This window comes from Sphingobacterium sp. UBA1498, assembly GCF_002325125.1.
Lineage (GTDB): Bacteria > Bacteroidota > Bacteroidia > Sphingobacteriales > Sphingobacteriaceae > Sphingobacterium.
In genome coordinates this window covers 1-57,671 of record NZ_DCRG01000002.1, presented here as the reverse complement: position 1 = coordinate 57,671, position 57,671 = coordinate 1, and the positions used below count along the sequence as shown (strand labels likewise).

Annotated in this window: 51 protein-coding genes and 2 pseudogenes (1 of these 53 running past the window's edge); 27 read left to right on the top strand and 26 right to left on the bottom strand. The window is 39.9% G+C overall.

Annotation, left to right across the window (positions count from 1 at the left end):
- Positions 1-271 carry the 5' portion of a ferrous iron transport protein B gene (gene feoB / locus B3139_RS01555; protein ID WP_293879470.1) on the bottom strand. 1,832 nt of this gene lie to the left of the window's left edge, so 271 of the gene's 2,103 nt are visible here — the first part of the coding sequence; it begins with the start codon at positions 269-271; its stop codon lies beyond the left edge, outside the window.
- The gene (locus tag B3139_RS01550; RefSeq protein ID WP_209577867.1) at positions 271-510 is read right to left on the bottom strand and encodes a FeoA family protein; all 240 of its coding nucleotides are present in this window, start codon (positions 508-510) and stop codon (positions 271-273) included. Before B3139_RS01550 ends, feoB begins: the two co-directional genes overlap by 1 nt.
- A gap of 129 nt (positions 511-639) precedes the next feature.
- Between B3139_RS01550 and B3139_RS01545 the strand changes: the two genes are divergently transcribed.
- The gene (locus B3139_RS01545; RefSeq protein WP_209577868.1) at positions 640-1,089 is read left to right on the top strand and encodes a MarR family winged helix-turn-helix transcriptional regulator; all 450 of its coding nucleotides are present in this window, start codon (positions 640-642) and stop codon (positions 1,087-1,089) included.
- Between the two features lie 4 nt (positions 1,090-1,093).
- Here B3139_RS01545 and B3139_RS01540 read toward each other — a convergent pair whose 3' ends face one another.
- Together B3139_RS01540 and B3139_RS01535 are read right to left on the bottom strand one after the other, a co-directional pair.
- Entirely contained in the window at positions 1,094-1,903 is an 810-nt protein-coding gene (locus B3139_RS01540; protein WP_209577869.1) for a ZIP family metal transporter, read from the bottom strand.
- Positions 1,903-2,484, bottom strand: coding sequence for a phosphatase PAP2 family protein (locus B3139_RS01535; protein ID WP_209577870.1), 582 nt, complete (start codon positions 2,482-2,484; stop codon positions 1,903-1,905). The genes B3139_RS01540 and B3139_RS01535 overlap by 1 nt, the downstream gene beginning before the upstream one ends.
- Before the next feature lie 200 nt (positions 2,485-2,684).
- Here B3139_RS01535 and glmM point away from each other — a divergent pair, with 200 nt between their 5' ends.
- Entirely contained in the window at positions 2,685-4,067 is a 1,383-nt protein-coding gene (gene glmM / locus B3139_RS01530; protein WP_293879469.1) for a phosphoglucosamine mutase, read from the top strand.
- An 88-nt stretch (positions 4,068-4,155) separates the two neighbouring features.
- Positions 4,156-6,231, top strand: coding sequence for a Na+/H+ antiporter (locus B3139_RS01525; RefSeq protein ID WP_293879468.1), 2,076 nt, complete (start codon positions 4,156-4,158; stop codon positions 6,229-6,231).
- Positions 6,232-6,308: 77 nt separating this feature from the next.
- Here B3139_RS01525 and B3139_RS01520 read toward each other — a convergent pair whose 3' ends face one another.
- Genes B3139_RS01520 through B3139_RS01505 form a run of 4 tightly spaced genes read right to left on the bottom strand, consistent with a single transcriptional unit; the run spans position 6,309 to position 9,424 of the window.
- Complete coding sequence (locus tag B3139_RS01520) at positions 6,309-7,331, bottom strand: WD40/YVTN/BNR-like repeat-containing protein (protein ID WP_293879467.1); 1,023 nt, start codon at positions 7,329-7,331, stop codon at positions 6,309-6,311.
- Positions 7,332-7,341: 10 nt separating this feature from the next.
- Positions 7,342-7,815 carry a hypothetical protein gene (locus B3139_RS01515; RefSeq protein WP_293879466.1) on the bottom strand — a complete coding sequence of 158 codons (474 nt, stop codon included), beginning with the start codon at positions 7,813-7,815 and terminating at the stop codon, positions 7,342-7,344.
- Between the two features lies 1 nt (position 7,816).
- Positions 7,817-8,374: a hypothetical protein gene (locus tag B3139_RS01510; protein ID WP_209577875.1), complete on the bottom strand. Its 558-nt coding sequence runs from the start codon at positions 8,372-8,374 to the stop codon at positions 7,817-7,819.
- A 27-nt stretch (positions 8,375-8,401) separates the two neighbouring features.
- Positions 8,402-9,424, bottom strand: a complete 1,023-nt coding sequence (locus tag B3139_RS01505; protein ID WP_209577876.1) for a LacI family DNA-binding transcriptional regulator — start codon at positions 9,422-9,424, stop codon at positions 8,402-8,404.
- 121 nt (positions 9,425-9,545) lie between these two features.
- On the opposite strand from B3139_RS01505, the gene B3139_RS01500 reads away from it, so the two are divergent.
- The 8 genes from B3139_RS01500 (at position 9,546) to dctA (ending at position 22,247) form a co-directional block, all read left to right on the top strand.
- Positions 9,546-11,030 (top strand): xylulokinase, encoded by a 1,485-nt coding sequence (locus B3139_RS01500; protein ID WP_293879473.1) that lies wholly within the window; start codon positions 9,546-9,548, stop codon positions 11,028-11,030.
- A gap of 1 nt (position 11,031) precedes the next feature.
- Positions 11,032-12,360 carry a xylose isomerase gene (gene xylA / locus B3139_RS01495; RefSeq protein WP_209577877.1) on the top strand — a complete coding sequence of 443 codons (1,329 nt, stop codon included), beginning with the start codon at positions 11,032-11,034 and terminating at the stop codon, positions 12,358-12,360.
- 51 nt (positions 12,361-12,411) lie between these two features.
- Positions 12,412-14,088 carry a sodium/sugar symporter gene (locus tag B3139_RS01490; RefSeq protein ID WP_209577878.1) on the top strand — a complete coding sequence of 559 codons (1,677 nt, stop codon included), beginning with the start codon at positions 12,412-12,414 and terminating at the stop codon, positions 14,086-14,088.
- A gap of 122 nt (positions 14,089-14,210) precedes the next feature.
- Positions 14,211-16,166 carry a gamma-glutamyltransferase family protein gene (locus tag B3139_RS01485; RefSeq protein ID WP_293879465.1) on the top strand — a complete coding sequence of 652 codons (1,956 nt, stop codon included), beginning with the start codon at positions 14,211-14,213 and terminating at the stop codon, positions 16,164-16,166.
- A gap of 90 nt (positions 16,167-16,256) precedes the next feature.
- Positions 16,257-16,859: a 2'-5' RNA ligase family protein gene (locus B3139_RS01480; protein WP_293879464.1), complete on the top strand. Its 603-nt coding sequence runs from the start codon at positions 16,257-16,259 to the stop codon at positions 16,857-16,859.
- Positions 16,860-16,943: 84 nt separating this feature from the next.
- Positions 16,944-18,821 carry an Nramp family divalent metal transporter gene (locus B3139_RS01475; RefSeq protein WP_293879463.1) on the top strand — a complete coding sequence of 626 codons (1,878 nt, stop codon included), beginning with the start codon at positions 16,944-16,946 and terminating at the stop codon, positions 18,819-18,821.
- Positions 18,822-18,941: 120 nt separating this feature from the next.
- Positions 18,942-20,852: a class II glutamine amidotransferase gene (locus B3139_RS01470; protein ID WP_293879472.1), complete on the top strand. Its 1,911-nt coding sequence runs from the start codon at positions 18,942-18,944 to the stop codon at positions 20,850-20,852.
- Between the two features lie 132 nt (positions 20,853-20,984).
- Positions 20,985-22,247 (top strand): C4-dicarboxylate transporter DctA, encoded by a 1,263-nt coding sequence (gene dctA / locus B3139_RS01465; RefSeq protein ID WP_209577881.1) that lies wholly within the window; start codon positions 20,985-20,987, stop codon positions 22,245-22,247.
- A 60-nt stretch (positions 22,248-22,307) separates the two neighbouring features.
- Here the strand turns inward: dctA and lon are convergent, their stop codons facing one another.
- Positions 22,308-24,785 carry an endopeptidase La gene (gene lon / locus B3139_RS01460; protein ID WP_293879462.1) on the bottom strand — a complete coding sequence of 826 codons (2,478 nt, stop codon included), beginning with the start codon at positions 24,783-24,785 and terminating at the stop codon, positions 22,308-22,310.
- Positions 24,786-25,128: 343 nt separating this feature from the next.
- Here lon and B3139_RS01455 point away from each other — a divergent pair, with 343 nt between their 5' ends.
- Together B3139_RS01455 and B3139_RS01450 are read left to right on the top strand one after the other, a co-directional pair.
- Positions 25,129-25,785 (top strand): tetratricopeptide repeat protein, encoded by a 657-nt coding sequence (locus tag B3139_RS01455; RefSeq protein ID WP_209577883.1) that lies wholly within the window; start codon positions 25,129-25,131, stop codon positions 25,783-25,785.
- Between the two features lie 171 nt (positions 25,786-25,956).
- The gene (locus B3139_RS01450; protein ID WP_293879461.1) at positions 25,957-26,511 is read left to right on the top strand and encodes a ferritin; all 555 of its coding nucleotides are present in this window, start codon (positions 25,957-25,959) and stop codon (positions 26,509-26,511) included.
- A gap of 55 nt (positions 26,512-26,566) precedes the next feature.
- On the opposite strand, the gene B3139_RS01445 is transcribed toward B3139_RS01450, so the two are convergent.
- The 4 genes from B3139_RS01445 to gpmI form a co-directional block, all read right to left on the bottom strand.
- Positions 26,567-28,861 (bottom strand): TonB-dependent receptor, encoded by a 2,295-nt coding sequence (locus B3139_RS01445; RefSeq protein ID WP_293879460.1) that lies wholly within the window; start codon positions 28,859-28,861, stop codon positions 26,567-26,569.
- A 193-nt stretch (positions 28,862-29,054) separates the two neighbouring features.
- Positions 29,055-29,381 carry a hypothetical protein gene (locus tag B3139_RS01440; protein ID WP_293879459.1) on the bottom strand — a complete coding sequence of 109 codons (327 nt, stop codon included), beginning with the start codon at positions 29,379-29,381 and terminating at the stop codon, positions 29,055-29,057.
- Between the two features lie 181 nt (positions 29,382-29,562).
- Positions 29,563-30,150, bottom strand: a complete 588-nt coding sequence (locus B3139_RS01435; protein WP_293879458.1) for a hypothetical protein — start codon at positions 30,148-30,150, stop codon at positions 29,563-29,565.
- Positions 30,131-31,663, bottom strand: a complete 1,533-nt coding sequence (gene gpmI / locus B3139_RS01430) for a 2,3-bisphosphoglycerate-independent phosphoglycerate mutase (RefSeq protein WP_293879457.1) — start codon at positions 31,661-31,663, stop codon at positions 30,131-30,133. The genes B3139_RS01435 and gpmI overlap by 20 nt, the downstream gene beginning before the upstream one ends.
- A gap of 171 nt (positions 31,664-31,834) precedes the next feature.
- Between gpmI and B3139_RS01425 the strand changes: the two genes are divergently transcribed.
- From B3139_RS01425 to B3139_RS01410, 4 genes are all read left to right on the top strand, one after another.
- The gene (locus B3139_RS01425) at positions 31,835-32,293 is read left to right on the top strand and encodes a DUF4783 domain-containing protein (RefSeq protein ID WP_293879456.1); all 459 of its coding nucleotides are present in this window, start codon (positions 31,835-31,837) and stop codon (positions 32,291-32,293) included.
- Between the two features lie 77 nt (positions 32,294-32,370).
- A complete protein-coding gene (nadC, locus tag B3139_RS01420) occupies positions 32,371-33,228 on the top strand; it encodes a carboxylating nicotinate-nucleotide diphosphorylase (RefSeq protein WP_293879455.1) in 858 nt (285 codons plus the stop codon).
- A 14-nt stretch (positions 33,229-33,242) separates the two neighbouring features.
- Positions 33,243-33,893 (top strand): glycerol-3-phosphate 1-O-acyltransferase PlsY, encoded by a 651-nt coding sequence (gene plsY, locus B3139_RS01415; protein WP_209577890.1) that lies wholly within the window; start codon positions 33,243-33,245, stop codon positions 33,891-33,893.
- 134 nt (positions 33,894-34,027) lie between these two features.
- Complete coding sequence (locus B3139_RS01410) at positions 34,028-34,831, top strand: M48 family metallopeptidase (protein WP_349676331.1); 804 nt, start codon at positions 34,028-34,030, stop codon at positions 34,829-34,831.
- A gap of 73 nt (positions 34,832-34,904) precedes the next feature.
- On the opposite strand, the gene B3139_RS01405 is transcribed toward B3139_RS01410, so the two are convergent.
- Positions 34,905-35,381 carry a hypothetical protein gene (locus tag B3139_RS01405; RefSeq protein WP_293879453.1) on the bottom strand — a complete coding sequence of 159 codons (477 nt, stop codon included), beginning with the start codon at positions 35,379-35,381 and terminating at the stop codon, positions 34,905-34,907.
- 465 nt (positions 35,382-35,846) lie between these two features.
- Here B3139_RS01405 and B3139_RS01400 point away from each other — a divergent pair, with 465 nt between their 5' ends.
- Positions 35,847-39,170, top strand: coding sequence for a TonB-dependent receptor (locus tag B3139_RS01400; RefSeq protein ID WP_293879452.1), 3,324 nt, complete (start codon positions 35,847-35,849; stop codon positions 39,168-39,170).
- 109 nt (positions 39,171-39,279) lie between these two features.
- On the opposite strand, the gene B3139_RS01395 is transcribed toward B3139_RS01400, so the two are convergent.
- On the bottom strand, positions 39,280-39,741 hold the full coding sequence (locus B3139_RS01395) for a hypothetical protein (RefSeq protein ID WP_293879451.1): 462 nt from the start codon (positions 39,739-39,741) through the stop codon (positions 39,280-39,282).
- A 43-nt stretch (positions 39,742-39,784) separates the two neighbouring features.
- Complete coding sequence (tmk, locus tag B3139_RS01390; RefSeq protein ID WP_293879450.1) at positions 39,785-40,420, bottom strand: dTMP kinase; 636 nt, start codon at positions 40,418-40,420, stop codon at positions 39,785-39,787.
- Positions 40,421-40,810: 390 nt separating this feature from the next.
- On the opposite strand from tmk, the gene B3139_RS01385 reads away from it, so the two are divergent.
- From B3139_RS01385 to B3139_RS01365, 5 genes and pseudogenes are all read left to right on the top strand, one after another.
- On the top strand, positions 40,811-41,104 hold the full coding sequence (locus B3139_RS01385) for a hypothetical protein (protein WP_293879449.1): 294 nt from the start codon (positions 40,811-40,813) through the stop codon (positions 41,102-41,104).
- The gene (locus B3139_RS21505) at positions 41,079-41,990 is read left to right on the top strand and encodes an RHS repeat-associated core domain-containing protein (RefSeq protein ID WP_414711820.1); all 912 of its coding nucleotides are present in this window, start codon (positions 41,079-41,081) and stop codon (positions 41,988-41,990) included. The genes B3139_RS01385 and B3139_RS21505 overlap by 26 nt, the downstream gene beginning before the upstream one ends.
- Before the next feature lie 76 nt (positions 41,991-42,066).
- On the top strand, positions 42,067-42,324 hold the full coding sequence (locus B3139_RS01375) for an Imm32 family immunity protein (protein ID WP_293879448.1): 258 nt from the start codon (positions 42,067-42,069) through the stop codon (positions 42,322-42,324).
- Positions 42,325-42,389: 65 nt separating this feature from the next.
- Positions 42,390-42,746 (top strand): annotated as a pseudogene (locus B3139_RS01370) (DNA/RNA helicase domain-containing protein); the annotation flags it as partial.
- Positions 42,694-43,224, top strand: a complete 531-nt coding sequence (locus B3139_RS01365; RefSeq protein ID WP_293879447.1) for a S24 family peptidase — start codon at positions 42,694-42,696, stop codon at positions 43,222-43,224. The pseudogene B3139_RS01370 and the gene B3139_RS01365, both read left to right, overlap by 53 nt.
- Here the strand turns inward: B3139_RS01365 and B3139_RS21500 are convergent.
- On the bottom strand, positions 43,190-43,372 hold the full coding sequence (locus tag B3139_RS21500) for a macro domain-containing protein (RefSeq protein WP_409530108.1): 183 nt from the start codon (positions 43,370-43,372) through the stop codon (positions 43,190-43,192). The genes B3139_RS01365 and B3139_RS21500 overlap by 35 nt on opposite strands.
- Positions 43,373-43,568: 196 nt before the next feature.
- On the bottom strand, positions 43,569-43,745 hold the full coding sequence (locus tag B3139_RS21495) for a thioredoxin-like domain-containing protein (RefSeq protein WP_409530109.1): 177 nt from the start codon (positions 43,743-43,745) through the stop codon (positions 43,569-43,571).
- Positions 43,746-44,033: 288 nt separating this feature from the next.
- Here B3139_RS21495 and B3139_RS01360 point away from each other — a divergent pair, with 288 nt between their 5' ends.
- Positions 44,034-45,593 carry a Fic family protein gene (locus tag B3139_RS01360; RefSeq protein ID WP_293879446.1) on the top strand — a complete coding sequence of 520 codons (1,560 nt, stop codon included), beginning with the start codon at positions 44,034-44,036 and terminating at the stop codon, positions 45,591-45,593.
- A gap of 137 nt (positions 45,594-45,730) precedes the next feature.
- Here B3139_RS01360 and B3139_RS01355 read toward each other — a convergent pair whose 3' ends face one another.
- Together B3139_RS01355 and B3139_RS01350 are read right to left on the bottom strand one after the other, a co-directional pair.
- Complete coding sequence (locus B3139_RS01355) at positions 45,731-46,738, bottom strand: TlpA family protein disulfide reductase (RefSeq protein ID WP_293879445.1); 1,008 nt, start codon at positions 46,736-46,738, stop codon at positions 45,731-45,733.
- Between the two features lie 295 nt (positions 46,739-47,033).
- Positions 47,034-47,269 (bottom strand): annotated as a pseudogene (locus tag B3139_RS01350) (transposase); the annotation flags it as partial.
- 255 nt (positions 47,270-47,524) lie between these two features.
- Between B3139_RS01350 and B3139_RS01345 the strand changes: the two are divergent.
- Entirely contained in the window at positions 47,525-47,908 is a 384-nt protein-coding gene (locus B3139_RS01345; RefSeq protein WP_293879444.1) for a hypothetical protein, read from the top strand.
- Between the two features lie 73 nt (positions 47,909-47,981).
- On the opposite strand, the gene B3139_RS01340 is transcribed toward B3139_RS01345, so the two are convergent.
- Positions 47,982-49,214, bottom strand: a complete 1,233-nt coding sequence (locus B3139_RS01340; RefSeq protein ID WP_293879443.1) for an IS256 family transposase — start codon at positions 49,212-49,214, stop codon at positions 47,982-47,984.
- A gap of 277 nt (positions 49,215-49,491) precedes the next feature.
- Between B3139_RS01340 and B3139_RS01335 the strand changes: the two genes are divergently transcribed.
- Entirely contained in the window at positions 49,492-49,776 is a 285-nt protein-coding gene (locus B3139_RS01335) for a polymorphic toxin type 23 domain-containing protein (RefSeq protein ID WP_293879442.1), read from the top strand.
- Positions 49,777-50,617: 841 nt separating this feature from the next.
- Here the strand turns inward: B3139_RS01335 and B3139_RS01330 are convergent.
- The 5 genes from B3139_RS01330 to B3139_RS01310 are packed head-to-tail and all read right to left on the bottom strand — an operon-like array spanning position 50,618 to position 56,949.
- The gene (locus B3139_RS01330; RefSeq protein ID WP_293879441.1) at positions 50,618-52,096 is read right to left on the bottom strand and encodes a S41 family peptidase; all 1,479 of its coding nucleotides are present in this window, start codon (positions 52,094-52,096) and stop codon (positions 50,618-50,620) included.
- A 9-nt stretch (positions 52,097-52,105) separates the two neighbouring features.
- Positions 52,106-53,713 (bottom strand): thiol-activated cytolysin family protein, encoded by a 1,608-nt coding sequence (locus B3139_RS01325; protein WP_293879440.1) that lies wholly within the window; start codon positions 53,711-53,713, stop codon positions 52,106-52,108.
- 2 nt (positions 53,714-53,715) lie between these two features.
- Positions 53,716-54,732, bottom strand: a complete 1,017-nt coding sequence (locus B3139_RS01320) for a thiol-activated cytolysin family protein (RefSeq protein ID WP_293879439.1) — start codon at positions 54,730-54,732, stop codon at positions 53,716-53,718.
- Positions 54,719-55,846 (bottom strand): thiol-activated cytolysin family protein, encoded by a 1,128-nt coding sequence (locus tag B3139_RS01315; protein WP_293879438.1) that lies wholly within the window; start codon positions 55,844-55,846, stop codon positions 54,719-54,721. Before B3139_RS01315 ends, B3139_RS01320 begins: the two co-directional genes overlap by 14 nt.
- Positions 55,843-56,949 (bottom strand): hypothetical protein, encoded by a 1,107-nt coding sequence (locus B3139_RS01310; protein WP_293879437.1) that lies wholly within the window; start codon positions 56,947-56,949, stop codon positions 55,843-55,845. The genes B3139_RS01315 and B3139_RS01310 overlap by 4 nt, the downstream gene beginning before the upstream one ends.
- A gap of 505 nt (positions 56,950-57,454) precedes the next feature.
- On the opposite strand from B3139_RS01310, the gene B3139_RS21490 reads away from it, so the two are divergent.
- Positions 57,455-57,655, top strand: a complete 201-nt coding sequence (locus B3139_RS21490) for a DUF4372 domain-containing protein (RefSeq protein ID WP_414711819.1) — start codon at positions 57,455-57,457, stop codon at positions 57,653-57,655.
- Positions 57,656-57,671 lie beyond the last annotated feature (16 nt).

Sequence of the window (57,671 nt, the reverse complement as noted above, 5' to 3'; positions counted from 1 at the left end):
CAACGACAAGGTTTGGTCTGAAACTACTATCTTTATTGACTAAAGTGTTGAAAACAACCTCTTCGTCCATCGAACTTGGAAACAAAGTATAGGTTCCGGGTAAATCAATGATACGATACGTTTTACTGTTGGCTTTTACTTGCCCCTCACGTTTCTCGACCGTAATTCCAGGATAATTTCCTACTTTCTGATTTAATTTTGTAATCCGGTTAAATAGAGATGTTTTACCCACATTTGGATTCCCCAAAAGTGCAATAATCGGGTTATTCATTATTTCTGATCAATAAGGATGACTTTAGCTTCTGATTTGCGGATAGCAATAAGGGCGTTATTCGCACGGATATTTAGGCATATTGGCCCATCGAGCGGGGCAATATGTTTTACCTCGACCTCAGTACCGGGTATAAAGCCCAATTCGAAAAATTTAGCTGGAATATCGTGTGATTCAAAATCAATAATTACCGCCTTTTCCCCTTTTTTTAGCTTATCTAAGCTAGTTCTATTACGCATCTGCCTGTTTTTTTTGAATTTCTCAAATATACAGAATTTCCGCCATTTAGAATGATTCTAATGTCATAGTTATGTATTTACTAAAAAACAGCTATCTTTATGCTATAAAACGATTAATTATCAACCAGAATGAAGATTGAGGACGAAATCAAAGTAAATAAATTCAGCAATGAATGGCATCGTTGTACGGTGAATATTCTCTACACCTATAACTGTATAAGCAACGCGCTCGAACAGCGAGCTGCTAAAGAAGGAATCACTTTGAAACAATTTAATGTCCTGCGTATATTAAGAGGACGATATCCTAGGCCTGCAACCAATAGTCTCATTAGGTCAAGAATGCTGAGTTTTACACCAGATATCTCGCGTATGATAGACCGTATGGTTTCTAAAGAACTGGTTTCGCGCTGTCAGTCGGGAGCGGATAAAAGGGCTGTGGATCTTTTTATCACAAACAAGGGCCTGGAAATTCTAAAAAGACTTGATGAGGATATGTTGATGATGGATATTTTGCCCAACCGAATCAGCGAGGAAGAAGCTATTGCATTAAATGCCTTGCTAGATAAACTTCGTGGCTAAAAAATTAATGCGCATGATCATGATGTTCATGATCATGCGTTTGATGATGCTGATCATGCCCATGGTCATGATCTCCAACAAATAAGAAGCTTCCCAGTGCAATGGCAACTCCTGCTATCACAGCTATCATTTTCTTTTTATTGAATTTGTGATGGTCAATAGAGCCCGATTCAAAAAGTATAGTCGTGGATATGTGTAAGAAAATACCAATAACTACTGCCATGATTTTATCGAAATATTGTTGGATATTGCCCACTTCTCCTGCACTGATAGCTTTACTCAGTAAAAACCCAAAAGGGGTCATTGCCGCAAATAAAGCGAGCGTAATCAGGATGGTATTTTTCTTTACATGCGTACTGAGTAAAATACTTCCCAATGCAAATGCTGCTGGAATATGGTGAATGGATATCCCCAGTGCAAGCTCTGTCTGGTGCGTCGCAGCCAAGGGCATACCTTCGAGGAATGCATGAAGGCATAGACTGAACATAATACCGATTGGAAAACGATGGTTATGATGGTCGTGGTCATTGTCCGCATGGATATGGCCATGTTCGATCCCCTGGGAAAACTGTTCAAGAAAAAGCTGAAAAAGAAATCCAGCTAACACATAGATACCCAATACTTCGGGTGAGGTATTGGTCGACTGATAAACATGGGGCATGAGGTGAAGTACAGTAATGGAGAATAAATAGGCTCCACTGAAAGAAAGGATCAGTTTAAGAAAATTAGTCCCTTTCTTTTGTACAAAAAATACGGCAATTCCACTTGCAAATGCAGGTACGAATAAAATTAAAATCAATAAAATTGAATTCATTATACTTGTTCAGTTTTAAAAAAGCTTGGTACAAATCGTTTGAATAAATAACCTGTTGCCAAACCAACCAAGATACCTAAAACGGCACCACAGAGGATATCAAAAGGGTAATGAACACCAACATAAATTTGAGCGACTGAAATTAACGTCGCCCAGGCAATACAAAGCCAAAGCACATGTTTCCACCTTCTCCGAAAAAGAACAATCCAGAAGAACGCTAGGGAAAAATGATTGGCAGCATGCGAAGAAGTAAAGCTAAAGCCAGAGCCACAGCGCACCCGGATGTTAATATTTTCCTTAAACTCCACATCGTTGCAAGGTCGAATACGTTTGACAGTTTTTTTGATCAAATGAGAAGACAGACCATCGGAAATTCCAAAGGTGGCCAGGGTCACGGCAACAATGAGTATACCTGTTTTACCGTAGGTTTTAATGAAAAATATGACCAGAAACAAATACAAAGGTGCCCAGGTATATGGATTGCGCAATATAGGCAATAACCAATCAAACACCGGGTTACTCAAGCCTTGATTGATGGCTAGAAAAATCTCTTGATCGATGTGTATTAACTGTTGAATCATAAATGTTGCTGATGACAATGAAACTCCCAAACTTTAAAAACTCGTTTTTCAAAAGTAAAAATAATTTCATTGCAAAGAACTGTTTCTGTTAAAAACAACTTTGTTGCAACAAATATACGTTAAATATTTATTATTTATAATTTTAATTCGATATTTTATTGCCATTGTGCTAAATTTACGCGTTAATCAATTCAAAAGAAATGACTTTAATTAAATCAATATCAGGGATACGAGGTACGATAGGCGGGCGTGCTGGAGAAGCACTTACCCCCATAGATATCGTTAAGTTTACAGCAGCTTATGGCAAAATCATTGTCAAGCAGAGCGGTATCAAAAAAATTGTCATCGGTAGAGATGCGCGTGTTTCTGGTGAGATGGTCAGTAATCTGGTGATAGGTACCTTGCAGAGTATCGGTGTTGATGTGGTTGACCTGGGTCTATCCACGACTCCAACAGTAGAAATTGCTGTACCGATGGAAAAGGCAGCTGGCGGTATTATTTTGACTGCTTCACATAATCCTGGCCAATGGAATGCGCTGAAATTGTTGAATGCGAAGGGTGAATTCATTTCAGATGCCGAAGGACAGGAAGTATTGGCTCTTGGCGAGTCTTTGGACTTCGATTTTTCCGAAGTGGGGGAATTAGGACAGCTCCATAAAGACTATTCCTACATGCAGAAACATGTAGACGCTGTTTTGGCTTTGGAATATGTCGATAAAGAAGCCATTAAAGCCGCTAATTTTAAAGTCGCTTTAGATGCAGTCAATAGCACGGGCGGTACCTTTATCCCTGCGTTGTTGGATGCACTGGGGGTACAAACCATTTATAAGATCCATTGTGAACCCAATGGCCAATTCCCGCATAATCCCGAACCGTTGAAAGAACATCTTACAGATTTGTCTGCAGCAGTGGTCGAGAACAAGGCTGATTTGGGGATTGCTGTGGATCCGGACGTCGATCGATTAGTCTTTATGATGGAAGACGGCGAATTATTCGGTGAAGAATATACACTAGTGGCCGTAGCAGACTACCTGTTGCAGCATAAAAAAGGAAATACCGTTTCTAATTTATCTTCTACACGTGCACTGCGTGATGTCACTAAAGCACATGGAGGTGAATATTATGCAGCGGCCGTGGGTGAAGTCAATGTGGTTACAAAGATGAAAGAAGTCGATGCGGTCATCGGCGGAGAGGGAAATGGTGGCGTAATTTATCCGGCATCTCACTATGGCCGTGATGCGCTGGTCGGTGTGGCGATCTTCTTAACGCACTTGGCAAAACTTGGTAAAAAGGCATCAGAATACCGTGCTTCTTTACCGCAGTACTTTATGTCCAAAAATAAGATTACCCTGACGCCCGAATTAGATATTGACAATCTATTGGCGAAAATGCAGGAGAAATATAAAAATGAAGATCATTCCACCATTGATGGACTGAAAATAGACTTCGAAAATGAATGGGTGCACTTACGCAAATCGAATACCGAACCGATCATTCGCATCTATTCTGAGGGCCCGACGCCCGAAGCTGCTGAGCAGATCGCGCAGAAGATTATCAGTGAAATTGAAGAAATAATCAAATAAAAACAAAAAGCTGCATCTGCAGCTTTTTGTTTTAGGACTAAGTTGACGAATACAAAATAGGCCTAGATAGAAAGATGTTTTAGAATTTATGATTAGAAAAATCATTTTAAGTGTATGTTGTTTTCTTCATGTAGTGTTATTCGCCTTACCAACAAGCGCCCAGCAAACTGTAGAAGAAATCAATAGGGTGTTAGCGCAATGGCACAAGTCTTCAGGTGAGGTGAAGTATGGCCCATTTTTGAATGTGATTGCTTCCGATGGAATCATTATGGGGACTGATCAGAATGAAAGATGGGATAAAGCACATGCTGAAAAGTTCGCCAATCAATATTTCAATCCCAAGAATGCATGGACATACACGTATGACACTAGGCATATCAGCTTCAATGCAGATAGTACCATTGCTTGGTTTGATGAATCTTTTAAGATTAATACCAAGTCTTTTCGTGGAGTAGGGGTACTGAGCAAGCTGGACAATGTGTGGAAGATCCGTCAATACAGTATGTCAGTTTTGGCGCCCTATTCGGATGTGAAAGCTGGAATAGGCGGAAAGGCTGGCCAGAAAATTCATAGCAATCTCTTATTGGTGATGCTGCTCTTTTTCTTTATGGCCATGTTGTTTGTGCTGAGTCAACGCTTAAAGGTCTCTTATCCAATCTTATTAGTGATTGGTGGACTCGTGATTTCCTTGATTCCCGGTGTCCCAGTCATTAGTGTGGACCCTGATATTGTGTTTATGGTCTTTTTGCCCCCTTTACTTTTTGAAGCCGCGTGGTACACCAATTGGGGTAATTTTTTAAAGTGGCGCAGGTCTATTTTAATCATGGGCTTCGGTCTGGTTTTCTTCACATCCTTGGCCATTGCCTACTTTTCAGTGAGTATTATTCCCGGATTTACCCTAGCACTTGGCTTTTTGCTAGGCGGGATCATTTCGCCTCCCGATGCTGTTGCGGCGAGTTCAGTATTGAAAGGTATCAGTATTCCGAAACGAGGAATAGCGATATTGGAAGGAGAAAGCCTGGTCAATGATGCTGCCTCACTTACTGTGTTTCGATTTGCATCGATTGCAATTCTTACGGGCCAGTTTGTAATGACCAATGCGGCGACGCAATTTCTTGTATTATCGGTGATGGGCGTTGTGGTTGGCCTGGTGATCGGCCACATCCTCTATGTCTTCTTAAGGTATGTGGCGAAATCATCCAGCATATCAACACCTATTACCCTCATCGCACCCTACTTAATGTATATTGTCGCAGAACATTTTGAATGGTCGGGCGTTTTGGCTGTGGTAAGTGGTGGATTGTTTCTCTCCTTTCGGGCAGGGGATTATCTCAACTATCATACCCGTATTCAAACGAAAGAAGTATGGGCAACGGTAGGTTTTCTCTTAAATGGATTCGTCTTTATTTTGATTGGGCTGGAGTTACCCGTTATCATTAATGGATTGGGCGAATATTCGATGGCGGAGGCCATTAACTATGCGCTGGCGATCGCCGTGATCGTCATTATTTTGCGATTGATTGCAGTCTATCTTTCGGCTTTTGTTCCTAGAATATTATTTAAGCGGATTCGGGTAAAGGAAAAAAGCCCGGGATGGAAACTGCCCTTGGTTATTGGCTGGGCAGGAATGAGAGGGGTGGTTTCGTTGGCATCAGCATTAGCGATTCCGTTGACTTTATATGATGGCACAGCTTTCCCACACCGTAATCTGATTTTGTTTATTACGTTTGTCGTTATTTTGGTGACGCTTGTCTTTCAGGGGCTAACATTACCCTTTTTAATTAAGCTGATAAAGATGGAAGATGTCGACGAGCAAGTTTCCATGGAAGAGCAGATTGATGAGATCCGCTTACGCCTTGGTAAAGAATCTATTGCCTATTTGGATAAGCACTATGCACAGGAAATGTTGGAGTATGAGACCATCGCCCGGGTGAAAGAGCAGATCATCCGAAGTGTAAATGCTTCCGAGCGTGCAAAAGAAGAAGATACACGTGCACAGCTTTCGGCAGTGAGAGGACTGTATAATAAAATAATGTTGGAACTTCTGGCCTTACGTCGAGATGGATTGTATAAGATCAAAGAAAGTAAGGCTTACGATAGCGATGTCATTAGAGAAATGGAGTATTCTCTAGATCTGGAAGAATCGCGTTTGTCGCGTAAATAATCGGTATTAATACCATATCACGGGCTTATGCCCGATAAGGGCAAGATCATGATGTGGCGAGCAATAGCGAAGTTAACTTACAATGTTAACTTCGCTATTTTTCCCTTATCTCCGGCCAGATATATGGCGCTGCCTTTTTTGGCTTTTTGAACCGCATTGAAGCTTTCCTTTCCGATCGCTATCCAGTTTTTACCACCGTCATTCGACAAGTCTGTGCCCGAAGTACCCGTGCTGATGAGTTGTTTTTTGGAGCGGTAAACAACAGCGGATTTAAATCCAGCGGGCGCTGATTGTGGTGCAAACCAAGTTTTACCACCATCTTTGGTCAGAAAGCTGTTTTTCTCCTTGTTTGTGTCGTCTTTGTAATCTCCGCCAACGACAATTCCAGTCGTTGATGAATAGAAAGCAATAGAAAAGGGGCCGGTGCTATTTTTTCCCTGCAGGATCGGGCAGCTGTAACGTACCCATGTATTTCCCTGGTCGTCGCTGCGATAGATATTGGAAACTGTTCCCCCAGTGGCAATCCAGTATGTTCCTGTGTTGTTGCAGTATATGGATGTCCCGCTAGCAGCAAAACCAGCTTCTCCACCAGTTATCGAAAAGGGCATATTTGCTGTGATATCTTTCCATGACTCTCCGAAATCGACACTTTTTAATAGCGGCATTTTACCTTGAATGGCATCGCCGAAAGCAATACCCACACCTGCTGATGTAAATGCAATACCGTCATAAAATATTTCTGGTCGCTTGTCACTGAAAACCTCCTTCCAGCTTCGCCCGCCGTCGCGGGTACGTAAGATGATGGCTGGTGAACCCGCAGAGATAACGATGGCTTCATTTTCATCAAACGCTTCAATATCCCTAAAATCTGTTTTTTCATAGCCAATTGGGTTGACCCACTGCCAGTTTTTTCCAGCATCGGTGCTGAGTCCAACGGTGCCATTGCTACCGCTCACCCATACGGTCTCATCATCGACCACACTAAGCCCTCTGTAGCTACTGTTGCGCTCCTGATTGACCAAACTAAGGTTTGCCTGTTGAGCAATTAGCGTTTTTAGCCAGAAGGCCTGAATAATAAAGACCAGAAATAAAGGTTTCATGTTTAAATATTTATTTAAACAAATCTACTTGTCTTTTCGATACTTTCCTTTGTTTTTTTAAGATTGTTTTACGGAGCTGCAGAAAGCCAACGGTCATTTTTCGGCGTGATTTGAAATAAGGAATACTTAAAACGACCAATAAAGCAATGCAGGCTGATGTGCCCAGTGCGCCACCATACCCGGCAAAAAACTTGCTCGTGTGGAGCAGGATCGTCGTAAAGATAATGCCGGCAAGGGCCAAACCGAAATAGGTTGATAACTGGCTTTTGGATACCATGCCTATAAATGAGGCCCCAATAAAAACCGGAGGAATATATTGAGCCAGATAAGGCGTGACAGTTTGCGGGAAAAAATGAAGAAAGCCAGCGACAAGTAATGTCAGCAATGCCGAGGAACGTACCGCACCTTGATTAAATTTGGTATTGACGTAGTAGGTGGCCGTGCTCGCGATAACACCAACTAGGTATAAAATGAATGTTTCCATATTACTTAAAAATGTACAACAGTAGGTAGGTCAGCGAAACACCGAGAAAAGCCAATGTACCCAGCTTGCCACCGACCCCATTTAACAGGCTTTTCGATACAATCAGAAAGATCGCAGTAAAAATGCTGGCGGCTAGAACAAAGGAGAAGCCATGAGCTACCTGGGCATTGGACATGCCTACAAACGCACCGCAATAAATTGCCGCCGGAAGATGAGGGAGATACGTTGAATCTTTATTGATATTGGGTATGAAGGAGCCCAGTGTACCTGTGAGTGCAGCACCCAAGACCGGACCTAACCCAAATGTATGATTGAAATAGTAGGAAATAATCGCTCCGACAGGAACCCAAACGGCAATTCGGATGGACTCATATTCATGTTTATGATGATGAATCGGCGAACGAAGGTAACTGTATAAAATAAGTAAGGAGAGTAGACCTATAAAGGCCAGTATAAGATAAGAATTTCTATTTTCTACAAAGATGGCCAATAAAAAAAGGGCCTGAATGACAAATAATAAGCAGATGCTTGCTGTCCTAAATCTGTGCCGGGCTTGCATTTAAAAAAATTTAGGCAAAGGTAGGGATTATTTGTCTATTCTATGGGTAGATTTTCTTTTTATCAATACAGGATCAAGAACAATTTGCTCGATCATGTCATAAGGACTTTTTTGTTTGACCATTTTCAAAAATAACTTTGCACATTCTTCGCCCATTTTGTTGGCCTGTTGGTCTATACTGGATAGTGTGGGGGTAATGAAGGAGGAAAAGGTTTGGTTTGCAAAACCGATAACACCCGTTGCTGGGATATCAATATGGGCAGCTTTTAAGGCTTGGATAATCCCTACAGCTGTAAAGTCATCGCCTCCAATGAAGGCATCCGGTTGGATGGCAGATTGTAGAATCTGTTCCGTGCCTTTAATACCGGCTTCAATAGATAAGTCGCCGCGGATAATAAAATCTTCGCGCGGTGAAATGTGCGCATCCTTTAACGCGGCTTCGAAACCGAGGAACCGATCCCGGAAAATTGCGATCTCTTTGTCTGTTGTAATAAATGCTATGTTTTTGTATCCCTCTTCGAGTAGATGCTGTGTTGCAAGATAACCCGCTTTATAATCGTCGAGTTTTACCACGGGTGCAGGAATATTTTTGTGGGTACGGTCAAAGATAACAAGGCATTTGCGCTGATTGATCACTTCTTGAAAGTGCTGTGTTTCTTGAGTTTCCAGAGACAAAGACGCGATGATACCAGCTACTTGCGCTTCCAGTAAAGTTTTTACGCCATTGACCTCGTCGGCAAACGATTCATTCGATTGATAGAGCAATAAACTATAGTTGTGTTTCTTTAATTCTTTTTCAATGCTGTGTACGGCTTCCGCAAAAAAATGAATTTGCATGGTTGGTACAATGACACCGATGGTATTGGACTTGCCCGAAGAAAGGGATGAGGCCAGCTTATTGACACTATAATTTAATTCCTTTGCCTTTTCCAGCACTATTTTTCGTGTGGACTCACTGATCGTAGGCACATTGTTCAATGCACGGGATACAGTAGAGACTGTTACTCCTAGCTCACGGGCGATATCGTAAATGGTTGTTTTTTTATTCACGCTCCAAAGTAAATAATTTTATTTAATATTTTGAATAGTCAGAAACATGTCCTACTTTTATGCAACCGGTTGCAAGATAGGAGCCGCCGTTGTTTTTTATAACCAATTAGAATTAATTACCATGTATTTGTTAGGTATAGATGTAGGTACTTCTTCTGTGAAAGTTTCAATTGTTGAAGCTTCTTCGCAACACAAGGTGTGCTCGGTGCAATATCCCGATGTAGAAGCTCCAATAATTACTGTAGAACCCAATTGGGCTGAACAAAATCCGCTCGACTGGTGGGATTATTTTAAACAGGCTTTATTGAAAGCCAATGCGCTGGGACTTTACGATCCTAAAGCAATTTCGGCCATTGGAATTGCTTACCAGATGCACGGATTGGTTGTCGTTGATAAAGAGCAGCAGGTGCTACGCAATGCAATTATCTGGTGCGACAGCAGGGCTGTTGAATTGGGTAATATCGCTTTTGAAGAAATCGGACGGTCTTTTAATTTAAGCCATCATTTGAATTCTCCAGGTAATTTTACGGCGTCCAAGTTGGCCTGGGTCCAAGCAAATGAGCCTGCGGTTTATGAAAAGATAGACAAGATTATGTTGCCGGGAGATTTTATAGCGATGAAGCTGTCGGGACAAGTGACAACCTCCATATCCGCGCTTTCGGAAGGTATATTCTGGGATTTTAAAGATAATGCGTTGTCGCGCACAATAATGGACTATTATGGTTTTGATGATCATCTTATTCCAGAGATCTTACCTGTCTTTTCAACACATGGTCAGATTAAAGCTACTGTGGCCGAGGAACTCGGACTGTCTGCTGCTGTGACCATCAATTATAAAGCCGGTGATCAACCTAATAATGCACTTTCACTCAATGTCCTACAGCCTGGAGAAGTTGCTGCGACCGCAGGCACTTCCGGTGTGATCTATGGGGTCAGCGACCAGCTAATCGCTGACCGCGAATCACGCGTAAATACATTTGCGCACGTGAATTATGGCGAGGACGATATCCGAACAGGGGTATTGCTCTGTATCAACGGAACAGGTATTATGAACAGTTGGGGCAGAAAGATGCTAGGAAGTGATCTATCGTATGAACAGATCAATGCGATGGCCGGAGCTTCACCTATCGGCAGCAAAGGACTACAGGTTATCCCATTTGGCAATGGTGCCGAACGCATGCTCAATAACCAAACCGTTGGCGCTTCAATTTCAGCGATAGACCTGAACAGACATGAGACCAGCGATATCTTGCGCGCTATACAAGAAGGAATTGCCTACGCCTTTCGCTACGGCCTTGATATCATGCGCGAGAACAATTTGTATCCAAATATGATTCGTGCAGGTTATGCCAATTTGTTTTTGAGCTCTGTTTTCAGAGAGTCATTTGTGGGGGCCACAAACGTTCCTGTAGAGATTTTCAATCACGATGGAAGTATAGGAGCCGCCCTCGGAGCAGGAATAGGAAGTGGGTATTATGCAGATTTTAAAGAAGCCTTTCGCTCTTTGAAGCCTGTATATACCGTGGAACCGCAGTTTGTAGCGCAATATGAAGAGCATTATCAACAATGGAAAGAATTATTAAACAAACAAATAAATAGCAATTAAGATGAATGTTATCAAAGGGAAAAAAGAATTTTTCAAAGGCGTAGGCCAAATTCAATTCGAAGGGAAAGACAGCACAAATCCATTGGCTTTCCGTTATTACAACCCTAAGCAACTTGTTGGGGGAAAGACGATGGAAGAGTATTTTAAATTTGCCTGTTCGTACTGGCATTCGTTCAACGGTAATGGATCTGATCCATTTGGCGGACCGACACATCAATTTCCATGGGATGAAAGCAGCGACGTAATTACCAGAGCAAAAGATAAAATGGATGCGGCATTCGAATTTATCAGTAAAATTAATATACCTTATTACTGCTTCCACGACGTTGATTTAGTGGATTATTCGGATAATGTTGTTGAAAATGAAAAACGCCTGTCCACTATTGTTGATTATGCAAAGGAGAAACAACAGGAAAGCGGTATCAAATTGCTTTGGGGAACAGCCAACCTTTTTAGCCATAAGCGCTATATGAATGGGGCGGCGACTAATCCTGATTTTCATGTTCTAGCACATGGTGGCGCTCAGGTTAAGGCAGCATTGGATGCAACAATTGCCCTCGGCGGTGAAAACTATGTGTTCTGGGGCGGAAGAGAGGGCTATATGAGTCTTTTAAATACCAATATGAAACGCGAGCAGGAGCACCTTGCACAATTTTTGCATATGGCCAAAGATTATGCCCGCAAAAACGGCTTTAAAGGAACTTTCTTTATCGAACCCAAACCGTGTGAACCGACAAAACATCAGTACGATTACGATGCGGCTACCGTACTTGGCTTCTTGCGTCAGTATAATCTTTTGGACGATTTTAAATTAAATTTAGAAGTCAACCACGCGACATTGGCCGGACATACCTTTCAGCATGAGTTGCAGGTCGCAGTAGATGCGGGCAAATTGGGGTCCATTGATGCCAACCGTGGCGATTATCAAAACGGGTGGGATACAGATCAATTTCCAAACGATATCAATGAATTGACCGAAGCGATGTTGATTATTTTAGAGGGTGGCGGACTCCAAGGTGGAGGTGTGAATTTTGATGCCAAGATACGCCGCAACTCGACAGATCCTGAAGATTTGTTTTATGCTCATATCGGTGGGATGGATATTTTTGCCCGCGCATTGCTTACAGCAGATCGTATCCTGCAAGACTCGGAATACAAAAAAATACGGGCAGAGCGTTATGCCTCTTTTGATACCGGCCATGGCGCATCATTTGAAGGACAGGCATTGACATTGGAGAACTTAAGAGATTTAGCCGTAGAATTGGGAGAACCAAAAACGATTAGTGGTAAGCAGGAGTATTTAGAAAATTTGATCAACAGATATATATAGTTCTAAAAATATTTCTATATTAGGCGATCGAATTAAACCAATTACCATTACATGAATAATTATTTAAGCACAAAAGATTACATCGTTTTCCTGATCTACTTTGTCATTGTAGCCGGTTACGGATTATGGGTGTATTATCGCAAGAAATCTGAATCTGTAGGATCTAAAGATTATTTTCTGGCTGAGGGGTCATTGACCTGGTGGGCTATTGGAGCATCACTGATTGCATCCAATATATCTGCCGAGCAATTTATCGGTATGAGCGGTTCCGGATTTAAGATGGGATTGGCTATTGCGACGTATGAGTGGATGGCTGCCATCACGCTGATTGTTGTTGCCGTATTTTTTATACCGGTATATCTAAAGAACAAAATTTTTACGATGCCACAGTTTCTCCATAAACGTTATAATGGAACTGTTGCGATGATTATGGCCGTCTTCTGGTTACTGTTGTATGTGGTCGTCAATTTGACTTCTATCCTTTATTTGGGAGCAATTGCAGTAAGCAGTATCTCGGGTATCAGTCTTGAAGCGTGTATGTATGCCATAGCAATTTTTGCGGTTATCATTACCTTAGGTGGTATGAAGGTGATTGGCTACACGGATATTATTCAAGTTTTCTTTTTGGTATTGGGAGGTTTGGCGACGACTTATCTCGCCTTGAACCTTGTTTCGGAACATTATGGCGGATCAGGCGTATTGGAAGGTTATCACCTGATGACCGAAAAGGCTTCTGACCACTTCCATATGATTCTTGATCGTAAAAATGAAAATTATCTCGATTTGCCGGGTTTAACCGTCTTAATCGGAGGGATGTGGATCGTTAATCTCAATTACTGGGGATGTAATCAATACATTACGCAGCGCGCGTTGGGGGCAGATCTTAAAACTGCCCGAAACGGAATTCTGTTTGCAGCATTTTTAAAGTTATTGATGCCTATTATTGTTGTATTGCCGGGTATTGCAGCCTACGTAATGTGGAAAGATGGCTTGTTTCAAAATGAAATGATGCAACATGGAGAGGTCAATCCGGATCATGCGTATCCTGTTTTGTTGAATTTGTTGCCTGCCGGTCTGAAAGGACTGTCTTTCGCTGCATTGACAGCTGCGGTGGTCGCTTCTTTGGCAGGTAAGGCAAACAGTATTGCAACAATCTTCTCCCTGGATATTTATAAGAAAGTATTCAATACCGAAGCATCTGATAAGAAATTGGTCAATATTGGTAAATTAACTGTCGTTGTTGCCATGATTTTGGGTGTGCTGATTGCCCCGCATCTGGGGATAGATAAAAAAGGTGGATTTCAATACATTCAAGAGTACACGGGGTTTGTCTCTCCAGGGATTTTCGCTATGTTCATCTTGGGATTCTTTTGGAAAAAAGCGACTTCCAATGCCGCTTTATTCGCGACAATTGGTGGATTTATTTTTTCCATTATCTTCAAGAAATTGCCGGATTGGGTCGACCTTTCTTTCTTGTCATCGACAGGTTTCTCCGTTCCGAATCCGACAACAGGAATTTACGAGATTCCATTTTTGGATCGTATGGGATTTGTCTTCATTATCTGTATTATCGGTATGATTCTTATTAGTATCATCGACAATAAGCGTGGTGTAGTACCCGCTGGATTGGAGATTGATACCACCATGTTTAAACCGCACAGAGCGTTCTTGGTCATCGCATTGATTGTAGCCTTATTAGTTACAGCATTGTATTCCATTTATTGGTAAACCAATAGAAATTAAGATAGTTAAAACTCCTGTCATCCTCGGTTGGCAGGAGTTTTTTGTTTGTCCTAAAAATCCCTATCTTGCTTTTACTAAAAACGCTTGCTTAACGAAAGATTGCTGCTATGAAAAGAAGATACCCTGCGCTGATGATGATGTTTATCGGACTGTTGACTGCCGGTACGCCAATGCTGAGTTCTGCCCAGCGTACGCAAAAACCACCGTTACATGGTAAGCATTGGATGGCGATTACCGGAAAACCCTTAGCAGCAACGGCAGGGGCTCAACTTTTTCAACAGGGCGGAAATGCGGTAGATGCTGCTTGCGCAATGCTTGCAGCTACCTGTACGATGTGGGATGTGCTGAGCTGGGGAGGTGAAACACAAGCCTTAATTTATCATCCAAAATTGAAGAAGGTCATTGCCATAAATGCATTGGGAGTAGCGCCTACTGGAGCAACAGTCAATTTTTTTAGATCAAAGGGCTATGAATTTCCGCCCGAATACGGTCCACTTGCCGCTGTTACACCAGGCACACCAGGTGGATTGTGTTATATGTTGGCGCAATATGGGACCAAAAGCTTAGCGGAAGTACTCGCGCCAGCTCTTGAAATGGCTGCAGGATATCCTATTGATGCACAAACGGCAACAAGTATCGAGCGAGGCAAGGAACGCATAAAGGAATGGCCTTACAGTAAAAAGGTGTTTTTAGTACATGAAGGTAAATCGTGGGAGGCCCCCGAAGCGGGGGAGGTTTTTGTGCAACAGGATCTTCTTCACACCCTGTCTAAATTGGTCGAAGCGGAAAAGAACGCTATAGCGGCTGGCAAAGACCGAAAAGCGGCTATTATGGCTGCCTATGATCGTTTTTACACTGGCGATATCGCGGACGAATTTGTTCGTGGTAGCCAAGAGCAAGGGGGCTTAATTACAAAGGCAGACTTGGCCAGCTGGAAACCTATCGAGGAGGAACCGCTGCACGTTAATTATAAAGGTGTTGACGTCTATAAATTGCAGGAATGGACCCAGGGGCCAGCGATGCTGCAGAGTCTACAAATGTTGAAAAACTTTGACTTGAAGGCTATGGGCTATAATTCTGCTTCCTATATTCATACACTCTATCAGGTGATGAACTTGGCTTTTGCAGATCGGGATTTTTATTATGGTGATCCCTATGGCAATACAAAGACACCTATTCAAGGTCTTTTGCATGAGTCCTATGCGAAGGCGAGGGCCGCAACAATTGATTCTGCCCGAAATAACCCCAATGTGCTACCTGGAGATCCGTATCCGTATGTCGGTAAAAAGAACCCCTATCTTCCGCTGCTGCAGCAACGTCGGCAGCAGTTTGAACCAAACACCGAACTGAAAAATGATTTTGTCCCTAAACATGACGCACGCTCAAGTTCTTATGTGAAGGACTTGTCGGCGGCGGCGCTTGTGGCTTCGCTATCCGTTGATAGTGCCTATATGGACCGGCTATTAAGGGGAACCACCAGCGTTGAGGCAGCAGATGCGGAAGGCTGGGTTGTTTCGATTACGCCAAGTGGCGGCTGGTTACCGGCCTGTATCGCAGGCAACACTGGAGTGGGTATGAGTCAGCGTTTACAGAGTTTTGTTCTGGATTCACTGATTAACCCGTTCAACGTGGTCGAGCCCGGCAAAAGACCGCGTGTAACACTTAGCCCGTCAATGGCTTTAAAAAACGGCAAGCCCTTCCTTTCTTTTGCGGTACAGGGCGGCGATACACAAGATCAAAACTTACTTCAGTTTTTCTTAAATATGGTCGAGTTTGGTATGACGCCCCAGCAGGCTAGCGAGGCGGCTAATATCAATAGTAATCAGCTTTGGCTGTCGCTGGGTGGAACCAAGACCGATGATCGGAAGCCACGCTCAGGTAGCCTATTATTAGCGAAAGATACTGCGCCTGCTGTGATCGAACAATTAAAGCAAATGGGCTACAGCATTCAGCTAGGCGAGCGTACCAGCGGACCGATCAATGCTATTTATTTTGACGAACAACATCACACGCTTTGGGGCGGTAGTAGCAATAATGGAGAGGATTACGGCATCGGTTGGTAAGCTGTACTGTTGTTTAAAAGGCTAGCCTAAGGTTTTGTTATCTGCGCGGTATTTGTTATCTTACCTACTGATCGAAAATTGATTTTTGTTATGGAGGGTAGTGTCAATACATATTCGTTTGTTTTTCAACCTGATGAAGCTGGTATTGCTTTGGTGGATGGTTTGAAGCGACGGTTACGTGCGTCGTTAGCCGAACTATTTCCCGACACAAACAAAGGCTGGTACCGCAGTTGTAATGCCAAGGCGCATGTCACTATATGTGCTTTCGAGGCCGATGAGCGTAAATTGGTAAGGGCCATTGAGGCTTTACAGGAAACCTTGGTGTACGAACGGAGCCAGTATGTTTACTTTGATCATTTTTCGTCGTTTTCCAGTGGTGCCTTCTATATTGCGCCGACGGTACATGCGCGCAGTTACCTCAAGGATCGCGCGAGAAAAGTTGTTCAGACCTTAACGGAGTTTGATTTGATCGACATTAGCGACGAACCTCATATCTCAATCGGGCGGCAGCTTGAGCCAGAATGGCTGGAGATCGCCAAGCAGCAATTCAGGTCAGTTGACCTAAGTTTTATGTGCAAGGGTGTCCATGTGCGACAGTTTAAACCGGATTTAGGCCAGTACGAAACCATTGATTTTATACCATTTGGCAATCAGTCAAAAGAGAATTCCGGGCAGCTCGCATTTAAATTCTAATTATATCACTGTTTAATTGCCAAATCGTTTAAAGCTTTTTATCTTTAAGCCAGACAATAGACGATATTGCACTTACAGTACCTTATGCATTACGACGAATCCCATCATAAATCCCTTTCTGATATCCACGAAAGTGTAGATGTCAATAAAGGAAAATCCAAATTTAAAAAGATACTTAGTTTCTTTGGACCTGCCTATCTCATTAGTGTAGGATATATGGATCCAGGTAACTGGGCAACGGATCTTGCCGGCGGGAGCCAATTTGGCTATACCCTGATTTGGGTTTTACTGATGAGTAATATCATGGCTTTAGTGCTCCAGAATTTATGTGCACGGCTTGGTATTGTGCGCGGCAAAGATCTTGCGCAGTGTAATCGGGAGACCTACCCTAAGCGGATGAATTTTGTATTGTATGTGCTTGCTGAAATTGCCATCGCAGCCTGTGACCTGGCCGAAGTGCTCGGTATGGCCATCGGTCTCAACCTCCTTTTCGGTATTGATCTGATCTGGGGCGTAATGATCAGTTTTGCAGATACTTTCTTATTGCTTTATCTCCAGAAGCTCGGGATGCGAAAAATGGAACTTTTTATCATTGGACTGATTGCGCTTATTGGCATGTGCTTTATGGTGGAAATGTTTTTGGCTAAACCAGACTTTGCAGAGGTGGCCACCGGATTTATACCCAGTATCCCCAATAGTGCCGCACTCTATATCGCCATAGGTATTATCGGTGCAACCGTCATGCCGCATAATTTGTATCTGCATTCGGCACTTGTGCAAACGCGGAAAATTGATCGCGATGACAGCTCCATCCGAAAATCGTTAAAGTATAATTTTTGGGATAGTGCCATTGCCTTGAATCTGGCTTTTCTCGTGAATGCGGCGATTTTGATTCTTGCGGCATCCGTTTTTCATAAAAATGGTAGGCATGACGTGGCCGAACTCGAAGATGCTTATCATCTGTTGGGCAACCTTCTCGGAACGGAATGGGCATCGAAATTATTTGCTGTTGCCTTGATTCTCGCCGGGCAGAGTTCGACAGTGACAGGTACTTTAGCGGGCCAGATTGTCATGGAGGGATATCTACGGTTGCGGATTAGTCCAACCTTACGGAGGATTATTACCCGGCTGTTGGCCATTATTCCAGCGATATTGGTTATCCTGATTTCGGGTGAAGGCCGCGTGGGACAGCTCCTCATCTTTAGCCAGGTTATATTGAGTATGCAACTCGCCTTTGCAGTCATTCCGTTGATCCATTTTGTCAGCGATAAAGTAACTATGGGGGATTTTGCCATCAAGCCGTTAACAAAGGGAGTGGCCTGGCTGATTGCTGCCATTATCGCTGTGCTGAATCTGAAATTGGTGTATGACGAAGTGGTCGGCTGGATTGGCGAAGCCAATAATATTGTGGTAACGGTGGTACTGATAATGGGCGCCGTAGGGTTGTTCGCTTTGTTAGTCATGACGGTATTATATCCAATTTTACTAAAATCTAAAGCGATAGATCTGGAGGTCCATCCTCCATTTGAGGCGCTGCATGTTGAACATAAAGGCTCCTTCAAGAAGGTGGTTATTGCGCTGGACTTCTCCAGTTCGGATCAGAAGATCATTCAATATGCTTTGCAGCTATCTCATAAAGACACGGCGTTTGTCGTGGTACATATTGTTGAGAGCGCCTCGGTAAAATATACTGGAGAGTCGACAGATGATTTTGAATCACGTCAAGACTTAGAGCGTCTGAAATTATATGCTGACTTTCTCGTATCGAAAGGGTATCAGACGGAATACGAATTGGGCTATAATAACCGGATCAAGAGTATCGCAGCAGTTTGTGAAAAATATGCGGCTGATCTGTTGGTGGTTGGCAGTCATGGGCACAGCGGTTTAAAGGATTTTATTTTTGGGGAGACGGTCAACAAGCTGCGACATGCAGTAAAAGTACCTGTTTTTATTGCGAAATAGGTCCTCAGGCGCTATGACGAACACCGTCTGTCTATTCACTGTAATTTTATTGCTTAAAAAGTGAGCCGGTAGATCGCTAAGTGCCAAATAATGCTTACTTTTGCGACATCAAATCAAGATATGAGCGACGCTATTAAACACGAGTGCGGAATCGCACTAATTCGCCTGTTAAAACCCTTATCTTATTATCAGGAAAAATATGGTACGCCATTTTATGGCATCAACAAATTGTACCTATTAATGGAAAAACAGCACAACCGTGGACAAGACGGGGCTGGGATTGCAACCATTAAATTTGATGTAAAACCTGGAAATCGTTACATTTCGCGTTACAGAGCTATGGGCTCAACTGCCGTGGCAGATATATTCGAATATGTGCAGAAAAAATTTGCTTCTGTTCAGAAAGCATTTCCAGAGGAGTCAAAAGACACGCAATGGTTAAAAGATAATGTAAGTTTTACCGGAGAAGTACTTTTAGGACATTTGCGCTATGGAACACATGGCAAGAACAGTATCGAAAGCTGTCACCCGTTTTTAAGACAAAACAACTGGATGTCTCGCAATTTGGTTGTAGCGGGTAACTTCAACATGACCAATGTGGACGAATTGTTGCAACAGCTATATGAGTTGGGACAGCATCCAAAAGAAAAGGCTGATACGGTGACTGTTTTGGAAAAAATCGGTCATTTCCTGGACGATGAAAATCAAGATCTATTCGACCAATTCAAAAAAGAAGGTTATTCTAATGTTGAAATCAGCTCGCTGATCGCTAAAAATATTGATGTATCAAAGATTTTGAAGCGTTCGGCCAAAACGTGGGATGGCGGTTACACCATAGCAGGTATCTTTGGCCATGGTGATGCGTTCGTCATGCGCGATCCGGCAGGTATCCGTCCGGCGTTCTATTACCAGGACGAGGAAATTCTGGTGGTCGCATCAGAAAGACCTGTCATCCAGACAGCGTTCAATATCCCTATTGGTGCTGTTAAGGAAATTAAACCGGGACATGCCCTGATTGCCAAAAAAGATGGTACCGTATCCCAAGAGATGTTTAGACAACCCGTAGAACAACGTTCTTGTTCTTTCGAAAGGATTTACTTCTCCCGTGGATCAGATGCTGACATCTATCAAGAACGTAAAGAACTGGGAAGATTACTGGTACCTCAGGTATTGGAATCTGTCAAAAATAATATCAAAAATACCGTATTCTCATTTATTCCAAATACTGCAGAAGTATCTTACTATGGACTAATGGATGGTATTAATACCTATGTTCGTGATTTTCAAAAAGAGACTTTATTGAATCGTTCAGAAAAAATTTCTGATGAAGAATTGGATGAAATCTTGAGTATTAAACCTCGTTTTGAAAAACTCAACGTGAAGGATGCTAAATTGCGTACATTCATTACGCAAGACGCAGACCGTACGGATATGGTGCAGCACGTCTATGATACCACCTACGGTATTGTAAAAGATCATGAAGATACCATTGTTGCCATTGATGACTCCATCGTTAGAGGAACAACTTTGAAACAGAGTATATTAACGATCTTAGATCGTCTGAACCCGAAAAAAATTGTCATTGTTTCTTCGGCGCCACAGATTCGTTATCCGGATTGTTATGGTATTGATATGTCACGTATGGGTGAATTTGTTGCATTCGAAGCAGCAATCAACCTTTTGAAACAAAGTGGCATGGCACATGTTATCGATGAGGTTTATCAGAAATGTGTGTTATCGATGACGCAAGATGTCAATGAGATTGAGAATTATGTCAAAGCCATCTACGCCCCATTTACCGATAAGGAGATCTCCGAAGAAATCGCTCGTATTGTGAGACCGCACCACCTCAAAGCTGAACTGGAGGTTGTGTACCAAACCTTAGACAATTTACACCAAGCTTGCCCGGATCATAAGGGTGATTGGTATTTTTCAGGCGATTATCCTACACCTGGTGGAAACAAGGTTGTCAACAAAGCGTATATGAACTGGATTGAAGGAAAGAATGTGAGAGCATATTTCAGTAATTAAGTTCAAAAATATCAGTGGAAGGGATGCATTTATGCATCCCTTTTTTTTATCTTCGTACTCAGAAAATTCTGAATCCTAAATAAAAAGACCGATCAATAGCAAAGGGGATTGCTGTCAGTAAATAAACCGATCATGAAACATATTTTTAAGAGCCTCTATTTTCAAGTCGTATTGGGTATACTGCTGGGCATCATCTGTGGAATCTATTACCCTGACTTTGCTGTTAAGTTAAAGCCATTGGGCGATGCTTTTATAAAACTGATTAAGATGGTCATTGCACCATTGATTTTCAGTTCCATTGTAATCGGTATCGCTGGAATGCAGGATACAAAAAAAGTGGGCAAAATCGGCCTGACTTCGATTATCTATTTCGAAATCATGACCACCATCGCCCTGATTATTGGTCTCGTCTTTGTCAATTGGATACAGCCGGGTACCGGGATGAATGCTGATCCGGCAAGCCTCGATGTATCTTCGGTATCCCATTACATTTCAGAATCCAAAGAACCGCATAGTTTTATGGATTTCATCATAGGCATTATTCCAAGTAACGTTATCGCTGCCGTAGCCTCAGACAACATGTTGCAGGTGCTCGTGTTTGCAGTCCTTTTTGGTATTGGTATGACAAAAATAGGGCAGAAAGCGTCCGAGCCTGTACTCAATGTATTGCAGTCGTTTCTAAAGGTACTTTTTTCCATTATCAAAATGATCATGTATCTCGCTCCAATTGGAGCAATGGGAGCCATGGGCTTTACGATCGGTAAGTTTGGAATTCAGGCCTTGTCTAAACTGGGTATGTTGATGGTGAGTTTCTACCTGACCTGTTTCATTTTTGTGATTATCGTCATTGGAGGAGTATTGTATTTCTATCTTAAGGTAAACGTATTTAAGTTCTTAAAATACATTAAAGAGGAAATTCTGATTGTATTGGGAACTTCATCCTCCGAGTCGGCATTGCCTGGTATCATGCAAAAGATGGAAGATGCCGGCTGCGCCAAACCTGTCGTCGGGCTGGTCATTCCTACGGGCTATTCTTTCAATCTGGATGGAACAAGTATCTATCTGACAATGGCCGCGGTCTTTATTTCACAAGCGCTCAATATGCACCTTAGCTTGGAACAGGAAATTACGCTATTGTTGGTCTTGCTGTTAACTTCCAAGGGAGCAGCCGGTGTTACTGGAAGTGGTTTTGTGACCCTTGCTGCAACATTACCAGTCGTTGGCCACGTGCCTGTGGAGTCGGTTGCGTTGATCTTTGGCGTAGACCGTTTTATGAGTGAAGCTCGGGCAATAACCAATTTAATCGGAAATTCAGCGGCAACACTGGTCATTTCGAAGTATGAAAACAGTTTGGACGAGGAGATCCTGCATGAAAAGCTAGGCTCAAAAAGATAAAAAAGCCCGGAAAACAGTCTTTCCGGGCTAATTTTTAATCGATATTCATTTGAGAATACGCTAATTCTCTTTTTTTGTATTTTCTACATCTTGCGCCAAATTGATGGCACCAATTACTTTTTCTTCCAAGAGGGCGAGTTTGATTACCTGAGCCATTTCAGTCACGTAGTGAAACTCCATATCTTTGATATAATCTTCCTTGATCTCCAGAATATCTTTTTCATTGGATTTACAAAGAATAATATCCTTGATATTAGCACGCTTAGCGGCAAGAATTTTCTCCTTGATACCACCCACGGGCAACACCTTTCCGCGAAGGGTGATTTCACCTGTCATGGCTAATTTTTCTTTCACTTTGCGTTGCGTAAAGAGCGATGTCAGTGCCGTGAGCATGGTGATACCCGCCGAAGGACCATCTTTTGGAATGGAGCCCGCAGGAACGTGGATGTGAATATCCCAATGGTCAAATACGCGATAGTCTATTCCGAAATCAGCAGCGTGCGCTTTGAGGTACGCCAGTGCAATCGACGCAGATTCTTTCATCACATCGCCCAGATTACCCGTCAGGCTCAAACGCCCTTTCCCCGGACTTAGTGATGACTCTATAAATAAGATGTCGCCACCTACGGATGTCCAGGCCAATCCAGTCACCACCCCAGCCACATTGTTATTTTCATACATGTCCTTATCAAATATTGGCGCACCTAGGATATCGAGCAGGTCTTGTTCACTGATACTTGGATTGTAATCTTTCTCCATGACAATGCGTGTCGCAATACCCCGAACAACAGAGCCAATCTTTTTTTCCAATCCACGTACACCAGATTCACGTGTGTAGTCCTCAATTATTTTCTCGATAATTTTACCTTTTAGGCTGACATTCTTAGAAGCCATCCCATGCATTTCCCGTTGTTTTGGCAAAAGGTGTTTTTTGGCGATTTCGATTTTCTCCTCGATGGTATATCCATTTACTTCAATAATCTCCATCCGATCCAATAAAGCTGGCTGAATGGAACTCAATGAATTGGCTGTTGCAATAAACATCACTTTGGAAAGGTCAAACTCCATTTCCACATAGTGATCATAGAAATGCGTATTTTGCTCGGGATCCAATACCTCCAATAATGCCGAAGAAGGGTCGCCTTTGAAATCAGCACTCATCTTATCGATTTCGTCTAAAATGAATACAGGATTCGCTGTCCCGGCTTTTTTCAACGATTGAATGATACGCCCTGGCATTGCTCCGATGTAAGTTTTGCGGTGACCCCGGATTTCTGCTTCATCGCGCACACCGCCTAACGCCATGCGGGTATATTTACGGCCCAGCGCTTTGGCGATAGATCTTCCCAACGATGTCTTACCGACTCCCGGAGGACCTACCAAACAAAGAATAGGCGCCTTCATATCATTTTTTAATTTTAATACCGCAAGGTATTCAATGATACGTTTTTTTACTTTTTCAAGTCCGTAATGGTCTTTATCGAGTACTTTTTGTGCTTTGTTTAAGTCAAAATTATCTTTTGTTGTTTCATTCCAGGGCAGATCCAAAAGGAGCTCGAGGTAATTGAGCTGTACCGAATAATCTGCCGCAGCAGGGTTAATGCGGGAGAGTTTCTCCAGTTCCTTTGTAAAATGTTTTTCAACATCATGACTCCATTTCTTTGACTTACCGCGTTTTTTAAGCTCTTCCAATTCAAGATCCGGCGTATTTCCACCCAGCTCTTCCTGAATCGTTTTCAGCTGCTGATTTAAGAAATAATCGCGTTGCTGTTTGTCAAGATCCACACGTACTTTATTCTGAATCTGATGCTTTAGTTCCAGCATCTGGATTTCAGTCGTCAACAGCTCCAATAAAAGTTTTGCGCGGTTCTCTACTTTCGGTATTTGAAGCAGCTCCTGTTTTTTTGTCATTTCGACATTAATATTCGACGAAATGAAGTTGATCAGAAAAGAAGGGCTTTCAATATTTTTAATCGCGATACCAGCTTCACTAGGCAAGTTGGGCGACAGTTGGATGATCTGCAGCGCCATTTCTTTTAAAGTGGAAATTGTCGCTTTGAAGTGCTTGGTCATCTTCGGCTTTGCCTCGTTGAATTTCTCGACACGTGCCTTTAAGTAAGGCTCAGTTCCGACAATTTCCAACAAGTTGAACCGCTGTTTTCCCTGAATGATGACGGTGGTATTACCATCCGGCATTTGCAGTACTTTAATGATATGAGCAACGGTGCCCACTTTGTTTAGTTCTTCAAATCCTGGGTCCTCTACGGTCATATCCTTTTGAGAAACGACACCGATAGTCTTGCTGCCCTTATAAGCTTCTTTGACCAATTTGATGGATTTATCTCTACCTACGGTAATCGGAATAACAACACCGGGAAATAATACGGTATTACGTAAAGGCAAAATTGACAATGCTTCTGGAATTTCAGCATTCGCCATATTATCTTCATCCTCTTGCGTAAGTAAGGGAAAGAATTCGGTATCCTCTGCAACGATTGGAATTGCTTGACTGAAATCAAAAGTTTCGAATTTGCTCATAGTGTTTATTTTGTGTATTTGGCAGTCGCTGACATGTTGACGGCAGACTTTCAAATTTTAAGCTTCTAATAATGTTTCCCCTGTATTGCAAGCGGAGTGCCAATTGCTAGAAGTCAGCAAAATTACAAATCTATTTTCCAGAATAGGAAAAAAAGGCAGGTTAAATAAAATTTATCTGCCATTTATTGGAGAAATAGGCATAATAATTGTAATATTGGAATGTGAAAAGGCGCTGATGGCAGTTTCTGGTGTTACGGAAATCATACGGAAGCTATTTTCAGAGACGTAGAAACGATCGTTAGCGATCATTATGAAGTGAATATAAAAAAGTAACTATTTAGATATGAATTTAAAATCATTTAAATTGGGTTTGTTTACTGGGGTTTTTGCCTTAGTTGCTTTTAGCGCAAATGCACAACAACCAAAACAGGCCGAACATAGCAACGCTAATGTGAGAATGGGGCAAAAAGCTCTTTTGGATGGTGATTTCAAGAATGCCGAGTCATACTTGACAAAAGCACTGCCTCAAGAAGGAAAAGATCCGGATGTATTATATATGTTGGGTTATTCCCAGTTTCAAAATGGTGACTATAAGAAATCAGCAGAAACATTTGGTAAAGTCGTTGCGCTAAATGGTAAAAACGCGAATGCTTTATATTTCAAAGCAAAAGCGACTAACAATCTTGCTGTTCAATCGACAAATAAAGCTTCTGTTGCCAATAAAGAACAGTTGTTGAAGGGAGCTATCGAAGATTATACAAAGGCAATTGCCATTACACCAAACGATTCTAAATTCTATCAGAATAGAGCGATTGCTAATCGTGACTTAGGTATTTTGATTGGGACAGCGGGCACGCCAAACTATAATAAGGCGATGGCAACCGATGCTTATAATAATGCAATCAAAGATTATGAGAAAGTGTTAAGCTTTGATTCGTCTAAAAAAGACATCCAAACAGAAATCAAAAAAGCAAAAGTATATAGAGATAATTTAAAATAGTATCACTAGTACGTATAGAGAGGGAATTCCAGCAGGGATTCCCTTTTTTTTGTCTAAAATTTTAGCGCTTTATGGTGTAAAAATAAGTTGGTTCACTATTTTTTCTTTATCAATACAAAAACGAAAGGCTGTATTATTCTGTTCTTATTCTAAATCAAACAAGTAATAAATATGGAAACGAATCGATTGTCAAAAGAAATGCAAGAAACTTTAATCAAGCAAATGACTAAGGAAGCTGAAGCGGCACAAATTTATTTGGCATTAGGGGTCTGGGCAGATGATCAGGGGTATGGTGGAGTGGCCAATTTCCTGTATAGACATGCACAGGAAGAGCGTAACCACATGACGAAGATTATGGGGTATATCCTGGAACGGGGTGGCCGGCCAAGAATTGAAGCCATAGCACAACCTCCAGCAGATCCGCAAACGTTGACAGAATGTTTTAACCGCGTTTTCAAACACGAAGTAGATAATACCGAAGCGATTTATAACATTGTCAATTTAGCGATGGCCGAGAAAGACTGGGCAACGTGGAATTTTGCACAATGGTTTGTGAAAGAACAGATCGAAGAAGAGAAGCTAGCGCTGGAATTGATTGATAAATTGAAGATTGCCGGTGGAGACCGTGCTTCGGACGAATCCTTATTTGCGTTGGATTCCTCTTTGGAAGCTATGCCAGACGAAGTGACGCTAGCAAGAGAAGCAACGGCAGACGATCCTAAATAATACTAAACTGTATAAAAAAAGTGAGGAATCCTTTTTAGGGATTCCTCACTTTTTTTTATTTGATGTTAAGCGGTAGATAGACACCGAACGTGATATTTCTGCCCATATTGTAGACGCCAAAATTAGGATCTTCTTGCGATAGCCGACCCGGGCGCAATCGGCTTAACGCATCGTAATAACGCTTGTTGGTCAGATTGGACGCTGCCGCAAATATTTTCAGTTGCTGCTGCCCGAAGTGTAATGTCGTACCGATTCCGGCATTCAACAATGTGTATCCACCTGCTGGCGTTTCGAAGGTTTCGTCAATGCGGCTCTGTTTAAAATAATTGTCTAGCCCCACTGATAAGTAAAAGGCATTCAATCCGCTTATTTTAGGCTCGAGGCGCAGGGTATTGTGCACTACGCCGGCTGGGATCAATGCCAATGGTCTGTCAAAGGTTTTATTCTGTGCATGCGTATAACTAAACGTGTTGTCCAGGTGAATCCAGTTCAACAAATGAAAATTCAAGCTTCCTTCAACACCATATAGATTGGCGTTGACCTGTCCATAGCGGTATACGTCATAAGTATGTGAATCGCCATCTTCACCAACCACAGTTTTTGTATCCCCTTTTGTTGCCGAGGCATAAATAAAGTTGTGAATATAGTTTTCGTAGATTCCGATACTTCCGGTAACGATGCTATGGCCAAACTCCAGTGTCGCATCCGCTTGATAGCTTCTTTCGGCTTTCAGGTTCTCATTACCGACCTCATACCGCGAAGTACCCTCGTGAACACCATTGGAGCCGAGTTCTGCGGGGTTGGGCGCTCTAAATGCTGAGCCCGCATTTGCTTTAAAGTTGAGATCCTCATTGAAAATATGCGTATAACCAAGAGCACCACTGACATTACTGAAGCTATTTTTAAAACCAGGAAATTGCTCTTCATCTTCAACAAACAGCTGTTTGCCTTTGTTGTTGACATAGTCATAGCGTAAACCGACATTAAACGTGTTTTCACCCCAGCTTTTCTTCGCATAACCGAAAGCTCCCAATTCCAGCTGGTCATAGGCTGGGATTAAGAACTCGCTCCCTTTATTTACACTGTGTTCCTGACTTGCGCTGATACCAAATACGTGTTGCCAGCCATTTCTTTCACTTAAAGAATACTTGGCATCGAGGGAATAGGTATTTAGGTCGAAGAACAGGGATGGGGTAGCTTCTTCCAATTCTCGACGTTGATTCTTTTGGTAGCCCAAGTCAAGTTTTAAATTGCCCGAGCCGATAACAAAGCTGTTGTTGAGGGCCAATTTATAGTGACGGATGTCCTGTTTTGGGAAATCCAATGTACGGCTTTTAGCGTTTGTGTAAAGCGGGTCGCCCGGTTCGGCATCGTAAAAGCCGATGTTATTTTTTAGGTAAGAAAAATTAAGGTGCGAATAGCCCCATTGCTTGTTTAGCCCGAGCATACCACTGACATTGCTGTTGTTAAAGCCGCTATTCCCGTATCTTCCTGCAGGGGTATTATAAGAATACGCATTTTGATACGATCCACGGCCACGCCATACGAAGCCATTTTCATTACCTGTTAGCATAACCGAACTATTGGTCAGCCCATTATTGGTCGCATAGCTTGTCAGTAATTCACCTTTAATATGTCCTTCAGTAGGAACATTGGGCTCAAGTACATTGATTACACCACCGATGGCATCAGATCCGTACATCAATGAAGCCGCGCCGCGTAAAACCTCGACACGGTCGGGTTGATTTTGGTCGATTTCAATGCCGTGTTCGTCGCCCCATTGTTGTCCCATCTGTTTTACCCCATCACTTACCGTGACAACCCGATTATAGCCCAGACCCCGTATAACAGGTTTTGAAATTCCCTGTCCCGTTGTGATCTGACTTAGCCCGGGAACTTGTCGCGCAAGTGCATCAATAAGATTTGTTCCATTTCCCTGCAACTCATCTTTGGAAATAACAGCTACTGAAGTGCTGTTGCGACGGCTCTGAGAAGTGACGAGTGTGCCTGTAACGACTACTTCATTCGTTTCAATAATACTTTCTGTCAAGGAAAAATCAAGAGAAAGATTTTCCGACGTTAAATCAACGGCCTTGACAACGGACTGATAGCCCAAAAAACGGACCTCAACCAAGTAGCGTCCACTTGAGGGAAGAGATTTAAAGCTATAATGACCTTGTTGGTCTGATGCCGTGCTCGAACGAAGCTGCTGCAGTGATATGGTAGCACCAGCAATTGGAAGGTTGGTTTTGGCATCCGTTACTTTACCGCTAATCGTTGAGGCAAGCGCCGGAAGTATGGAGAAATAGGAGACAAGCATAAAAATGCAGCCTATAATTTTAAGTTTCATCTGTACTATAATTTCTACGTATGTAATATCAGCGGTACAAACGACAAAGCGTATATCAGCTACCAAGGCGTCGTTGTGCCTAGGTTTAAACCGATAGCTGGTCGTATGCATCGTTTGATTGTTGAGTTGTAAAGACCCTTATGGAGTCCTGGCGGCAATAGTGGTCAACTTACGTTAACACGCACTATTGAAATTAGCATAGAAATGAATAGAGGGGAGGGCCTCGATTGCCAGAAATCAGTGATCTGACTATCTGGTCTCCAATGATGAAAAGACCAAATTCAACGATTTTAACAGGAAGTATGAATTCACCCTGCGTAAAATTAAAAACCAGTTGAGGATGTGAATTTTGGTCGCAGATAGCACATTTGGGGTGATCAGCCTGATGTTTTTTTGCTGGGTTATCTACGATATGCAGTGCAGCCTGGGGATGTTCATGACTGTACACAATGAACTGACCAATTAAGAAGGTCATCAAGAGCACGAATGCTGCGAATTTGTTCAATGAGATATCTTTCACGCTGAAATCACTACGTTTAAACCCAAGTTGACACTCGAATTATGATGTTAACCGGGTCAAAGATAATGAAAATAAAATATAAAGCAATCGTGTTGCATTTATTAATATGATAGGATCATAAAATTCGCCGCTGAATCAAAGACTCAGCGGCGAATTTTGCTGATGTATAAGGCTTATCGTGTTACTTTTTGGGAGGAATAAACTTGCCGACAATTTCATATTGATTGGCATCTAGTCCCTGAACGTCTTGCAATTTGACAATGCGATAAAGCGAATCGCTGAAGTAGTCTAATTTTTCCTGACTATCGTATAAGCTATTGGTTATCTTTTTATCGATATGGATGTGCTTTACCTTTTCGTTCTTATCAAATTCGATACGCAGTTTCTGTATCTGTAGATCTTTCTTTTTCGCTGTAAATTCGGTCACACAGTCGACAGCTTTGACTTCATACAATGAGGGATCGAAATTTTTACTGATATCAGCAGCTTGAAAAGCGGACAGTTCATTTTTCCAGCTTCCAATTTTCAGCTCGCGCTGTTCTTTTTCTCCATCTTTGCTGACAGATTTTAGCACGGCGGGATTGAGCTGTTGCAAGCGATTGACTTCTGCATTAAAAAACGAATCGACAGAAAATATGTCGGAAGATTTTTGAGGGCTTTTTGTTGCGGAAGGTGATCCACAACTCCAAAAAAGCAGCGCACTACCCGCAAAAAAGGAGCGTGCGCTGCTACTGATTTTATGTACGTTATTATTCTGATACCAATACATTTCCTGTCATTTCAGCGGGGATATTGACGCCCAAAATTTGTAAGACGGTTGGGGCAATATCACCTAATTTACCGTTCGCTATTTTTTTGTACTGATCGTCAATCAAGATACAGGGAACCAAATTTGTTGTGTGTGCGGTGTTTGGCGATCCATCATCATTGACCATAAACTCCGAATTGCCGTGATCGGCCAAAATTATAAACGAGTAACCATTTTTGAGACCTGTCTCTACGACCGTTTTGGTACATTGATCCACCGTTTCTACGGCTTTAATGACAGCATCAAAAACTCCTGTATGACCTACCATATCTGGATTTGCAAAGTTCAGACAGATAAAATCAGGCTGAAGTGTTTCCATATCGTTAACGATAGCCGCTGTAATTCCTTGAGCTGACATCTCGGGTTGAAGATCGTAGGTAGCCACTTTGGGGGATGGAACCAACAAACGGTTTTCACCTTTAAATTCTTGTTCACGGCCTCCTGAGAAGAAAAATGTGACGTGTGGATATTTTTCTGTTTCGGCGATACGCGTTTGTGTTTTATGGTAAGCCTCCAATACTTCACCCAACGTGTTGGTTAAGTTATCTTTTTGAAAGACCACTCTCACATTCTGGAACGTTTCATCATAAGACGTCATGGTCACATAATATAGATCCAACGGTTTCAGATCATATTCTGGGAATGCTTTTTGAGTTAGCGCGATTGTAATCTCTCGGCCACGATCCGTTCTGAAATTATAGCAGAATACCACATCGCCTTCTTGTATTGTAGCCACAGGCGCTCCGTTGGCGTCTACCAAGGCAATTGGTTTCACAAACTCATCCGTTATCCCTTCATCGTATGATTTTTGGATAGCGGCCACCAGGTCATTGGATTTTTCACCTTCCGCTTTTACTAAAAGATCGTATGCTAATTTTACGCGCTCCCATCTATTATCGCGATCCATCGCATAGTACCGACCGATTGCCGATGCGAAGGTACCTGTTGTTGTTGTCAAATACGCCTGTAAGTCTCTCACGTAATTAATGCCCGAGTTTGGATCCGTATCACGGCCATCCAAGAAAGCATGTACAAATACTTGTTCACTGCTCAGTCCAGCATGTTTTGCGGCATCACATAAACCCTTTAAGTGCTTCGTGTGCGCGTGTACGCCACCATCGGAAAGCAAACCGATAAAATGTACCTTTTTGTTATTTGCTAAAGCATATTTAAATGCGTCTTGAATCACTGGATTCGAATTGAATACGCCGTCATTGACCGCTTTGTGAATACGTCCCAATTCTTGGTAGACAATTCTTCCGGCACCAAGATTCATGTGCCCTACCTCAGAGTTACCCATTTGGCCGGCAGGCAAGCCAACAGCTTCGCCCGAAGCTTCTAAAGTTGAGTTTGGATATGCTTCTAATAAATGGTCTAAAAATGGGGTGTTTGCAGCTTCAACTGCATTTGATTTATCGTGTTTTCCATATCCTAGTCCGTCTAGGATCATGAGTGCAACTTTTTTCTTATTCATCGTATAACAAAGATAATCTTAATTTTAGAATCTATCAACGCATCTTAAAAACTTCCCTTGTTAATCACCAATATTTTTATAGGTTTGTGGCATCATTTGTGTTCCATCATAAATGGAACTGCCTAAGGATTGATTTTGATTACAGAATCTGTTCTATACATGTTAAGCTATATGAAACTTTTAAGCCATTGCGGATTTATACTTATTACGAATCTTTTTTTACACAATGCTGCGTTTGGTCATTTTTCGATGCCTGTAAATCCACGGATGGAAGAAAACTTGCCCGGGGCTGATGATTCTTTGGAAAGAATTTCGGAAGAGCTAAAATCATATTTGAAAGAGGGTAATGCAAAAAACATAGCCAAGTATTTTGCCTCAAACATCACCTTGTCGATTTTAGGGGAAAATGGTATTTATACAAAGTACCAATCAGAAATCATATTGGGGACATTTTTTAATCAGCATAAACCCAAGACAGTAAAACTGACGCAGTCGAGCAATGCCAACAATGGCTATCAATATTTTACCTTTACCTTAGCCACAGAACAGGCCAATTATCGGGTCTTTGTGAAAATAGGAGCAGGGAGTAATAACCACTCCATCGAAGAGTTGAGGATCGACAAAAATTGATCCTGATCCTATTTTTTTTATCAATCTATTTTTCGATTAAAAAATTATTCCACATCTTAGCCCAATAAATAGCATTTATGGAGAAGGAAATCAAGGACTATTTGGCCCAGTTTGTAAAACAAGCTGTCGCGGAGGATTTGGGCGATGGAGATCATACCTCATTGTCGACAATTGAAGCCGGCGCACAAGGTGAAGCGAAGTTGATTGTGAAGGATAACGGCATACTTGCAGGTGTCGAAGTAGCGCAGGCAATTATTGCCTATGTGGACGATAGTTTGGCCTGTGAGGTCTTTATCCAGGATGGAAGTCGGGTTAAGATGGGTGATATTGCTTTTTATGTCAGGGGAAATATCCAAAGTATTTTATTGGCCGAACGTTTGGTGCTGAATGTGATGCAGCGTATGAGTGGTATAGCCACAACAACCCGGCAGTATGTGGATTTGTTAGCAGGTACAGATACAAAAGTTTTGGATACGCGAAAAACGACGCCCTTATTACGTGTGCTAGAGAAAGAAGCCGTGCGCATTGGTGGTGGCACCAATCATCGCTTTGGTCTTTTTGATATGATTTTAATTAAGGATAATCATGTAGACTATAGTGGCGGAATTGTACCGGCGCTAGAGCGGGCAAATGCCTATAGAAAAAGCCTAAATAAACCGATAGAAATAGAAATTGAAGTCCGAAATTTTGTGGAACTTGATGAAGTTCTTAACTTTGGCGAAGTGGATCGAATCATGTTAGATAATTTTTCACCGCAAGATGTTGCCAAAGCTGTTCAGATTATCGACCGTCGGTTCAAGACAGAGGCCTCTGGGGGAATAACATTTGACACGATTAGGTCATATGCGGAGGCCGGGGTAGATTATATTTCAGTAGGTGCTTTGACACACAGTGTGAAGAGCCTGGATCTTAGTCTGAAGGCCAAATTAATATAAGAACTAATTAATTAATGATATCGATTTATTTAGTAATTGCAGTATTACTAGCGTACTTGTTTGGGTCCATACCAACGGCTGTTTGGTTGGGACAGGCATTTTATGGGGTAGATGTTCGTGAGTATGGTAGTGGTAATGCTGGGGCGACTAATACCTTTCGTGTGTTGGGACCGAAAGCGGGATCGATCGTGATGTTTGTCGATATTTTTAAAGGCTGGACAGCAACCAATCTGGCTTATCTAATAGAACTGGGGCAAAATACGAGCGATGTTCAGTTTGTTAACTTTCAGTTGGCATTGGGCGTTATCGCGGTATTGGGGCATTTATTTCCTGTATTTGCGGGATTCAGAGGAGGGAAGGGCGTAGCAACGCTCTGTGGTATGATTCTCGCTATCCATACACCTGCAGCCTTGGTTTGTGTTTCTGTATTTGTTATTATCCTACTGACCACCCATTACGTTTCATTGGGTTCCATTTCGGCAGGATTTGCATTTCCATTCAGTTTGGCCTTTATATTCAAAACAACGATACCTTCGGTGCTTCTCTACGGAATAGCGATTTGTATCCTCTTGTTGATTACCCACCAAAAGAATATAGAGCGTCTGTTAAAGGGGCATGAGTCCAAGATCTACCTTTTTAAGAAAAAAGCGAAGGAAAAAGAATAGGCACAATAATTGCATCCGCTAAAATGGATTAATAAATTATTGTAAAATACCCATGTTGGATGCGCTGAAAAGCGATTGTCTTTCGCTTCGAGACTCCATATGGCCCTTGAAATAAAATATAAACTATGAACGGAATGTTTAAGTATTCAGCTATGGTATTAGCCTGTGTAACACTGGCATCGGGGTTGTCAGGTTGTGCAACTTCTGCTGTTACCGGGAAAAAATATTTGAAATTGGTCAGTGCTGATCAAGTGAACGAGCAAGCTGCATTGGCTTATAAAGATTTTTTATCGAAGAATAGTTCAAAAGTAGTCACTGGAACTTCTGATGCGGCAATGGTTAAACGTGTGGGCAATAAACTGGCCACAGCGGTGAACCAATATTTGCAAAGCACCGGTCGTGCCAACCAATTTAACTTCAATTGGGAATTCAACTTAGTAAGGAGTGATGATGTGAACGCTTGGTGTATGCCTGGTGGTAAAGTGGCAGTTTATACGGGAATTTTGCCTGTTACACGTACCGAAGCCGGACTTGCCACAGTAATGGGGCATGAGATAGCCCATGCGATTGAGGAGCATTCCGTAGCGCAGGCTTCGAATCAGATTGCTTTGCAATTGGGCGGACAGATTTTAGGTTCCGCAGCCGGGGTATCTGGCAACAGTACCCTTGGAGTTTTCAATAATCTTTACGGTTTGGGAGGGAATTTGGCGCAGTTGAAATTCTCCAGAAGCGATGAATCCGATGCAGATGCAGCCGGATTGATTATTATGGCCTTGGCGGGATATAATCCAAACGAAGCGGTCGATTTTTGGAAGCGTATGGCCTCGGGAAGTCAGAAAGGGCAGCCAGAGTTTTTGAGTACACACCCCAGCGATGAGCGACGTATTGCTGATATTCAAAAATTAATTCCGAATGCGATGAAATATTATAAAAAATAATCGATTGATAGGATATGAAAAGAGGGATCTGCGCGAGCAGATCCCTCTTTTTTTTGCATCATATTTTATCAAGTTACACCCCAGCTAGCGCATCGCTAACGCCGAGCACTACACCGATGACCAATCCCATAAAATTAAAAGCGATGGTAATGATAACCATGATGCCAATAAATTTGTAGTGTTTTTTTAACGCGTCCAAGCAGAGCTCCAGCTGAATGCTGTCGCGGTTTTCAATTGCTTTTTTCGCTTTGGATCCGAAATTATACAGAAAATAGATGGGAAGGCAAAAGAAAGCAAGAAAGAGCAGGTATAGGACACCGAACGTGGATAAGGCCCCCGCTGTGACATATTCGTCTGCACCGAGTGACAATGCGCTTGCGCCAAAGATCAGGCTAACCATGGTGATGGCCGAGATGCCGATGAAAATAAAACAGACGATGGCCAAAAAATTAGCCCATTTTGCTGCTGAAGCTAAAAAAGCGAGTCCTGCTGGAGACAGTTTGAGGTCTGCAGGTTCTAGAAAAGAAGAATTTTGAATACCGTCTTCCATGAAGCGTAAAATATTAGGTGTGCGAATTTCAGAAATGTTCTTGGCTTTTGAAACAAGTTTTTATACAAAACGTCCAGCGTATACAATCGTTTAGATTTTTTCAATTCGTTAGGCTCTAGTCGTGCAATTGCTACAGGAAACTCAATTGTATAAGGTAATTTTCAACTGTTAGGAAATTAGCTAAAAATTTTTAAAAAATTAAATTCCGATTGGAAGAATGTTGTTACAAAAAAAAAATCCAGAATTGATGTGGAAAACTATTTTTCATCAGATAATTAGAATGTAAATGCTGGTTTAAAACATCTTACAACGTTTTTTTTCGTGATAAATTATATGTCGATGTCTGATTTTTGGTGTGGATTTCATGAAATGGGTGTGGTTTAGTGTGTTAAGTTTATATTAAGTCCTTTGTAATTTCAAATCTCTTAGTAATTTTGCTTAACATTTTTTAACAAATCACATTATATGAAAAGATCTTTACTCTTTTTCGCTCTTGTTATGGCTAGTTATGGTGCTGTACAAGCTCAGGTTACTACAAGTAGCGTTACAGGTATTGTAAAAGAGGCAAACGGGAGTGTAACTTCGGGTGCTACGATTAAGGCTACGCACGTCCCTTCAGGAACAGTTTACTCTGGTTCTTCAAATGCAGCCGGTCGCTTTAACCTACCAGCGATGCGTGTTGGCGGACCTTATAAGGTTGAAGTTACGTATGTAGGACAACAACCAGTTGTATATGAAGATGTTTATTTGCAATTAGGTGAGCCTCTTGTATTAAACCCTGTTTTTTCTACTGAAGGTAATACTTTGAATGAGGTTGTTGTGACTGGATACGGTAGCAAAGTTACAACAGCTAAAACAGGTGCTGCTACTAATGTTGGTTTAAAACAAATTCAAAACTTACCACAGATAAGCCGTAGTATTACTGAATTTACACGATTGACACCTCAAGCTAATGGAACCTCATTTGCAGGTCGTGATTCAAGATACAACAATCTTCAAATCGATGGGGCTAATTTTAATAATGGCTTTGGAACAGATACACAGAATCCGCTACCAGGAGGTAAGTTCCAGCCAATATCTTTGGACGCAATCCAAGAAATTTCTGTAAATATTGCGCCATATGATGTTACTCAATCGGGATTTACTGGGGCGGGTATTAATGCTGTAACAAAATCAGGAAGCAATACCTTTACTGGTTCTGCCTATGGGTACTTCAATAATCAAAGGTTCAATGGATTAAAAATTGCCGACGCTGCTGCTTTACCATATCAAGAAGGATCTAAAAAAACTTTCGGATTTTCACTAGGTGGTCCGATTATTAAAAATAAGTTATTTTTCTACGTAAGTGCTGAGCGTGAGATGGCTGATGGTGTAAATGCTTCTGGTGCAAACACTTGGGTTTCAAATAAGAAAAATGACGGAAAGTCAGACGCTAGCACTAATACAACACGAGTGAATGAAAAAGATTTAGTATCCGTTAGTGAACACCTAAAAAATGTATGGGGCTATGATCCAGGTGCATACGAAGGATACGCAAATACAGCAAGTCAAAAAGGTGATAAAATATTAGCCCGTATTGACTGGAATATAAGTGATAAGCATAAGTTTGCTATTCGTTATAATCAATTGATAGGAAACTCTAATCAAATTGCTAATAATAATTCTGGACCATCTCCAAGATCTAATTATTATAGAGTAAGCGAAAACTCAATGGTTTTCCAAAACGGTAATTATGGATTTGAGAACACAGTTAGATCATTAACAGCTGAGTTAAACTCTAATTTCAGTAGTGAATTGTCAAATAAGTTTTTATTTACTTATTCAAAAATTAGAGAGAAAAGAACAACTCCAAGTAATCAAATTTTCCCATTCGTAGATATCTTCGACGGAGGTATTGCTGATGGAAAGAACAACTACATGAGTTTTGGTACTGAGTTGTTTTCATACAATAATGATGTTGACAATGATAACTTTTCATTCGTCAATAACTTAAATTATACTGTTGGAAAACATAACATTCTTGGAGGTGCATCTTTTGAGATTCAGAAATTTGGAAATAGTTATGTGAGAGAGGGAACTAGCTACTATCGTTATAATTCGGTAGAGGATTTTCTTAAAACAGGTACTCCTCAAGAGGTTGCTCCGACAATGTTTGCACTTTCCTATCCGTACCCAGGAATGGATACGTATGCACGCTCTAACTACGGATTAGCGTCATTATATGCTCAAGACAGAATAACACTTACGGATAAATTCAATTTGACAGTTGGATTAAGAGCTGAATTGCCAATTTATATGAATAAACTGACTGGTAATAGTTCTATTAATGCGCAGGAGTTTTTGAATATTGATGGAAAGGCTACTTATTATAATTCTTCTAAATGGCCGAAATCTCGCATCATGTTGTCGCCTCGTGTAGGTTTTAATTTTGACGCATTGGGAGATAGATCATTGATATTGCGTGGAGGTACAGGTATTTTCACAGGGCGTATTCCATTTGTATGGTTGACAAATATGCCATCAGCAACTGGTGTAATTCAAAATACTGTTGAACCAGGATCTTATGATGATGTAAAAGGTTGGATTGGTAATGTTAAATTTCATCCAGAGGACATCTACTACTATGTGAAAAACCCTCCTAAAGGAGCAGAGAATGTTTTCATTCAAAGTCCTAAAGATGGTATGCCAAGTAGTATTGCAATGGTTGATCCAAATTTTAAAATGCCTTCCGTTTGGCGTACTAGCTTAGGTGCAGATTATAAAATTCCAAATTCACCAGTAACATTAACTGCTGATCTATTATATACAAAGGATATTAATGCGGTTACTCAGTTTGGTATCAATAGAAAGGTTGCCACTGCGAGGTTGAATAATGCAGGTGATAACCGTGAATATTATGCAAACGCAACAGACTATCAATATAATAAAAATATTGGAGCAAACTCTGCTGTTGTATTAACGAATACTAAAGCAAAAGGACATGCGCTATCTGCAACATTTGGAGGTACTTTGGCTCCTTGGCATGGATTGTCGGGATCGTTGTTTTACACCTACACCGAAGCTAAAGAGCAATCAAATAATCCAGGAAGTAATGCTGTTTCAGCTTGGACGAATGTGTATTCGATCAATAATCCTAATGATCAAATGCTATTCAATTCGAACTTTGCCGTCCCTCATCGCTTAGTTGCTAGTTTGAGCTATTCGTTCCAGAATACGACAATCGGTATGTATTACAATGGTTCGCACCAAGGAAGATATTCATTCTATTATAATGGCGATATTAACAAGGATGGAATCAGCAGTGATTTGATCTATTTGCCAAAATCTGTTGACGAAGTAAACTTCGTGAATGCCGTAGATAAAAGCGGAAAGGTATTATTTAGCATTGACGAACAGAAAAAGGCTTATACAGAGTTTATTAATAATAATGGCTTAACTAAATACCAAGGTAAGTATTTAGAGAGAAATGAATTCTTGACACCTTGGTTGAATAGAATCGATGTTCGTTTAACTCAAAATATCTTCAATAATCTAGTTAAAAAAGGAGACAAATTCCAATTTACAGTGGATGTAATCAACTTAGGTAACTTAATCAATAAAGATTGGGGAGTACAAAAAACTTTGGTTAGCCAAGGTACAAACTTCCTAACTGTTGTAGATAATAAGACAGATAAGCCAACCTTTAACATGAATTCTGTAAGTGGGGCTCTTGTAAAAGATGTAACTAGAAATGTAAGCAATGTTAGTACAACATGGAGTGCAGTTTTAGGATTTAGATATACATTCTAATAGGTTTATCCTAATATTAAAGAAAAGCGAGGTTATTAACCTCGCTTTTTTGATAATAATTCTTCATTGATCCTTCAAAGAGACTGTTAATAATACATATATGTTATTATCAGTCTTTCGATTTAATGTAGCTAAGAAAAGTTTCCAGTATCCTTTCAAATACTTCGGGTGAATAGTTTTCTAATTCTAAGTTGTTTAGAACTTTGAAATAGTTCAAATCGTCTGATACAGGAAGAGGATTGACTGTCGTTTCTGATTTTAATAACCCGTATGATATAATACCCTCTATTTCATTGAGTATTAAATCTTGTTCGTCAAATAATTCTTTATTCAATTGTTCATAATCTGTAGTAAAATCCTTAACACCAAGTTTTCCATTAATAATCGCCTTTATAGCTATTAATATAACTTCTATTGCTAATTTGTCATCAATACCATGTTTGGAGGCTTTACCAGCCTGAAGCATTAAAAGATCCACAAAAGTATCGGGTCTTGCTATCCTCCAGAATAATCCCTCTTGCTTGATGTTCTCTTTTAATGTGGAATAGATAGACGATATTTTATTTTTCATTATTGATCATCCTTTCAATAATTTAGTTATACACAATTGCTAATTACCTAACGACGAATTGTAATTCTTTGACTTTATCGAAAATATCACCACTTACTTCTTCTATACTACGACTACCATCTATAATTGACACATTTTCTACATCTTTTAGATGATCAAAAGCTTCATAATACTTACTCCTTACTTTTTTTAGATTTTCAAGGTTTTCAAATATTTCTAAAGAGCTTCTATCTTTATTTAATCGCTCCATACTAACTTCCGGTAAAACATCTATATAAATATTTATGTCAGGTTTTAAAAGATTTTGACTAATTGAGTTTGCTTCAACTAACCACTCTAAATCGATATCATCAGCATGATACGCATATGAAGAAAAATAATATCTATCACATACTACAGTATAGCCCTCTTCTAGTTTTTTTAATATTCCATTTACAGGATTTAAAAGGTGATCGATTCTATCTGCAACGAATAAAGCTGCTATTGCTCGATTATCTGAAATAATTCTCCGATTGAAAATATTCCGTATTAAAGAGCCAATAGGACTATCGGTAGGTTCAAATGTGCTATATATCTTGTGCCCTTCCTTTACAAGTTTTTCTTTCAACAATTTTGCTTGGGTACTTTTACCACTACCATCAATACCTTCAAAAACTATAAATAGATTGTTTCGCGTCATTACATCTCGATATTAGTACGCAAATATAGCTTAAAATAATTTTTGATTTACGCTGCATTCAATAAAATCTTTTTTACGTGAATAATAGTGGCATTTATTACAAAATTCACAGTGGGTAATATTTGTTTTATTTTCAATATATTTGGAGAGGTAATCGTCCGCTAAAATAGGTCTACCTATAGAGTAGGTTCCCATTTCCAGAAAATATTCGTGTAATGTTAATTGACTTCTTAAAGCAGATTAAAAATGACCTACCTACACCGGATATATTTGCTGCAATGGGAATAAAAGGAGCAGATGCTAATCAGATTTGGCTACTATTCTAAATGTTTTTGAAATAAAAGAAGAAGAGATATAAAAATTTTATTTAATTGTTCCATTACACAATTCATGTTAAAGTCTCTGACAGGTTTTTCTTGGACTAAGCAGGCTGAGGCCGACGGAGAATTGCACAAAGATGTCATTATAGGGTATTATATCCGTCCCCGGAATGCAGATGAAAAGACGAAGGGTACGTGGCATCCCGAAGTCAAAGTGCTGGGCGTACGAAGATGCTGGGATAGATCAGGTGGGATGTATTTACACTGCTTAACTAGCACTACCGATTTTATTTGCAAGTCCAGGTACGGCGACAGCACCGGTTGCTACAGTGATGCAGATGCAGGATTACTATCCATTCGGTAAGACGAAATCTATTGCAACGAGTATCAATAATAAGTATCTTTATAATGGCAAGGAGATGCAGACTGACCTGAATGGTGGTGCGCATACCTTGGGAAGTTCTTATGTACTGGAAGGGCAGCTGGATTACGGAGCACGTTTTTATGATGCGGAGATAGGAAGATGGAATGTAGTTGATCCGGCAGCGGATATGATGAGGAGGCACAGTCCGTATAATTATGCTTTCAACAATCCGATCAGGTTTATTGATCCTGACGGGATGGCACCTAGAGCTGGTCAACATGGTATGTATTATGACTATGATGAACAACGATACCGCGATGAGCAAGGGAATGATGTAAGCCTTGATCAAGCCATGGCTTATCATCAGCAAGGAGGAGATGATGGTTGGTTGCAAAAGTTAATGGCTAAGATGGGTATTGGGTCGGGGTCAGGTCCTAAGAATGCTGAGGAAGCTCAACAGATTTCATCAAATAGATCTGTCGTTGATAAACTTAGTAAAAAAGCTGATAAAGCTGATGAAGAGATTTCTGAATGGCCGGTTCTTGGAGGGTTATATCAATTAGTGAAATATGGCTCTGGTAGTTTTTCAAATAAACCAAATTATCTTTTAGCTGGGATTGGTTTTTTATCAACAGGGTTAAATATTTCAGGTGCTAATGATATTACCATTACATATAAATCTTTAGCGAAATTAGGTCTTAGAGACGGAATGAGGATGTCTGCAAATGAAGTGCTGGATATGGCTCAACAATATCTTGGAAAGGGATACAAAGAAGCAGTTCCAGGGAGTGGGAGATTTATTTCTTCTGACGGTAAAAGACTATTTAGAATGGGAGTGAGTGATATTACAGGTGCACATGGAGGAGGGCCGCATGTCAATTTCTAAACTTTAATTCCTAATCCCGCTAAACAGGGAAAAATGATGGTGAAAGATAATTATCACATATTTTTAATTGATTAAAATGACTATAGATGTTATAATACCTGAATATTCAGAAGATAAGGGCTTTCAAATTACTTGGGAACATGGGTTTGAAATCGAGGCAAAAATAGAGGGCGGATCTTTAATGATTTCAGCTAATAAAGCGGCACTTGTTTCAATAGCAAAGCAATTATTGACTCTAGCTCAGGATAATGTGCCTAAAGACTATCATTATCATTTGGATGAGTACAATTCCTTAGAAGAGGGATCGATACCATTAATTTTTCATAAGCTATAGCTCTTTTTAGGATAAGCTTGAATGTGAAATTTATTGAATTATAACAGGTTTTCCACAAAGAAGCAGAGACAGGACTGTCCAGATTTGTTGCAGGCTTTAGCTGGGAATATAAGACCAAGGATAAAAAAAATAGGCACCTTTACGATATGACCATTGAGGGAATAGATCTTCGTTGGAATTCGACAGCTAAAGATTGGATCAATTCAAAAAATGCGATAAATGAAGTAGGGAGTATACATACCGTATTTGGCAATGACCTAAATTATATTGCTATCGTCTTTGGTAAAGAGATCGATTATGATCCTATTGCTAAAACTATCGTGTTGTATCGGGATGAATATAAGGATACAAATGGTAAGAATAGCACCGATGTTGGATTTATTATTCTATGTCAAAAATATCTACAAGACATTGATGTTTAGAGGGATTAGGGGCGTCTACATTTATGTGTGTAATCCAAATCTTAAAGCCTATTTAAGTCAGCATATGGAGGTTGTGACAGGTAATAGCGAAAACGAATCACAAGTCATTCCTTCATGTCGTATTAGTTCCGAACCTACAGCAGGCTCTATACCATATTACGATCTAGAAATCGCAGCAGGCAGTTTTTCCAAGTTACAGCAAAGTGAGACTTTGCAGTATATTGAAGTTGAAGGACGCTATCAGGATCCAAAACGTTATTTTGCCTGTAAAGTGATTGGGGAATCCATGAATAAGATTATTTCCAATGGTTCGATCTGCTTATTTGAACGTTATCAAGGTGGTTCCAGAAACGGATTGATCTGTTTGGTTGAATCTAGTAGTTTTAAGGATCGCGATTTTGGAGCCAATTATACCATTAAAAGTATTCCAGTCAAGTCCACCATTACCAGCTCCCAAAGGGGGGGGGGATGGCAATAGATCTAATATTTCTTTGTTTTATAATTTTGATTAGATCTCTTAATCCAGCTTCTATATAGGAGTATTCAGATCGCTTTCTCCAGATTGTCTTTGTTGGGAAATTAATTATAAGTTTGTTCCCGCCTAAGAGGTTTTCTTCCTCGTACACGAATAACTTGCCGATACCGATATCTCCGTTTTTACACGCTTACGATATTCTTTGTAGTTGCCGGGATATTCATTCTTAAATTGTAGTGCAATACCTTTTCCCGTTACACCATCCGTATTAACAGTATTAACCAACGCCTCTGCATTGGAATCGAGTGAATTTAATGGCCTTGATTGCGTTGAAGTCTAATATATCTTCAATTTGTCCAATCATATTTATTGTTTCTTTGATATTTTTGCCATTCTAAAATATTTTCATCTGTTGAAAGACCGATAACTTCGACTTTTTTATCTTTCAATGATTTCGAAATTAACTTCATTTTCGTATGGTCATCCCTGCATGGGGTGCAGCCCAAATACCAAAAGTCCAGCAAATAATATTAAAGGGAACGGACATGCTCCGTGAAGGCGGTGTTCTGGCTTTCATAACTTCTCAGGTGTTGCACAAATGCCTCTATTTAGTATGAGTTTTACAGAATTGTAAAGTTTACGAAAATTCTGTATTATTTAAAAAAAACACTGTTTAATATAATTACCACATCATAATAAAATAAAATAAACACGTCTTGTTTTAATAAAAAAATCACAACAATATTTACTAAATTTATCACATCTATTTTTAATAAAAATAACACAGCAGTGTTTAATAAATTTATAAGGTTATGGCAACACCACGTGAAAGATTTGTAGAAGCCTTAAAATTCTTGCAAGAACTACAGGAAAAGGGGATTGTAAGCATTCATACCGATGATATGCCGAACCGGAAATACCGTGAGATACTTTCCAAGAATGGTTTTATACGAGAGGTAGCTAAAGGATGGTATATCACCACCAGTCCGGAGGAAAAGGATGGTGAGACAATAGCCTGGTATAGCTCTTATTGGGATTTTATTGCTGTATTTCTGGAAAGAAAGTATGGTGATAATTGGTGCCTGTCTGCCGATCAGTCACTATTGCTACATGCGGCCAATCAGTCGGTACCACAGCAATTGCTTGTTCGTTCGCCGCAAGGAAACAACAATCCTACGCCGTTGCCACATAATACTTCATTGTTCAATATGCGTGGAGAGCTGCCATCTGCAGATCAGCTTATGGTAACTCCAAATGGTATCCGGATGTACAATCTACAGTCGGCATTAATATACAGTTCTGCCAGCACCTATACCCGTAATGCTATTGATGCACGCACAGTATTGTCACTGATACGCGATGCTTCGGAGCTTTTACCAGTACTTCTAGAGAACGGACATACTACTTTAGCCGGACGCCTTGCCGGCGCTTTCCGTAATATTGACAGGGACAAGATAGCCGATCAAATTATAGACACTTTTAAGCAGGCAGACTATGATATCCGTGAAGAAGATCCTTTTGAAAGCAAACTGGACCTAAAGTTGTCCACCCGTGAACGTTCACCCTACCCAAACCGTATACGCCTGATGTGGACACAAATGCGTGAAGTTGTGATCAAAAGCTTTCCTGCTTCACCCGGCATTCCAGCCAATCATGATTTGTATATTAAAAATATAGACGATATATATTTGACAGATGCTTACCACTCACTATCCATTGAGCGTTACCGAGTAACGCCCGAGCTTATTGCCAAGGTAAGTTCAGGCGAATGGAATGCCAAGGAAAATGAGGAAGACCCTAAGCAACGTGATGCGATGGCTGGCAGAGGCTATTATCAAGCTTTCCTTTCTGTAAAAGAAAGTATAAGAGCTGTTTTACAAGGGAAAAATGCCGGTATACAAGCAGATATGGATCATTCAAAATGGTATAGAGAGCTGTTTGACCCAAGCGTAACTGCTGGAATACTGAAAGCATCAAATCTTGCCGCTTATCGTAACCATCAGGTATATAAAGGTAATTCCAAGCATGTTCCACTTAGCGTAGACGCTATGAGAGATGCTATGCCTATATTGTTTGAAATGCTCGAAGAAGAACCAGAAGCATCTGTTAGGGCTGTTTTAGGACATTTTATATTTGTATTCATTCACCCTTACATGGATGGTAACGGACGTATTGGAAGATTCTTAATGAATGCCATGCTGGCTTCTGGAGGCTATCCTTGGACAGTGATACCCGTGGAAAGAAGAGGTGAATATATGCAAGCGCTTGAAAAAGCAAGCGTAGATCAAGATATTGCTCCTTTTGCTGCTTTTGTTGGTTATCTGGTTAACGAGGGAATGAAAGGAAAAGCTGTAGCTGAATTGCCGGCATAACTATACCTTTTCAGTGATACAGATAAATATGCAGTGCTTTTGGAGTGTAAAAATGTTTTTACTGGTAAAAGAGATCATAAAATATTTGAGAAATCACAGAATAAAATTATGTAGAGCTTTTAGAGTCTGAAAATAAATTATTTTAGTTTATCCAAAAAATCATATTGAAATTGATCAATATTTGCAAAAACACCTATAAAATTATAGTTACTGTCTATGAGAAAATAAGAAGGATAAGAACTTATTTTAAGATCATTGAGAAGCATATTTGTTTCAGGTACTATATAATTTGTCCAATCATATTCATTGTTTCGTAGATATTTTTGCCATTCTAAAATATTTTCGTCTATTGAAAGACCGATAACTTCGACTTTTTTATCTTTCAATGATTTCGACATTAACTTCATTTTCTTATGGTCTTCCCTGCATGGGGCGCAGCCCAAATACCAAAAGTCCAGCAAATAGTACTTAGCTTCTGGCATTTTTGCTCTATCGTTTTTATTAAACCGGTCAATGAACACATATTGGTCGAGGTTTATCCGGTCAATGTTTAAGATCACATTCAATTTTCCAACAACATTCTTATAGTCACTTCTATCGAAAAACTGATCGCCCTGTAGATCAAAAACTTGTTTAAGCGGAATCAGGTTACTTTTATTTATTGAATTAGTCATAAGAAAACTATCACCAATCTCAAAAGAAAAAGGAGTATTGATAAACCTTTTGATCTGTCCTAATTTAAATAAATTCCTTTTTTCTTTGGGTAGTTGTCCTAGCTGTACGTAGTAGTCATCGACCTCTCGTTGAATACTAGAGTTTAAAATCGAATCAATAACTAAGTCATCTTCCCCTAAATGAGCGTATACTGTTATTTGGCCGTCATTAAGCCATAATGCATGCCTATACATTTTTTCCCCTATAAAATAACGAATCCAATACTGCTCAACTTTAGGTGCTCTGGTAAAATGGTATTTTAAAGTGTCACGATAAGAGTTCGTAATGATCTCATTTTGATATGTATCAAACATATCTGCCGCAGTAATTCTATCTTTATCAGGACCTGTCATTATTACCGTCACAGTTGTTTGGGACAGCAAAAAATTAGGAAAAAAGGTTACTATTATAAACGTTAGAAATATTCTCATTGTGTATCCGGTTTTGTCAGTACTTTCGGGGCGAGCGAACTCATACTGCTTTCAGTTGGTTTATTTAATGTTTTTTTGGAAGCGAAAAACTTGGTAATAACTTTCATAGTTAGATAGTTTTTTCTTCCCAGCTCCCCCCTAAAGTAATAGCCAGCTCATCCCAGTCCTCCACGTTTTTGAGTCTCGCATCTAGAGAAAGTCCTTTCAACTGCTCTATACGTTCCTGTTTCAACTGATCTTTTGTGAGGTCGGCAAGATGGAGATAAAGCTGATAGTTTTCTCCCACTAAATAGGTAACCATTGTTCTATGTTGCGAAGGCTTTAAAACTTTTTTTAATACATCCTGCAGGATCTGTTTGTCTAGACTAAGATCTGTCACAAGCTTATTCTGCTGCGCATTCTCTTCTTCCAGTTGTAGAATCTAGCCTCGCTGATACCCATTTTTCTGCAGACCTCTTCCACTCGGGTACCTGTCTCGGACTCTTTGATCGCAAAGGCGAGCTGTGCTTCGGTAACCTGTGATTTTTTCATCGTTTTTCCTCCCTTTTAAAATTAGTAATTCATAACCGAATTCCCTATTTTTAAATGCTCCACCTTTTTGTAGAGAGGTCACACTTAATGATGCCGAAATTAATTTTAAAAATGAAAAAATCACCTATAGTGAACTTCATGATCTAAGAGCAACATATTTGAGCTTTGAGCGAGAAAAGATAAGATCAATGTATAATTGTTATTTCCACATATTGTTAGTAAACAACATGATAAACAATTTGTAATAAAATTTTAATGATAAATGAAAAAATATCCTTTTTGACTCTTCTGTCAACAATTTCCTTAGGTATAGCTTATGGGCAAGAATCTCTTGAGATCTATAGAAAGACGGATACCGTTCCAAAGGTAGTCTACAGAGTACTTGATAATCGAGCGCATTCTATAATTGAAATCCAAGGCAAAGATTATTTGGATGATATTGTACCGACATTGAAAGCCGAAGGTATTAATTCGATAGGGCACAATACTGAGAAGAAAGCGTTGGTGGTTGAACTGAAACCTGGATATAAACCGGTTTTAATAAATTTGTCTACATTAAAAAACAAATATACCAACGTAAAATCTGAACGAGTATTATTTAAAATTGATGATCGGGTTGTTCAACAGAATCCCGGGTAGTGTAAACTGAACTGTGTCACAGTACTCCTTTTAGGGTTCGGGATTAAGAGGCTGAAAGCCTCAAGCCCGAACCCTAAAAGGAGTTGCCGAAGGCTTTGATCCTATCCCCAAATTTAATATGTAATTGTTGCATTGTCAAACCCCAATTTCGAATCGGCATGGTCCATTTTTTGGAAATATCTTTTATAGCCAGATATACAAGCTTTAACAGTGCCTGATCCGAAGTAAATGCCCCCTTGGTCTTGGTGACTTTTCTGATCTGACGGTGCATAGCCTCGATCGCGTTCGTAGTATAGATTGCTTTTCTGATGTCTGGGGTGTATTCAAAATAGGTAGAGAGATTTCCCCAGTTATCCAGCCAGCCTTTGACCGAAAGCGGGTATTTTTTGCCCCATTTATCCTCAAACTCCAATAGTTTTTCATAGCCCTGTTCCTGATTATTGGCCTGATAAACAGGTTTCATATCGGCAATAACGGCTTTTTTATCTTTTTCCGGCACATATCTTAGGCTAGAGCGTATCTGGTGTACGATGCAAAGCTGAACCTGTGTTTTGGGGTAGATGGATTCGATAGCCTCCGGAAAACCTTTCAGACCGTCCACGCAGGCTACCAGGATATCCTCCACACCCCGTTGTTTGAGATCGCTCAGAACCGATAACCAGAACTTGGCACCTTCGTTCTCCGAAAGGTAGATGCCGATCAGTTCTTTACGGCCATCTTGATTGACTCCCAAGATATTATAAACCGCCCGGCTCTGCACGCTGCCATTATCCTTGACTTTGTAGTGCATGCAGTCCAGAAAAACAAAAGGATAGACCGATTCAAGCGGACGGTTTCGCCACTCGTTCATCGCAGGAATGATCTTGTCAGTGATGTGGGAAATTTCTGTAGCAGAGATATCCATCGCGTACATCTCCTTAACATAGCTGGAAATATCACGCGTGCTCATTCCTCGGGCATACATTGCTAAAACATTGTCTTCCAGTTCTTCGGTGATAATCAGCTGACGTTTAGGGACTATCTTAGGTTCAAAAGTGCCATTACGGTCACGGTTACTTTCCAGTTCAAAATGGCCGGACTGAAGACTTCTGACCGTCTTTTTTGTCTTCCCGTTTTTACGGTTGTTTTCTCCAGAGGCTTTGCTTTCCTCGATATGATGATCAAGCTCGCCCTCAAGCATCGATTCCAAAAGGTGTTTCAGCATCGGAGCAAAAACACCATCAGTACCGCCCATCTTTTTACCGGCGTAAAGCTCCTTCATCGCTTCCGCTTTGAAGCGCTCAAAATCAAATTTCTCGTTTCCCATTATTCTGTGTCTAATATAAATATTCTTTATCTGACAGTTTAATTTACACCCTCGAATCCCGATGAAGTTTTAGTTGATGAAAGTAATATCATGCTAATTTCTGTTTCACCTATTAAATTTACTGGTGACCTAGATGATTTATTCTTGATTACTATCTTTCCTCGAAGTGATAAAAACCTTAAAAACTTTAACACAATACGTCTTCGTTAAGTATGATTTATGCCAATCATATAATAATAGATCATTGTTTAAAATGTGATGCAGTTAATGATATCGATTGCAAATAAAAAGATCATTTACAAAATCTAGTAAGGGATGGGGATTTGGAGCCAACCAGAGCGTCACATTCCATGCGGGAGAATTTTCGCTATCAGCGGGATATGGTATCATAAATTACAGTGGCCATGCAGGCAGCGGTAAAGGCGGCTGGAATTCAGACGGTAAGAAATATTTAGCTATGATAGTAAGTGATTTAGTTTCAAATTACGGACGAACAGCTGGAAAGGTTTACATCCACAGAAAACAGGGATATTGGGTATCTGTAGTGGTGATTTTGCATTGACTAACGAAAATGATGACATTCCCTTTGCGAAAGGAATCCCACCCGTTTTATTGGAAGACAATAATGAACGAACACTTTACCACTGGTAGCGTGTTGCTGCATGCCCGAACTGATCAGTCCGCAGAGACCGTCGAATGATATTCGCATGTCGCAAATCGTTCATAAAGATAAAACGGTGCGAGCAACCCAAGGCAAACATCAATACAGACGGATCGGCTGTGAAGCAAGGGCCAGATCATTTTCGGTTTTTATACGCACACCGTTGGGCTAAATAATCTCAATATCATTCTTTCTTGGCTACTTAAAGATGCTTCTAAAGTCCCTCAGGGGAGTATCGTTTTCTTGACTGCGCGAGAACTAATAATAAGAGGTCGCTTCGTTGATCCCATTTTCCGCGCAGTAGGTTTTCTTACTTTACCCGCTCTGATGCCAGTCTGATATTATAGACAGCATCTGTGTTCTTTTTTCTTCTTTGTTTATACTTGGCTAAGCTCTAAGAGAACCTAAGTCAATATCTACTTGTAGGACGGATACACAGAATGGGCTAAAATGCTGAAGGATTAAGTTATTGCAACCACACTTTCAGATCGGATTTTGTTCCGATGCGAAGTGATAAACCTCACAGGGGGAAAGTTATAGAATGTAGCATAGAAAAACATTCTTGGACTAGTAACTTTTATAGGATACATTTGGACTGTATTGTGTATTTATTAGTGCCGAAAATGCTGCACTCCAACTTACCAATTACGCTGCATTCTTATTTACAATTTACATTGAGTGATAATTAAAGAACTATCACCAATTTAAATGAGTTAGATTTCATAATGTATTTTTATATACGTTAATGAGCGAGCGAGAATTCTTTGATTAGTATTGGTCTTTGTGTTATTTCCTGATAAATCTCTTGCATTTTAATTTTTTGGACTGCGGTAGGCTTTACATCCGCTTTAGTGCCAATTCTCATGCAGTGCTTTATGGCAGGGTCAGCGATGTCGCCAAAATCTTTTCTTAGATCATCTATCGTTGTCCAATCAGACAAAATCCCTTCAAAATAGTCGCCTTGATTTTTTGCATTAATATTTTGAAACATGGTGTAATATACACTATATCGCCCTATTGGTATGGCTATTGATCCGACTGGTTTTCCATAGGTATAAACTTTTCCCTGTTCATCATTATTCGAAACTCCAATTATTTCCATATCGACGTAAGGCTCAAGAGAGTTTATTAATAGTTCGCTTGCCGAGGCAGTTTCTTTGCTTACTATGAAGTAAACTTTTTTTAGCGTGTTAAAAGAACCTAATTTATTAAAAAAATAGATGTTGTTTTCTAGAGAATAATCAATATCATAAAAGGTTCCTACACGATTTTCTATAAAGAAAATAGGAACTCCCTCTTGATCAAGAACTGGTTTGTTTTTTAAAATTGTCGCTTTTCTTTTCTGCATTGTTTTGTTGTATAATTCCTTTCTATAGACCTTGTTATGAAGCTTATCAGTAATCATGTGATTAACAAACTCATCACAGCCACTCAAAAATCCACCCATATTATATCGGAGATCAATGATTAAATTTTTAATGTTTTTTGAGTCAAATGTCTGGAATATTTTGTCAAGATCATTGAAATGGGAAGGGAAGTTAAGTAGTGATATATACCCATAGCTGTCATTGATAATCTGATGATTTATAATAGAGTTTGGTGAGTAATTACTCTTTTCCAAAACAATAAACCGTTGTTCACTCGCATTGGTCAAATAAGAAATATCCAACTTATTACCGGCGAATGTATTTTTGTAATCTGTTATGTTTTGAGATTTCAATCCGTTAATTGCAAGAATTTCATCACCTCGTTTTAGTCCATTCTTCGCGGCTGGTGAATTGGGAATTACATATTTTACAAGCAGCGAACTATTGTTAATGTTCGTAATGTTTATCCCAAATCCGTTCAATAGATTATCTTTCTTTTGTTCCGGAGCTACAATTGTGGTATATTTACTTATTCCTTCGATATTGGATAACTCATATTTTCTTCCCGTTTGCCTGTTTTTCGCGAATTGACTTATATAAAACAAACCGGCTTGTATATTCTCCAATTCATCCGAAGATTTGAGTGTATTTTTGTAGTTATTAAAAGTTATTTCATTGGGTAATTGATTGTTCCAATAATATACCTGTTGTCCATATAAATAAATAGAGTCCACTAATGATTTGGCGGATTGATTATCTCTAACGACCTCTTCCTTTTCCTTTTTACAAGAAATAAAAGTCCCATAAAAAAGAAAAAGGAGAGTCGCCCTAATTAAAACATTGTAAAATAACATAGTCGATTGCTAAGAACCTTTTGGTGATCTATCTGGACGATCAGGCCTTGGAGGAGTTGTAGAAGGCTTATAGATATACACACGTTCTGCAACATCTCTATACTGTCCAGTGGGTGAACCGCTCAAACCACTGATCAATAAGACAGGTTTTATGATCATCTTATTACCTTGGGTTAGATTATAATGCGCTTCCGGCCCATAGATGTGCTGAAAAGTAAAACCTTCTCTAGGCGAACCTTCGCGTTGGATTCGCAAGAATTTTGTATCCGCATAAATTGGCGTACCCTTAGGTACATTAATTGGGATACGTGCATCTTTATCTGCAAAAAAAGATAAGTGAAGTTCATGTCGTGGAGCGGACTGAATATTAGGGTCTGCAATAAATTCCTGTTTAATATAAAACGGCTTAAAAGGAATTTTAATGGAAAAGTTACTCACTATAGTAGTATTGGTCTTGGCAGTTCTCATTTTAAATGCAATAGGAACTCCCGGCGTTGAAGCAGAAAAAGTCGTTCCGGTTTTTATTAGACCTATAAGTTCGTCAAAAGACCCCAATTTTTTAATAGTACTTTTACCATCTGCACCAGTAAAGAAGATTTGAAGATCCGCTTCACGAATTACCTTGTTTTCATCGGAGGTTAGTGTCTGTGTACCACTAACAAGTCCACCCATTACAGAAAATGCTTTTTTGAAAGTTGTTTTTAGTACATCCGTAGTTTCTTCGCTTTCGATTAATAGTACACCTTTTGAACCATATTTAACAGAACTTATATATCCTGGCAGCGTATTATTTAGTGCCCCCATATTCAAGTTTTCATACAATTCGCCAGGTTCAGGTAAGTCCATATCGACAGAAAAGTTTTCCTGAGTAAAAGATGCTACCAAACCGCTGGATTTACTTATTTGATCTGTTGCATTTGTACTTGTAGATCCAGATTTGTAAAAAATAGCTTTGACGTCTACATTGGATCCAAAAACGGTTTTTATTTCACTGAAATAGTTGAATTCTTTTATTTCATATTTAAAATTGCTTTTTTGGATAGTAGAAATACCATTTTGTTGCATTAATTTGCTAAAAAATTCTGACGTCGCCATTACATCAGGGGTAAAACTTCCAGAAACTGTATTTGCAGGGAAAGACACTGAAGCAAATATTGGTTTACTTGTGAAATGTCCCTCTCTTTCCGATAACGGGACAAATGAGAGATCCTGCAAAGTATTTCCTTTTATTAATGAGCCAAGGTGAAATACATCTAAGCGCCCCAACCATTCTGGTGTCATTAAAAATTCGTCAGCATAACCCTCAATTGTTTTTCCCGGTTCACTCACGTCCACCCAGAAATCACTTTTCTGAACATGTACAGCTCCAATTTTATTTCCCTTAGCAGCTAGAAGCAATGATTCGCTAGAACTAGAAGATGCTTTTTTATTTACTCCAGCTTGTGGTATCGGTTCATCTGCTATCATTCCTAATGAACCTTCGATCAGGACTTGTCCAAATGATGGTGCTTTAAAGTTTCCTACATGAAGGTTATCAGGTGCGCTTTCCTTTTGACAGGACGTGATCGCGAAAACACTTAAGAATATTGCTGAAGTATATATTGATTTGAAATGCATAATTAGTAAGATATTTTAAATAAGGAAAAGTCAGATAGTTCCCTGCATCTGAAAGAGATCGGGAATCCGGGATTAGATGCGGTAAATGTGCCAATATCCTGAATATAAGAAACGAAGGCATCATATCCGTTAATCTGAGTTACAGCCCCTGCGTTACTTCCTCCTACAAGAAAAACCCTTATAGTCGTATTGTTGATGATATTTATTTCTGAGGTAGTAAGAGATTCCGTACTTTTTTTAAAGATTTTTTTAGTTATTTTCTCAAATACACGGTTGGTTTCTTCCTTTGAATAATCGGATTCGATGGCAAGGACTCCCTTTTGTCCAAAAGAGACTGAACTGATATATACTGGTCTGTCACCTGTGGACAAGAGGTTTTTTAACGCAGTTTCTTCTATGAGTTCCGTAGCTTTTGGAAGCGACATATCGAGTGTGAAATTAACGATTTCAAATCCAACAACTAGACCATTTTTTTTTCTAATTGTTGTTAATTGATCAATGATTGAAGTATTTGTCGTCGAAAATAGACTTCTCGTCTTTACATTGTAACCAAACTCCTGCTTTAATTCACTGTAATCGTAGAAAGGCCTGGAGTAGTAATGGAAAGAAGATATATCTGGCCCCAAATTGGGGATAGCATTAAGGAGATCACGTGTTGCTTGCCTAAATGTAGATAAGCGCGGAATGGATATTGTCCTGCTTGTGCTACCTGCTAAAGATGAACTTATTCTGATAGGAAGTTTTGTGTATCCTGATATCGGATTAAATGTTGCACTGTCAATAATCTCCTTACCTTTTAGAATAACACCCAGATAAACGAGATCATAGTTGTTGTCCATCACTGTTATAGATGAAGACTCTAACATTGTCTTTGCCGAGGCTTTTGCTTGTAATTTCGCCGCTTTAGCTTCCTTCTGGTCGAGCGTTATCTCTTTGCTGCAGCCTATAAGGCCCACTAAGGTTAGTACTTGCCCTACGACAAGTACTAACTTGGATATTGATAATTTATTTATTGACATCGACCTTAAATATTGTCTTGAATAAAGAAAAATCTTTTAAGTTTCTCATACGGAAAGAGATCGGTCCTCCATATGACTTAGCTTGAACATTTGCACCTGCCAAGATCGCGGCCTTGAACTTTTCGTAACTGTCTACCGTCGCTGAATAAGCGGGACCAGGACCGAATTTCATATAGATCGTAATTTTTGCACGATCCAAGATCGCTTTTTGTGCAGCAGTCATGTGTGCATCAGCATTTACAATACCGATATTAATGCCCGCTTTAAACGCAAGATTAAACTCCTCATATGAAACATCTGTTTCGGCCATAAATACTCCCATTCTACCATAGGTAACAGAGTTTATATAAGTTGGTGCATATTCCTGCTGTAGGGCGTCCGCATCACTAACACTAATCAATTCGGTCTTTTTAGGCAAAGACATATCTAGTGTAAAGTTTTCTTGAACAAATTTTGCAATTATCCCGGTTTTATTTTTAATTTTTGTACTATTTCCACTAAGTGCGGCATTAGCAATCTTAGCTATATCTACATTTGCACCAAAAGTATACTTTAGTTCATTGTAATCAGTAAATTGACTCGATGTATACGAAAAGCTATTTATCTGTTCAACATTACCTTGGCGAGCTAAAACTTCACCTAAGAAATCCCTTGTCCCATCGATACTGGGAAAATCAATGATACCAGATACAGATGGTCCTGGAATTGACACGCTCGCACGGATCGGTAAAGGCTCCACCATTCTGGGAGGAAAGGTATTGAATTCATATTTGGATACAATAGCTTTGCTATTTAAGATCGCTCCAGGGAAAATAACATCTTGAGTTTCATCAGAAACCATAAAATTGTTTGATTCAACAAAATAAGTTCTTCCTAATTGATTGTTCCACACACTATCTCGAATAACTCCGCTTGATTTTACAGCATTAATATTATTAAAATTAGGGCTACTTGAAAGATTAACAATAGGATTCTCTGGAATTTTTGTATTCTGGAATACACGAAGCAATGAGTCTTGATCGATATTTTCCGTTACGGGTACTTGTACATCTTTTTGACAGGCGCTAAAAGATACAGCTAATAGGCTAATTACGGCAATGTTTTTAATTCTCATTTTTTAAATGTTAACTGATTAAAATATAACTTATTATTAAATTGTTCCAAATTTTTTGAATGGGTGGTTAGCTCAAATTGAATAGGACGACCATAGGATTCAACATTAAAGGTTTTGTCTTTTACATTTATCGCTATATCAATATAATTTTTAACGCGTTGTAAATTATCTAAATCACTTTTGTTGCCTAGCTCTTGTTCCGTATAGCCATAATAGTGAAAGTGAATTGCAGCCTTGTTAAGTACTGCTTTTTCCGCTTCTGTAAGATCATTACCACCAGTCAATTTGTTTATCAGGGGCTTTATCTTAGTTTCATCGGCATCGATGATCATCATCGCAAGTTTGCCATAATCTATAAATTGAACACGGGAAATGTTATCGTCAAGGATCTTTTGTAGTGGAAAATAATTTGTATAATCATCATCCAAGTAAGTAGATCTAAGACGTAATGTTGGGTTCAAAGCATAGTACAAAAGCCCATCTTGCTCTATTTTAGGATAAGATTTGTTGGTTATGTTAAAGAGTTTTTGTATGTCAACATCCTTTCCGAATATTAGTTTGATATTTTCATAATTATGAAACGAATAGATAAAATCTTTATGCCCATAATAGGGCATAGCCTTATTTGCTTTCAGAAACGATTCAATATGATCCTTTTGTGCATTATAATCAGTTAGGAGAAAATCATTTTTTACAAAACTTCCATCACCCGCGTTTAGTGCGAATCGGGTAATTATACGTTTTGAAGCAGGAATATATAGACTCGAACTAAATACTTTTTCATCAGAGTTTGCAGAAAGCGTAGAACTTGCGATTGGATATTGGTCGCCATTACCTTCTGGATACAAGAACGGGTGTTTCTGCGATTTGCCCAGTCTAAAGCCTAAAATGTTCTTTTTCTCAGCATCCCATATTGTATCTTCTATACTATGTCCTGAGATTGCTGCCATATTGCCGAAATCAAACTTTTTATAATCAATATTTGGTTCTTCAATTACTGGAGGTACTGGCGGCATACTATCCTTAGAGCATGCACCTAAAGCTAAAAGTAGCGTTGAACTTGCGAAAATAGAAAAAAGGTATTTAATGTTTTTAGTTATCATCGTTAATATTGTTGAATGGTTTGTTTTTTTTTTGAATATTAATTAGTTTCTGTCAATTGGTCTGTTTTTTATTTTTATGTTAAAATATCATTACCAGCACTCATTTAAACGATTTTTTAACATACAGTATTTTATTTTTTTTCAAAAACTTTTTGAGGAGCTGTTATCTTTCATTTTTATTTATGATTTAGCTGTGTAAAAGTAAATATTTACCTTATTATTTGCAAATATATAATTTAAAATGAAATTTACATATTAAATTTATATTGATTGGTCGTTAAATTCTTGATTTCTAAACTTAAATATCAGTTCTTTTATAGCGAGAGAATAAAACAAAGTCGGTGTTCAGCATCTTTTAATAAAGAAATTCATTATCGTCCAAAACGATTAAGAAAATCATATAAAAAAAGTGGTGAATTGCGATTTCAAAAAACGTTATATTGAAAATGCAATTACACCACCTCATCAATGGTAAGTATAAACGGTTTTCAGTAAACTTCTATCCTTGATAGACCGGGATATTTTTAAAAAGCTTGTATCCAAATACAATAGTGACAAACATCATAAAGGTCTTAACAGCTGGACACATCTGGTGAGCATACTTTTTTGCAATCTCTCCTGCAGCGATTCTGGCCGGGATATCAGTAACGGTCTTCGGAGTACCACGGGCAACATGAACCATATGGATATTTCCCGAGCTCTGTAACTGGTAAATACGATGT

Bases quoted from the DNA above. Each gene is read 5' to 3' on its own strand.
- B3139_RS01550 (WP_209577867.1), bottom strand. From the start codon at position 510: ATGCGTAATAGAACTAGCTTAGATAAGCTAAAAAAAGGGGAAAAGGCG.
- B3139_RS01545 (WP_209577868.1), top strand. From the start codon at position 640: ATGAAGATTGAGGACGAAATCAAAGTAAATAAATTCAGCAATGAATGG.
- B3139_RS01540 (WP_209577869.1), bottom strand. From the start codon at position 1,903: ATGAATTCAATTTTATTGATTTTAATTTTATTCGTACCTGCATTTGCA.
- B3139_RS01535 (WP_209577870.1), bottom strand. From the start codon at position 2,484: ATGATTCAACAGTTAATACACATCGATCAAGAGATTTTTCTAGCCATC.
- glmM (WP_293879469.1), top strand. From the start codon at position 2,685: ATGACTTTAATTAAATCAATATCAGGGATACGAGGTACGATAGGCGGG.
- B3139_RS01525 (WP_293879468.1), top strand. From the start codon at position 4,156: ATGATTAGAAAAATCATTTTAAGTGTATGTTGTTTTCTTCATGTAGTG.
- B3139_RS01520 (WP_293879467.1), bottom strand. From the start codon at position 7,331: ATGAAACCTTTATTTCTGGTCTTTATTATTCAGGCCTTCTGGCTAAAA.
- B3139_RS01515 (WP_293879466.1), bottom strand. From the start codon at position 7,815: ATGGAAACATTCATTTTATACCTAGTTGGTGTTATCGCGAGCACGGCC.
- B3139_RS01510 (WP_209577875.1), bottom strand. From the start codon at position 8,374: ATGCAAGCCCGGCACAGATTTAGGACAGCAAGCATCTGCTTATTATTT.
- B3139_RS01500 (WP_293879473.1), top strand. From the start codon at position 9,546: ATGTATTTGTTAGGTATAGATGTAGGTACTTCTTCTGTGAAAGTTTCA.
- xylA (WP_209577877.1), top strand. From the start codon at position 11,032: ATGAATGTTATCAAAGGGAAAAAAGAATTTTTCAAAGGCGTAGGCCAA.
- B3139_RS01490 (WP_209577878.1), top strand. From the start codon at position 12,412: ATGAATAATTATTTAAGCACAAAAGATTACATCGTTTTCCTGATCTAC.
- B3139_RS01485 (WP_293879465.1), top strand. From the start codon at position 14,211: ATGAAAAGAAGATACCCTGCGCTGATGATGATGTTTATCGGACTGTTG.
- B3139_RS01480 (WP_293879464.1), top strand. From the start codon at position 16,257: ATGGAGGGTAGTGTCAATACATATTCGTTTGTTTTTCAACCTGATGAA.
- B3139_RS01475 (WP_293879463.1), top strand. From the start codon at position 16,944: ATGCATTACGACGAATCCCATCATAAATCCCTTTCTGATATCCACGAA.
- B3139_RS01470 (WP_293879472.1), top strand. From the start codon at position 18,942: ATGAGCGACGCTATTAAACACGAGTGCGGAATCGCACTAATTCGCCTG.
- dctA (WP_209577881.1), top strand. From the start codon at position 20,985: ATGAAACATATTTTTAAGAGCCTCTATTTTCAAGTCGTATTGGGTATA.
- lon (WP_293879462.1), bottom strand. From the start codon at position 24,785: ATGAGCAAATTCGAAACTTTTGATTTCAGTCAAGCAATTCCAATCGTT.
- B3139_RS01455 (WP_209577883.1), top strand. From the start codon at position 25,129: ATGAATTTAAAATCATTTAAATTGGGTTTGTTTACTGGGGTTTTTGCC.
- B3139_RS01450 (WP_293879461.1), top strand. From the start codon at position 25,957: ATGGAAACGAATCGATTGTCAAAAGAAATGCAAGAAACTTTAATCAAG.
- B3139_RS01445 (WP_293879460.1), bottom strand. From the start codon at position 28,861: ATGAAACTTAAAATTATAGGCTGCATTTTTATGCTTGTCTCCTATTTC.
- B3139_RS01435 (WP_293879458.1), bottom strand. From the start codon at position 30,150: ATGTATTGGTATCAGAATAATAACGTACATAAAATCAGTAGCAGCGCA.
- gpmI (WP_293879457.1), bottom strand. From the start codon at position 31,663: ATGAATAAGAAAAAAGTTGCACTCATGATCCTAGACGGACTAGGATAT.
- B3139_RS01425 (WP_293879456.1), top strand. From the start codon at position 31,835: ATGAAACTTTTAAGCCATTGCGGATTTATACTTATTACGAATCTTTTT.
- nadC (WP_293879455.1), top strand. From the start codon at position 32,371: ATGGAGAAGGAAATCAAGGACTATTTGGCCCAGTTTGTAAAACAAGCT.
- plsY (WP_209577890.1), top strand. From the start codon at position 33,243: ATGATATCGATTTATTTAGTAATTGCAGTATTACTAGCGTACTTGTTT.
- B3139_RS01410 (WP_349676331.1), top strand. From the start codon at position 34,028: ATGTTTAAGTATTCAGCTATGGTATTAGCCTGTGTAACACTGGCATCG.
- B3139_RS01405 (WP_293879453.1), bottom strand. From the start codon at position 35,381: ATGGAAGACGGTATTCAAAATTCTTCTTTTCTAGAACCTGCAGACCTC.
- B3139_RS01400 (WP_293879452.1), top strand. From the start codon at position 35,847: ATGAAAAGATCTTTACTCTTTTTCGCTCTTGTTATGGCTAGTTATGGT.
- B3139_RS01395 (WP_293879451.1), bottom strand. From the start codon at position 39,741: ATGAAAAATAAAATATCGTCTATCTATTCCACATTAAAAGAGAACATC.
- tmk (WP_293879450.1), bottom strand. From the start codon at position 40,420: ATGACGCGAAACAATCTATTTATAGTTTTTGAAGGTATTGATGGTAGT.
- B3139_RS01385 (WP_293879449.1), top strand. From the start codon at position 40,811: ATGTTAAAGTCTCTGACAGGTTTTTCTTGGACTAAGCAGGCTGAGGCC.
- B3139_RS21505 (WP_414711820.1), top strand. From the start codon at position 41,079: ATGCAGGATTACTATCCATTCGGTAAGACGAAATCTATTGCAACGAGT.
- B3139_RS01375 (WP_293879448.1), top strand. From the start codon at position 42,067: ATGACTATAGATGTTATAATACCTGAATATTCAGAAGATAAGGGCTTT.
- B3139_RS01365 (WP_293879447.1), top strand. From the start codon at position 42,694: ATGTTGGATTTATTATTCTATGTCAAAAATATCTACAAGACATTGATG.
- B3139_RS01360 (WP_293879446.1), top strand. From the start codon at position 44,034: ATGGCAACACCACGTGAAAGATTTGTAGAAGCCTTAAAATTCTTGCAA.
- B3139_RS01355 (WP_293879445.1), bottom strand. From the start codon at position 46,738: ATGAGAATATTTCTAACGTTTATAATAGTAACCTTTTTTCCTAATTTT.
- B3139_RS01345 (WP_293879444.1), top strand. From the start codon at position 47,525: ATGATAAATGAAAAAATATCCTTTTTGACTCTTCTGTCAACAATTTCC.
- B3139_RS01340 (WP_293879443.1), bottom strand. From the start codon at position 49,214: ATGGGAAACGAGAAATTTGATTTTGAGCGCTTCAAAGCGGAAGCGATG.
- B3139_RS01330 (WP_293879441.1), bottom strand. From the start codon at position 52,096: ATGTTATTTTACAATGTTTTAATTAGGGCGACTCTCCTTTTTCTTTTT.
- B3139_RS01325 (WP_293879440.1), bottom strand. From the start codon at position 53,713: ATGCATTTCAAATCAATATATACTTCAGCAATATTCTTAAGTGTTTTC.
- B3139_RS01320 (WP_293879439.1), bottom strand. From the start codon at position 54,732: ATGTCAATAAATAAATTATCAATATCCAAGTTAGTACTTGTCGTAGGG.
- B3139_RS01315 (WP_293879438.1), bottom strand. From the start codon at position 55,846: ATGAGAATTAAAAACATTGCCGTAATTAGCCTATTAGCTGTATCTTTT.
- B3139_RS01310 (WP_293879437.1), bottom strand. From the start codon at position 56,949: ATGATAACTAAAAACATTAAATACCTTTTTTCTATTTTCGCAAGTTCA.